Genomic DNA, 56302 nt, shown 5'->3' on the forward strand with positions numbered 1-56302 from the left:
CAAATCCCACACGCGCGCGAATCTCCTAAAATCGTGACTCAGTAGAATTCAGACCCGGCTCTTGGCAGCCTCGTTTCTATGAAGAGGCGGGTCTGAAGAACCCCCGAAGCTCACCCTGCCGTGGTGTCCTGCGCGATCGGCGGCTGGAAGGCGAGGCCCATGTCCCAGGGGAAGTAGATCCAGGTGTCCTGGCTGACTTCGGTGATGAAGGTATCGACCAGCGGGCGCCCGAGCGGCTTGGCATAGACTGTGGCGAAGTGCGCCTTCGGCAGGCGCTCGCGCACCACGCGGGCGGTGGAGCCGGTGTCGACGAGATCGTCGACCACCAGGATGCCCTCGCCGCCGTTCTCGGCGAGCTTGTCGTCGATATCCTTGAGCACCATCAGGCCGCTCTGGGTCTTGTAGTCGTGATAGGAGGCGATGCAAACCGTCTCGATCATGCGGATGCCGAGCTCGCGCGAGATGATCGCCGCCGGGACCAGGCCGCCGCGGGTGATGCAGACGATGGCATTGAACGGGCCGCTGCCGGAGAGGCGCCAGGCGAGCGCGCGCGCGTCGCGGTGGAACTGATCCCAGGATACGGGAAATGCCTTGTCTGGCTTGGGCGAGCTCATGGTCCGGTCCTTATTCGCAGGTCGCTCTTCATAGCGGCGAAATCGGAGGGATCAAGCCCGGTTTTCGAGCATGCCACAAAGGAGGGGTTCGACCGCGTGGCCGAGCTCAGCGCTTGATGCCGGCCACCATTGCTTCGACCTCAGCCTTCGCGGCGGCGACCTTGGCGGCGTCCTTGCCGCGGATCACCAGCTGTGTCTGGAAGCCGGCCGGGCCGAAGGAGGGATAGGAGCCGATCGAGACCTCGGGATGGGCCTCCGCGATGGCGGCGAGCGGAGCGGCGATGATGCCCTCGCCGATACCAGGTCCCGGCGAGACGCTGTCCGAAAGGGTCACCGCCCCGACCCGCATCTTCTTGATCGCATTGTCGAGCATGCGCTGCATGATGTTGGGCACGCCGGCCATGACGATGACGTTGCCGATCATGAAGCCAGGCGCCGCCGAAACCGGATTGAGCACAAGCTCGGCGCCATCGGGAATGCGGGCCATGCGCAGGCGCGCCGGCGTCAGGTGCTCGGCGCCGCCATAATGCCTGGTCATGATCTCGACAGCCTGCGGGCTCACATCGATGCTGACACCGAAGGCCTTGGCGATGGAATCGGCAGTGATGTCGTCATGCGTCGGCCCGATGCCGCCGGTCGACAGCACATAGTCATAGTGGGAGCGCAGGGCGTTGACGGCCTCGACGATGCGCTCCTCCACATCGGGCACCACCCGCACTTCCTTGACGTCGATACCGGCACCCGTGAGGAATTCGGCGATGTAGCCGATGTTCTTGTCCTTGGTGCGCCCCGACAGGATCTCGTCGCCGACGACAAGGATGGAGGCCGTTACCGCAGCGGAGGAAGCAGGCTCACGATTTTCCATTGGGCATTCCTGAAGACTTTAGGCATTCCTGAAGACTTGGGGTTGCCCCCTCATTCGATGACAATACGCGGCGGCTGGCGCCGATCAACTCCCTCGCCCGATAAACGCGCCCAGACCTGCGCCGCCATCTGCCGATAGATGCCCGCCTCCTGGCTATCAGGCAGCGTGGCCACTATTGGCTTGCCGGCGTCCGAACGCTCGCGCACCTCCAGCGACAGCGGCAATTCGCCCAGGAACGGCACGCCGAGCTTCTCAGCCTCGCGCCTCGCGCCGCCATGGCCGAAGAGATGGCTGACATGGCCGCAATTGGGGCAGGAGAAGGTCGACATGTTCTCGACGATGCCAAGCAGAGGTACATTCACCTTCTGGAACATGCCGACGCCGCGGCGGGCATCGATGAGGGCGAGATCCTGCGGCGTCGAGACGATCACCGCCCCGGCCAGCGGCGTGTGCTGGGCCATGGTCAGCTGCGCATCGCCGGTACCGGGCGGCATGTCGACGACCATGACGTCGAGCTCGCCCCACACCACCTCGCGCAGGAGCTGGGTTAGCGCGGACATCACCATCGGCCCGCGCCAGATCATCGGAGTCTCCTCGTCGACAAGGAAGCCGATCGACATCACCTTCACGCCATAGGCTTCGAGCGGAACGATTTTCTTGTCCGGCGTCTGCTCCGGTTTGGCCGACAGGCCGAAGAGTTTTGGAATGGACGGTCCGAAAATATCGGCGTCGAGCAGACCGATCCTAAGCCCCTGCGCGGCCAGCGCAATGGCGAGGTTGCAGGCAGTCGTAGACTTGCCGACGCCGCCCTTGCCGGATGCCACCGCGATCACACGATGGATGCCGGGCAAGCCCACGGGACGCCCCTGCGGCGCATTATGCGCCGCCGTCTGCGCCCTAGGTCCCGGTGCTCCTTGCCGCGCTTCTCCTACCGGCCGCTCGGCGGTGAGGCCGACGAGCACACTGGTCACCCCCGGCAGCCCGCGCACGGCATTCTCCGCCGCCGCCCGCACCGGCTCCATGGCGCGCGCCTCGGTGGGATCGATAGCGATGGCGAACATCACCTTGGAGCCGTCGATGCGGATCTCGGTCAGGCGACCCGACGCCGTCAGGGATTGGCCGCTTGCCGGCAGTTTGACGAGTTCGAGGGCGCGTTGGACATCGGCGGGCGTCAGGGGCACGAGGGAATCCTCACCAGGAAGGGAAGCTACAGCTGCGGAATCAGCGCGCAGCCGTCTGTCAGAATTGGTAAGCGCCTTAGCACCAATCAACCGCGGCGGGCAGCTGATCTGCAATAATTATGCCTCATAGCGATGTTAGCGGCGCTCGCTTCGCAAGGGCTCGATACGAGTTCTCATCGTCAAATTCGCCCTCCCGGCCCGGCAATGTCCGCGTTTTAAGGGTGCGACCCCGATCTTCCTTGACGCTATGTCCATTCGGCAGGACATTCCGCCACAAAATGGGGTATCGGCTGGGCGATCGAATCATGCGGGAGGCGCCTTACGGCCTGCCGCGTCCGTGACCACAGGAGTAAGAGATGACCAGCGTCATCAATCTGGACGTCGTCAAGAATGCTGAAATCCACCAGCAGCCCTATCGTTATATCGTGGGCGATGCCTTCCTCAAGGAGGACAAGATCCCGAAGCTGCGCGAGGAATTCCCGCCCATCGACAAGCCGGGCTACCTCACGGTCGACGAGGTGATGATCAAGGGCACCTTCAAGCAGCTGATCGAGGACCTCGAAAGCGACGAGATGGCCGACGCCCTCTCCGCCAAGCTCGACCTCAACCTGACGCCGCTGCCGCGCCTGACCACGATCCGCCGCCTGTCGCAGTTGAAGGATGGCCGCATCCATACCGACAGCGAAAGCAAGCTCGCCACCTTCCTCGTCTATATGAACGACAGCTGGAATGCGAGCGCCGACGGCCGCCTGCGCGTGCTCAACGGCCCGGAGGACTTCGACGACATGACGGCCGAGATCTCCCCCGTGATGGGCTCATGCTTCGGCTTCCGCCGCGCCGACAATTCCTGGCACGGCCACAAGCCCTTCGCCGGCGAACGCCGCGTGGTGCAGATCACCTGGCTGAAGGACGCCTCCGAACTCGAGCGCAAGAAGAAGCGCAACGGCATGGCCCAGTTCTTCAAGGGTATCTTCGGGCGCTGAGAGTGGTGTGCCGACGAAAAAGATCGGCACCCCTTCCCGAGATGCTACCGCCTTCGTGCCGATCGGGAGATCGGCACCCCTACACCGCTGCACGCCGGATCAGCGCCAGCACGAACAGCGCCAGGGAAAGGGCCGGCGCCACCGTCCTTACATGGTTCCAGGCCGTCCACTCCGTCAGGTAGCGCGACCAAAAGCTGGCGGCCTCGGCCGTGTCGGCTTGCATGGTCGCGAGCGTATCATTGAGCGGCACGTTGAAGACCATGGTGACGCCGATGCAGGCCACCAGATAGATCAGGCACCCGGCCAGCAGGAGCTTGCCGCTGAGATCGCCCCACCACATCCAGGCGCCGGCGAGCAGGACTAGGCAAAGCGCGCCTGTGCCCATGAAGGCGGTCATGAAGCTGGGATTGATCACCACCACACTGATCGACTGCATGGCGCTGATGCCGCTCGGCGCCGGGATACGCCCCAGGGCCGGCATCACGAAGGACGAGAAGGCGAAGAACACGCCGGCCACCAGGCCGCAGCCCACCGCCGCGATGAAGATCAGGACTTCCAGGCTGCGCTCAAGCATGGTTGCCTCCCCAGATGCCCGTGGCTGCGACATCGGCGACATAGGCTGCGAAGTCGCGCGGAGGTCGGCCGAGAGCCCTCCGCACGCCATCGGCCAGCGGTGTGTTGCGTCCATCCAGCACAGTGGTGAAGAGATAGAGGACGAGATCGACGTAAGGGGCCGGCATCTGCATACGCTGGAGTTCGGCCCTGTAGGCCTCCACCGGCACGCTTGCATAGGCGATGGGCCGGCCGGTTGCGGCGGCAATCGCCGCAATGGCCTCAGCGAAGGTCAGCGCCCGCGGGCCGGTGATCTCGTAGCGCTGGCGGGCATGGCGCGGATCGTTGAAGGCGGCGACGGCGATCTGCGCGATGTCCCTGGTGTCGACGAACGGCTCCGGCGCAAGGCCGGCTGGGAGTGCGACCTCCCCTGCCCTGATATCGTCAAGCAGGAAGGCCTCGCTGAAATTCTGGAAGAACCAGCTGCAGCGCAGGATCGTCCAGTCGATCGCCAGATCCTGCAGCACGGCCTCGGCCTCCTCCGCCTCCGCTTCACCCCGCCCCGAGAGCAGCACGATCTTGGCGATGCCGGCGGCGATCGCCTGGCGGAAGAAGGCGCGTATGGTCTCGACGGCGCCGGGCACGGCAATGTCGGGCTGATAGGCGACGTATACGGCCGACATATCCGCCAGCGCGGCGCCCCAGCTCTCCGGCCGCTCCCAGTCGAAATGCGGCTCGGCATGACGCGAACCGATGCGGACGTCGCGCCCAGCCTTGACCAGCCCTTCCGCAACCAGCCGGCCCGTCTTGCCCGTGCCGCCCAGCACGAGAATCGAACCGTTGCCATAAGGATTGTTTGCCATTTCCAGCTCCCTTGGTTAAATATGAATAACCCTCACATTTATACAATGTGATAAACACTCACATTTACGATGTCAAGCATGGCCATCGCTCGCACGCCTCCTTCCCGCAAGCCCTCGATTTCCCGCGATGCTCCGGCGGAGGCCTCCCTGCCCCGCCGCGCGCCGGTGCAGCAGCGCAGTCGCGAGCGCATGGACAAGATCCTCGCCGTTGCCTCGGCACTGATCGGCAGCAAGGGCAGCGATCAGTTGAAGATGGGGGAAGTCGCCGAGCAGGCCGGCATTTCGATCGGCTCGCTCTATCAATATTTTCCCGACAAGAGCGCGATCATCCGCAGCCTCGCCGAGCGTTACAGCCTGGAAAGCCGGCGCTGCATCGAGGAAGCCCTGCTCCCGGTGACCTCGCTCGCCGGGCTAGAGGCGGCCTACGGCTCCCTGATCGACGTCTACTACGCCCTGTTCAAGGCCGAACCGGTGATGCGGGATATCTGGTCGGGCATGCAGGCCGACAAGCAGCTTATGGCACTGGAACTCGCCGAGAGCCGCCTCTGCGGTCTGATGCTGGCACAGGCGATGGCGCGAGCGCATGACGGGAAGGATCCCGCGATCTACGCTGCCAGGGCCTTCATGATCTGGCAGCTCGGAGAGGCCGCGATGCGGCTGGCGATCTCGGTCGACGAGAAGGAAGGCGACGCCATCGTTTTGGCCTTCCGGCAGATGACGCTGCGTGAGATACTCACGCCCTGATCACGGTCGCCCACGTATGAGCCGCGTGGCAGTCATGCAAAATTCAAAATTCTCTTTCCTGCCGGCGTACCCAAATGGCATAAGTACACAAAGAGATATCCAGGACCTTTCATGAGCTTTATCGACGCAGAACTGTCCCCCCAACGCAAGAACGGCCAGATCAAGATCCACGGCCCGGAGGCGTTTGCCGGTATGCGCACCGCGGGCCAGCTCGCGGCGGAGGGGCTGGACCTGATGGTCGACGCCGTCCAGCCGGGCGTGACCACCAACAAACTCGACAGGATGCTGTTCGAGTTCGCCATGGACAACAATGCCTATCCGGCCACGCTCTATTACCGCGGCTATCCGAAATCGAGCTGCATCTCGCTCAACCACGTCGTCTGCCACGGCATACCGGACGACAAGCCGCTGCAGGAAGGCGCCATCCTCAATATCGACTACACGGTGGTCTTGAATGGCTGGCATGGCGATTCCAGCCGCATGTATGCGTCCGGCGAAATTCCGCGCCGGGCCGAGCGCCTGATGGAGGTGACCTATGAGGCGATGATGCGCGGCATCAACGCCATCAAGCCCGGCGCCACCACTGGCGATATCGGCTATGCCATCCAGAGCTTCGCCGAGGCCGAGCGCTGCTCGGTGGTGCGCGATTTCTGCGGCCATGGCCTCGGCCGCCTGTTCCACGACGAGCCAAACATCCTGCATTACGGCCGCCGCGGCGAGGGTGTGGTGCTGAAGCCCGGCATGTTCTTCACGGTGGAGCCGATGATCAATCTCGGCAGGCCCGATGTGAAGGTGCTCAATGATGGCTGGACGGCCGTGACGCGCGACCGCTCGCTCTCGGCCCAGTTCGAGCACAGCGTCGGCGTCACCGAGACGGGCGTGGAGATCTTCACGCTCTCGCCGGCCAAATATGACCAGCCGCCCTATGCCAAAGTGGCCTGATTCCGAGTGGTTTGAATGAAGAAGGGGCGCTCGACGTCTCCAGCCCTCCTTCTGGAATTGGGCGAGGCTTCCGTTGCACGGGCCATCGAGGGGCCCGAGTCCGAGCCGCATTATCACGGCCATCGCGAGAGACTTCGTGAGCGCTTCGCCGAATCCGGCGGCAGGCTGCCGGATTATGAACTCCTGGAGCTGCTGCTGTTCCGCTCTATCCCCCGCCGCGATGTCAAGCCGCTGGCCAAGGCGCTGATCGCCCGCTTCGGCTCGCTGGCCGAAGTGCTCGGTGCCCCGATCGCGCGGCTGAAAGAGGTGGAAGGCGTCAGTGACGGGGTGGCGGGCGATCTCAAGATCATCGAGGCCGCCGGCCATCGCCTCGCCCGGGGCGACGTCGCCAAGCGGCCGGTGTTCTCGACTTCATCCGCATTGATCGACTATTGCCGCTCCAGCATGGCCTTCGCCGAGCGCGAGAACTTCCGCATCCTCTTCCTCGACATCAAGAACGGCCTGATCGCCGACGAGGTGCAGCAGACGGGCACGATCAATCATACGCCCGTATACCCGCGCGAGGTGATCAAGCGTGCGCTGGAACTCTCGGCCACCGCCCTCATCCTCGTCCACAACCACCCTTCCGGCGATCCCTCCCCCTCCAGCGCCGATGTGAGCATGACGCGTACCATCGCCGACATCGCCCGCCCGCTTGGCATCTTGCTGCACGACCACCTCATCATCGGTCGCGACGGCCATGTGAGTTTGAAGACGATGGGGCTAATGTGAGGGGTTCGGGGTGTTGGCAAGGCCTGCTAAGGCCAAGGGCCGAGCAACGAGATACTTTATAGGCGGAGGAGAAAGCCGAGCCTGGAGCCGCCTCCCCGCTCAGATGTCGAGGCTCTGCGGCAGGATCACCATATCGCGGATGGTGATATTGCGGGGGCGCGTCAGCATATAGAGCACGGCGTCGGCGACTTCCCTGGGTTCCATCAAGCTGCCGGCGGCCAAGGCTTCATCGAGCTTGGCCTGGGGCCAGTCCTTGAGCAGCGCGGTGACGACCGGGCCGGGCTGGACCGCGCCAACGCGGATGCCATACTTGGCGACCTGCCGCCGGACGGTGTGGACGAAGGCCTGAATCGCGTGTTTGGAGGCGGTATAGATCGGTTCCCACAGGACGGGGATCATGCCGGCGACCGAGCTGGTGATGATGATGTCGCCGCTCTTGCGGTCCGCCATATGGGGCAGCACCGCATGCACGGTGCGGAACACGGCATTGATGTTGAGATCAAGCATGCGGTCCCAGGCATCGGGATCCCCCTCCAGCACCTCGCCGCCGATATAGGCGCCGGCATTGGCGTGGAAGATGTCGAGCTGGCCGGTCTTGCCCAGGATGGACGGCATCATGGTGGCCACGCTTTTGGGATCGGTGAGATCGATCACGAGAGGAATGGCTTTCGGCCCGAGTTCCACGCAGAGGTTTTTCAGTATGTCTTCCGCCCGGTCGATCAACACCACCTGGGCGCCCGCGTTAAGGAGATATTTCGTGCATTCGAGGCCGATGCCGGACGCGGCGCCGGTGATGGCGGCGACCTTGCCGGTAAGCTCCTGATTCATTTTAAAAAATTCCTGTTTCCGAAAGGTTGGTTCACGCCCTGCCATGGGAAACGCGGGACCTGCGTGCCAGGGAGTCGACAATGACGGCTATGGCCAGCACGGCGCCGGTGATCATGTAGCGGAGCGAAGAAGACAGATCGAGCAGCGTCAGCCCGCTGGCGATCGACTGGATGACGATGATGCCGAGCAAGGCCGAAAAGGCGCTACCCCGCCCGCCGAACAGGCTGGTGCCGCCGATCACGGCGGAGGCGATGGCGTTGAGGTTGACGTCACCGGTGCCGGCCTGCTGGCTGGACGTCGCAAGGCGCGCCGCCGACAGGATGCCGCCAGCCGAGGCGAGGACCGAACAGAGCACGAAGGCTGAGGCGTAGGTGAAGCGAACATTGATGCCCGCCCGGCGCGCTGCCTCGCGGTTGCCGCCGACAGCCGTCATGGACCGGCCCCATTTGGTGCGCGTCAAGGCATAATTCATCACCACGACCAAGCCGACGAACAGGCCGAACATCCAGGGAACGCCGCGATCCTGATTGAGGTAGAAGGCGACGAATTCAAGCACGACTGTCACGACGATGGCGCGCAGCAGCAGACCGCCGAGGGAGGATGAGGACAGCCCAGCCTCCCGGCGGCGCGCGGCCGTGCGATACTCGGTTGCGAACATCGCCAGGCCGGCGAGCGCGGCCAGGACGTAAGCAACGATGTGCGGCATCACCATCGTCTGACCGAAACTCACGACGGGTGAGCCGTAGGGCAGGTTGATCGAGCCCGTGGAGCCGAGGAGATAGAGCTGCAAGCCGAGAACGGCGAGAAGGCCGGCCAGGGTGGCGACGAAGCTCGGCATGCCGAAACGGTTGAACAGAGCCGCGTAGAGCGAGCCGATCAGCGCCCCGACGACCAGTGCGGCGAGGATCGCCAGCACGGCCGGCCAGCCCATATTCACCCAGAACACGCCGAGGAGCGCCGATGCGAGGCCGCTGACGGAGCCGACGGACAAATCGATCTCGCCCACCATCAGGATGCAGACGATGCCAAGCGCGATCACGCCCACCGTCGAGCAGTCGAAGAGCAGATTGACGAGGTTGTTGGGCGACAGGAAGATCGGATTGAGGGTCTGGAACACCACGCAAATGATGATGAGGCCGACAACCACCGGCAGCGAACCGAGATCGCCGGACCGGACCCGATCAAGAAAGGCACGGATGGCGCCGCCAAGTCCGGCCTCATGCTTGAGGCGCTCATCGGCCCGGTCGAGCAAGGGCGCGCCGGGATCGATGTCCTTGCTCATGGCTGGGTCTCCTGCCTCTGCGACTGGCTTTGGCCGCTCTGACGCCGGTTGGCGCGACGGGAGACGGCATTGTTGGCCGCACCCGTGATGGCGCTTACCAGTTCCTGGTTGGAAGCGTCGGGATAGAAGATACCGTTGTTGCGCCCGAGCCGCAGCACCACGATGCGATCGGCCACTGCGCGGACGTCCTCCATATTGTGGCTGATCATCACCACGCCGAGGCCCCGGTCGCGCACGCGTTCGATCAGGTCGAGCACCTCGGCCGTCTGCGCCACGCCGAGGGCGGCGGTGGGTTCGTCGAGCAGGATGAGCTTGGGTTCAAGCAGCAGCGAGCGGGCGATCGCCACCGTCTGGCGCTGGCCGCCCGAAAGGGAGGCGACGGGCTCACGCACGCTCGGGATGCGGGCCGACAATTCGTTCAGGAGCTTCCAGGCCTTGATCTCCATGGAGACCTCGTCGAGTCGGAGCGCATTGAGTTCGCGGCCGAGGAAGATATTGGCCACCACGTCGAGATTTTCGCACAGGGCCAGGTCCTGGAACACCGTAGCGATGCCAAGGCCCAGGGCGGCACTTGGATCGGACATCGTCACCGGCTTGCCGGCGAAGGTGATCGAACCCGAGCTTGGCTGGTGCACGCCCGCCAGGATCTTCACGAGCGTCGACTTGCCGGCGCCATTGTCGCCGACCAGCGCCACCACCTCGCCCGCATGCACGTCGAGATCGATGTCGGTCAGGGCGGAAACGGCGCCGAAATGCTTGGAGATGCCGCGCAGGCTGAGCACCACGTCACGGGTGTCGGGGCTGGGCGATGGGTCAGTCATGGGCGGCATCCTTACGAATGCAGATCAAAAAGGGGTGCCCCGGCCGTGGGAGAAGGCGGCCGGGACACGGATCGGCCGATTACTGAATGCCGAGCTTCTTGCAGCCGTCGGCATAGCGATCGACACAGATATCGGAGGCTTTGGCAATGCCCTTGTCGAAGATCTCCGCCTTGATGTTCTCCGCGGTCACCACCGCCGGCACGAAGAGCTTCGAGGGCGTGTTGTAGAGCGTCACCTCGGCCTTCGGCGTCTGGCCGGAGAGCAGTTGCACGGCGACATCGGCAGCCGCGGCAGCGACGATCTCGCTGGGCTTGGAGATCGTGTTGTACTGGTCGCCCGCGATGATGAGCTGCAGCGCGGCGGTGGTCGCGTCATTGCCGGTCACCGGCGGAACGGGATCGACACCGGCTGCCTTGAAGGCCGCGATGGCGCCGCCGCCCGTGCCATCGTTCGCTGCGACCACGCCGACGATCTTCTTGCCGAAGCGCGAGATCTGGCCACTCGCCCATTGCTGGGCATTGGTGGGCAGCCAGTTCGGCGTGTCAAACTCGGACAGGGTCTTGTAGCCGCTGTTCGCCAGGCCTTCATGCACACCGTCGCGGATCAGGCCGGCTGCGGCATCGGTGGGCGAACCGTTGATCTGCAGCACGCCAACGTCAGCGGGCGAGACATTCGTCGCCTTCAAATGCTGTATCAGTGACTCCGCGATCGACTTGCCGATCGCCTTGTTGTCGAAGGAGACGTAGAAATCGGCCTGGCCATTGGGGATGGGCCGGTCATAGGCGATCACCTTGACGCCCTGGGCCTGGGCCTGCTTGACGAGCGAAGCGGCCGCCGCCGAATCCACCGGATCCAGCACGATGACCTTGGCACCCTGTGAAATCACGGAGTTGAACTGCTGCTGCTGCTTGGTGGCATCGGTATCGGCGTTCTGGTAGACCACCTTGCATCCCGCGCAGAGCTTCTTCATCTCGGCCACGAAGCCGGGATGATCATGCTCCTCATAACGTGTCGAACCCTGATCGGGCATCAGGAAGGCCACGGTGGCGTCGGTGGCGCTCTGCGCGTGGGCAGCGGCACTGCCGAGCAGAGACAGAGCGAGTATGGCGAGGCCGGACGATTTCAACGAAGAACGCGTCATTTTGTCTTCTCCCTTTGGCGATATGATTATTGGACAATCACCGTCGCACCTGCCGTGACGATCGATGGCTGCTTGGCTTGAGGGTCCGGCGCGTCCCGGCTCCCTGTCTGGTCTGGTTTCAGGCAACACATCTCCTGTCACGGAACGCCTTGGGCGTACCGCGTTGCTGGCCTGATCAGCGATTTGCCTGTCCTTATCCCTCCTCTATGCGGCCCTCGCCGCGTTGATGTTGTCGGCGAGCAGCCGCCGGAATCGCGAGGGCGACATGCCCTTCTCCGCCAGGAACTGCCGGTTGAAATTCGACAGATTGTTGAAGCCGACCTCGAAGCAGATGTCGGTCACCGAAGCCTCCTCGTCGCTCATCAGGAGCTGGCAGGCGAGGTTGATGCGCAGGCGCTTGACGTATTGCACCAGCGACATGCCGGTATGGCGGCGGAAGGCCCGGGAGAACGCGCCGGTCGACTGGCCTGCGATCGCCGCGAGGTCCGCCTCGTTGAAGGGCTGCGTCAGGTTTTCGCGGATATAGGCGAGCGCCTTGTTGATGCCGATCGACATATAGCCGGATGGATCGGGCAGATAGCTAGCGCTAGCGAGCATCTGAAAGCCCTGCGCCCGGCTGAGCACGCCGGCGATCAGCATGAAGAGCTCGATGCGGCGCAGCCCCTGCGCCTCCATCATCTCCTCCATCAAGGGCCAGACCTGCTCGCTGGTCTCGTGGCTGAACAGCACGCCCCTCCTCGAGGATTCCAGCAGGGGGCCGAGCGCGGAAAGTTCGAAAAACACTTTGGTGGCGTCGTCGACGAAGCTCTCCCCGAACTGGATGATGCGACAGCGCAAGGGAACGCTGGTGTCCCTGGGGATGTCGCTCACCCAATTATGCGGCAGGTTGGGGCCGGTGAGCACCAGATTGCCCGGCTCGAACTCGCCGATGAAGTCGCCGACGAAATAGCGGCCATTGGTGGCGACGACCTGGTGAAGCTCATATTCGGGATGGAAATGCCAGCGCACGGTGTGGAAGGGGTAGCCGTGCGAATAGGCGACGAAGGATTCGCCGCGCCGTATCTGAACCACTTCCAGGTCCGGTGCCATGGCCGCTTCCTCCGGGCCGGAGGCGGATTTTCCCTCTCAGCGGCCCTTGCTCCCGTCTGCCGAAATGCATCGGCTTCGACATGAGCAGGAACGGTACGCGCCCGAGAAAGCCGGCGCCACTACGATTCACCCGTCCGGCCGATACTATTTTGACGGCCGAAGCGAACCAAATGTTCGTGGACCGTCGACGACCGCCGCCGTCGTCAGGCCGCCAACTGCCCGATCAGCGCAAGCATGGTCCTGATGTCGGGCATCGGCAGCACGGCGTCGACGCGCGGCATGATGCGGCTCGAGACCAGCGGGTTCTGGGTCTCCCCCGACAGGCCCAGCGGGCCGCGGAAGCCGTGCTTGGTCCAGGCGATCTGCTGGACATCCGGGCTCATCAGGGCGTCCACCAGCGGGGCGGCCGCATCGCTGATCACGATCAGCGGATGGGCGGAGAAGACGGTCGGCTGCGGGTAGAGGATCACCGGCTTGGCTGGGGCGGCTGCCTCCAGGCGCTTCCAGCGCTCCTCGTCCTGAAGGACCCATTCGATCAGCTGGTTCTCATAACCGATAACGAGGGGCTGGGCGCCCGGTCCGCCGGCGAGATAGTCCTCGAACATCTTACCGGAGGAACTCGGCTTGTAGCCCATGCGGTCGAAAATGGTGCGGACCTGGCCACCGATCCGGGCGAGGCTCTGTTCGGTGGCGACCTCGCCCGCCAGGAGATTGGCGGCAAGGCCGGCGAACATGAAACCGGAATTGGAGCGGTTGGGATCGGTCGAGAGCAGCCGGGCCTGGCCGAACAGGCTGGGCACGCCGAGATCGGCCCAACTCTTGTTGGCTAGGATGGCGGTGAGGAGCTTGGCGAGGTCGAGCCTGAAGCGGGCATCGCCATCGGGCTGGGCGAAGCCGGAGGACACCAAGCCCTTGGCGATGGCGTCCCAGGAATAAACCACCATGGGCGAGTTCAGGATGACCTGATCGCGCTGGATCTTCACGCCGTTCTGGCGGGCCAGATCCACGAAGCCGTTGGAGGACGGCCAGAGGAATTGCGGGTTCTGGTCGAGAATGGCGCGCTCGCGTGACATCTCCACACTGCCGGCGCGCCGGGCATCGAGCTCCAGGCCCTGGCGGCGGAGCGCGCTGACGACGTCGGGGTCGGCAAGGAAGCCCTCCTTCTCGCCGCCAATGAAGCCGAACAGCTTGGTCGCCTCGCCGAAATAGCCACGCAGCAGCGGACTGTCGCGCCCGTAGACGATGGCTCCGGTGCCGGCAACGCTGAGACCGAGCAGGCCAAGGCCGAAAGCACGGCGGTTGATGGCCATTACGATCCCTTTCTCTCAATGCGGACAGGCTGGGGTGCTGCCCCGCCCAGATCTTCGGCAAGGGCGCGGCTCATCAGCTTGAGTTCGACGTCGAGCGTGTCGAGCTGAACCTGGGACAGGCTGTCGGCATAGAAGCTGAAGGCCTGATCGAGCTTGCCGAGGATCGTCTCTATCTCCGCCTGCCGGGCAGGATCGGCGCTGCGCTGCTTTTCGACCACGCCGAGCCCCTCGGCGATCTCGGCCGAGCGCGGCAGGTAATAGGTGAGGAAACGCCTGACGGCGGAGAGCTTGTCGGGCTCGGCGACGAGGCGATCGAGAATGCCCTGTGCGGTCTCGGCGAGATGCGCAACGGTCTTGCCGGTGGAACCCGCACGCAGTGCGCGGGCCGCTTCCTTGAGGCGCGCCACGGTCGCCTCACCTTCCTCGACCAGGCTCCCCACCAGCTCGGCCTGCGCGCGACCGACCTCACCGAGATTGACCCGTTCGGCGGTACTGCGTGGCGCCAGGACCAGCGCAAGGCCGGCATAGAGCACAGCCGCAATGGCGATGACCACGAGAAAGGGCAGGTTGAGCGCGAAGACGCCCGCTGGCAGCGCCAAGGCTGCTGCCAGACCTGCGATCAGATGATTGCCGCCGCCGCGCATCGATCAGTTATACCCTCGCGCTGCCCGGAAGGCTTCCGCCAGGCTGGAGCGGCCGTCGAAGACCCGACCGCCCGTGGCAGTGGCGAGCCTGTCGAGCTGCGCCGTGTCGGCGTCGCCGAAGGTCACCCCAAAAATCGGGATGCCCCGCCCCCGGTTCTTCCATTGCGCAATGAAACCTTCCAGATCGCCCTCGCTCCTGCCATCGGTCATGATCAGAATCGCCGGCAGATATTTGCCCGAGTCGAGGTCCGGCGTCATGGTCTGCAGGGCTTCCTGGACGCAGGAATACATATCCGTGCCGCCATCGGCCTCCAGGTCGTTGCCCCACTGCTTCAGCCGCTCCTGGTCGGCAGGCGCCCCCGTGCCGGTCTGGGGATCGCCGGCTCTGCTGGAGAAAGGAATGGCGACGATGTGATCGTCAGGCGTCCACTGCACAAGCAGATTGCGCGTCTGCGCGGGCGTGAACAGGAAGCTCATGGCGTTGTGCAGTTGGCTGATGCCCGGACCCTGCATGCTGCCGGAGATGTCGAGGCAGAGCGCCGTGAGCGAGGGCCGGCGCAGGGCTTCCTGGTAGAGATTGAGCGCGTTGAAGATCACCTTTGGATCCGGCGGGCGCAAAGCGGTGACCACGCGCGAAGGATCGAGGTTCCATTCCGGCACCGGCGTTGCGACAGCCCCGCTCCCCGGACCGACGCGGCGGCCGATGGCGGCGATGCGCTTCTGGGCATCGGCCGAGAGCAGGAACTTCTCGAGGTCGGTCACGAAGGTCTCGACATCCGACCCACGGCCGCGGTCGAGATAGCCCATCGGCCCGTCGGAGAAGGCGACGCCGTCCTTGGGATAGACCAGCCAGAGCGGATCGCTGCCGCGCTTGACCAGCGCCTCATTGGCCTCCTTCAGCGTCACCTCGTAGTTCCACATGGCGTCGGCCTGTTCGTCGCGCGCATCCATGTCGAGGAAGAGGTCGGAGAGCCAGCCGCTCGAACCGGAGGAGCGCTGGACGCCGCTGAGCAGGGTGCGGGCCTTGTCGCGCACCTTGGGATCGGCAAGATCGGCCTCGGTGAGCACCTCGCCCCGCCCCACGGCAGCGTTCAGCATGGCGAGATAGGCCCCCGCACCGGAATTCGACTGCGTGGCCGAGGACATCAGGAATTTCAGCTTGCCGTCCTTCACCGCCTGCAAGATGTCGGCGGTGGTAACCTCGCGCTTGGTCCAGCCCAGGGCTTCGGCCTTGGTCTTGCGCACGCCAAGCAACACCGGGCTTTGCGAGATCGACTGCAAGTGCTTGACCTTGCGGCCTTCGTCGAACACGTCGATCCAGATCGAGGCGGCCGGCCAGACGACATCGGCCTGCAAGGGGTCCGTCGTCGATTTCAGGCCAAAGCCGATATCGAGCGAACCTTCATACTTGAAGGTGCATTTGGCGCCCTGCGACTTGCAGAATTCCTGTACCAGCGGTTCGAGAGGCTGGTTCTCGGATCCGGCCACGATGGCGATGTCAGGCCCCGATTTGCTGCAGGCAGCAAGCGCCAGCAAGGGCAGGAAAAGCGCCAGCACAAGTGCTGCAACCGGGGGGCGGGTCTTCAGACCCGCCTGTGTGCTCAGCCATTGAAGAAGGAGCGCGGAACTGGCGGGTCTGAAGACCCGCCCACCGATGCCCATCACGCGCATACCTGCACCCATCACGCGGGCGCCCGCGTGAGGGCGGTCTTGAGCTCGCCTGTGAGCTGGTCCATGCGGGCTTCGGCCTGGGCGCGCTTGGAGCGGCCCTGGCGCTGCACGTCGATGACGCCGTTGACGGTGTCGATCAGGTCGCGATTGGTCTTTTCCAGCGTCGCCATGTCGATGATGCCGCGCTGGGCCTGCTTCTCGATTTCGATGGCCTGCTTCTTCATCATGTCGGAGGCCTGGCGCATCATCTCGTTGGTGGCGTCGGTCACCGTTTTCTGCAGTTCCAGCGCCTTGGACTGGTTGGTGAGGCCAAGCAGCAGCACCATCTTCTGCTTCCACACGGGGATGGTGAGCTGCGTGGTCGCCTGCAAATTCTCGATCAGCGTCTCGTCGCCCGCCTGCACGATGCGAATCTGCGGCAGTTGTTGAATGCCGATCTGGCGTGCCTGCTGGAGATAGAACACACGCTTTTCCAGCCGGTCCAGCGCCTGCACGGCATCATTGTAATTCTGCGCGGCCATCAGCCCGTCGCCGCTGGCGGTAGCCTGATCGGCACTGTTCTTGAGTTCGGCGAGCCGGCCCTGGCGGAACTCATCGACGAAAGCCTTGCCCGCCTTGACATGGGCTTCGAGAAACTGGATCGAGCGCCTCGTCTCGTCATAGAGCTCGTCGAGCAGCGAGATATCGCGACGCAGGACATCCTTGTGACGGTCGAGATCGATGGTGATGCGCTCGACCTGGCCGGCGACATCGTCGAATTTGCCGATAAAGCGGCGCAGGCGGCTTTCCGCCGAGCCGACCAGACGTTCGAGGAAGCCGGTCTTTTGCAGTTCGGCCGGGTCGAGGCCGCGCGCCTTCTCGATCACGTCGAGCAGGAGCTTGCCGGTATCGCCCATGTCCTTGTTGCGCGTCTGGGCCAGCACGCGATCGGCGAAGGCGACGACGTCGCGCTGCGCCTTGTCGCCGAAGCTGGAGACCTGGGCGCGGTCGGCCAGATCGATCGTGCTCTTGATCTGCGCCACGGCATTCGGATCGATTTCGATCACGGCCTGGCTTGCTGTCTCGGCGATATCGGCCATCAGATTCCCCCCAGCTTCACCATAACCTACCTTGGGGGCATATGTGACAGGCGTATGACAATTGGCCGGCTCAGGAGCGGATGAGTGTCACGCCGGCCTTGCGATAGGGCTCGACTGTTTCGTCCGGAACATCGGCTTCGACCACCATGGCGCTGGCTTCCGAGAGCGGCGCGATCTGGAAGGGTGAGGCAGCGCCAAGCTTTTCGCGCGAAGCGAGCACAATGGTTTCCGCCGCCTGCCGGCTCAGCGCGCGCTTGATCGCGGCTTCCTCGGCGTCGCCCGTGGTGAGGCCGAGTTCGGGATGGATGCCGGTGACGCCCAGAAAAAAGAGATCGGCGCGGATGCGGGCGATGGCCTCCGCGGCAGCAGCGCCCACCGCGACCATCGAATGGCGGAACAGCCGGCCGCCGATCAGTTCCACGGCAATGCCTGGGTGGTTGGCGAGTTCCAATGCGACAGTCGGGCTGTGGGTGACGATCGTTGCTTCAAGCCCATGGGCGAGGTGCCGCGCGAGCTGAAGCGCCGTCGTGCCACCATCGAGCAGCACGACCTGGCCCGGCCGAACCAGCCTGGCGGCAGCGCGTCCGATGGCGACCTTGCCCTCTGGCGAGACCTCTCGGCGCGCCGCGAGATCCGCCATTGCCGGAGAGGCCGGCAGTGCCCCGCCATGCACGCGCTGCAGCAGCCCCTCGCCGGCGAGGTCGCGCAGATCCCGCCGGATCGTGTCCTCGGAGAGCTGGAGCTCCTGGCTGACCGCCTTGGCAATGACCCGGCCGTCCCGCCGCAGCACCTCGAGGATAAGCGCCTTCCGCTCGCTGGTGAGCATGCCAAACCGCCTTCACGAAATCTATTGACTCTGCACGAAATTACACGAAATTCGATAACGAGCAACTCAAGCAGTGGATTTCGTTACATTTCGTGCAGGAGGATAGGATGAGTGTGGCTGATCGTGTGCGCGTCGAGGCGGTGAAGGTGCTGTCGGAGGACTGGTATGTGCTGAAGAAGACGACCTTCAGCTATCAGCGGCAGGATGGCAGCTGGCAGCGCCAAAGCCGTGAGACCTATGACCGGGGCAACGGCGCCACCATCCTGCTCTACGATCCCGGCCGCCGCACCGTGATCCTCACGCGCCAGTTCCGCTATCCCGCCTTCGTCAATGGTTGCGACGATCTCCTGATCGAGACGCCGGCGGGCCTGCTCGACAATGCCAGCCCGGAGGAGCGCATCAAGGCGGAGACCGAGGAGGAGACCGGCTTTCGCATTCAGCAGGTGCGGCGGGTCTTCGAGGCCTATATGAGCCCCGGCTCGGTGACCGAAAAGCTGTTCTTCTTCGTCGCGACCTACCGGCCCGGCGACCGCATCGGCGAGGGCGGCGGCCACGAGGCGGAGGGCGAGGATATCGACATGCTGGAAGTCACCATCGACGAAGCGCTCGCGATGATCGCGCGCGGCGAGATCCGCGACGGCAAGACCATCATGCTCCTGCAATACGCCGCGCTGCATCTGTTTGGCGAGGTGCGAAACGCCCGTTCCTAAGGGCTGTCGACTTCACACATCTCGGCCTCCCGCGCCTTTGGCTCGATGCGCCGAGGTTTGTATACGCCACGCGCAAGCGCTCTCGTTCCCACGCCTTGTCAGGCTGGGTTGATGAAGAGAAACCGGGCGATGGCGGCTGCGGAGCAGCCGTGAAAGCATAGATCATGGAAGATGGCAGGCCGCATTGTCGGCCAGACGCCATCGCCCTGTTCCGGCTGCCGGGCACGCTGACAAGGCGCGCAAGGCCACCTGTTTTTCCGCCTGAGAAGGCGGAGGCGGGCCAAGGCGGATGGCACGGACCATCCGGACCCAGGCACGCCGGCTCGGCAAAGGGGCCTAGCGCTTCCATCTGGCCGGACGGAGGCATGAGCCGTCTTCACCGCATCGGCGGGAGAAGGTAGGGAGGCGTTGGCGGGCTGTTGCCCGTCCCGCTCCGTCCCGGGATCTTGATCGCGTGGTCCTGCCATCGCGAGGCACTTCCATGGTGTGCCGATCCCGTCTGTCCCGCTCGTCACCCCCCGGAAGCCGGCTTCGAGAGAAGCTGACCGCCGCGCGCCTACCGCTTGGATAGGCTGTCGGGGTGGATGGAGGGTTCGGAGCCGGGTCGTTCCTTCGCCGGCTGCTGACGCCTCATTCCAAGACGGATGAGAACACGGGAACGAGAAAAAATCAAGATTAGTTCTTTTTTTGTTCAACGAAATCCAACGCCAGTGTCATCGGCGGAGGAGGATGCCAGAGCGTGCGCTGTCGATTGGCCGGGTCGCTGGCGGGTGGTCCGACCGGACAACTGGGGATCGTTCAGGAATGAGCGGTGCCTATGGAGCTGCCGGTCGCTCCCCCGGGTGTCTCACCCGACATCGACGACAATCTTGCCGAACGCCCCGCGATCGAGGTGATCGAGCGCCGCCTGCACATCCTCGAAGGCATAGCGTCGGTCGATCACCGGCTTCAGCCCAAGATCGTCCACGGCCCGGCCGAACGCCTCCTGCGCGGTGCGATGGCCGACGCCGATGCCCTGGATGGTGAGGCCCTTGAGCATGATCGGCCCCACCGGTCCGGAGACCTCGAAGCCCTCCATCACGCCGACGACGGAGATGCGCCCGCCCATCGCCGCGGCCTGGATCGAGCGGCCGAGGCCCGCGCCGCCCGCGATCTCCACGATATGATCGGCGCCACGGTCCCCGGTCAGCCTGAGGACCGCCTCGACCCAGTCCTCCTGGCTGCGGTCAATGCCATGATCGGCACCCATCGCCTTGGCGCGCGCCAGCTTGTCGACGCTGCTGGAGGTGACGATCACTTGCGCGCCGCCCGCCTTGGCCAGTTGCAGGCCGAACAGGGAGACGCCGCCCGTGCCCTGGATCACCACCGTCTTGCCCAGCAGCGACCCGCCTCGCTCCATCAAGGCGAACCAGGCTGTCACCCCGGCCACCGGCAGGGTACTGGCCTGCGCGTCGTCAAGGCTCGCCGGCGTGGCGGTGAACCAGCCTTCCGGGAAGACGACATAATCCGACAGCACCCCCGGAAAGATGCCACCCAGCGTGCGGTAAGGCGGCGTGCGGGCGTTGCCCTTGTTCAAGCCACTGATCCATTCGGGGATGAAGGCGGAAATCACCCGGTCTCCCGGCTTGAAGCGCGCCGCACCCTCACCCGCCGCCTCGACCACGCCCGCCAGATCGGAAGCCGGCGTGAAGGGAAAGGCGAGCGGCAGGCCGAAGCCCGTCTCGATCACCAGCTTGTCGCGGTAATTCAGGGACGCTGCGGCGACGCGCACCAGCACCTCGCCCGGCCCGGGCTTCGGCTTTTCGACGGTTTCCAGCTTCAGGCGATCCCGCCCCACCGCGTCCATCGACCAGCGCCTCATGGTCTCACTCATGTTCAACTCCATCGACTGTCTGTTGGCGAAGGAGTCGAAATCTACTGTTGCTTATGCGGAACCGGTGGCGATAAGATTTCTCAATATCGCTTCCTAAAATTCTCCAATGAGGCAGATATGACTGATCGTTTGACCGGCGTCGCCGTGTTTGTCGAAGCCGTCGAGGCTGGTGGCTTCGCGGCGGCGGCGCAGCGGCTGAACCTGTCGCGCTCGGCCGTCGGCAAGACCGTCGCCAAGCTCGAGGAAAGGCTGGGCGCGCGCCTCTTCCACCGCACCACGCGCAGCCAGAGCCTGACGGAGGACGGCCAGATCTTCTACGAGCGCTGCCTGCGCGCCCTCGCCGAGATCCGCGACGGCGAGGCCATGCTCGACAGCGGCCGCCGCGAGGTTTCCGGGCGCCTGCGCGTCAGCATGCCCGCCCTCTTCGGCCGCCATTGCGTCGCGCCGCTGCTGCTCAAGCTCGCCGCGCAGCATCCGCGCCTCGAACTCAATCTCAATCTCTCCGACCGCCGCGTGGATCTCATCGAGGATGGGTTCGACCTCGCGATCCGCAATGGCGCACTGGAATCCGACGCCAGCCTCACGACCCGCCGGATCGCCCAGCAACGCATGACCCTGTGCGCTTCGCCCACTTATCTGCGCGAGCGTGGCGTACCCCAGACCATTGCCGCCCTGCATGAGCATGATGCGGTGATTTATATGCGGGCAGGCCAGCCGCGTGCCTGGCTCTTCCCGGTCCCGGAGGGCGCTCCCTTGGAAATCATGCCCAGGAGCCGCTTCCAGTTCGACGCTCTCGATGTCATCGCCGACGCGACGGCGGGCGGAATGGGTATCGCCTGGCTGCCCTGCTGGCTGATCGCCGGTCAGGTGCGCCGTGGCGAACTCGTGCGCGTGCTCACCGACATTCCCGGGCTGCTCTTCGATGTCCACGCTCTATGGCCAAGCTCGCCCCATCTGCCCCTCAGGGTGCGCGCCGCCATCGATGCCCTGGCGGCGAACCTGTCGCGCGCCATGGGCAATGAGATCGGCCTGGCGGCCTGAGCCAGGCAGCAACGGCTTCCCCTTCTGGGGCGGCAACTATATTTCGGGCGATCCCGTCAGAAACCGTCGCCCTCATAGAACATTTATTAGGCCATTATGACCTATGGGCAGAGGCAGGCTGCACTGTTGGTAGGCAAAGACGACCCCTCCTCCTATTCAGCCTGTATCACGTGTATTGACCGCTTGCCGCGCCGGTCGATCTCGCTAAAACTAGTCGCGAGCTGCACTTGTGGAGGAGTGGATGGTGGCGTTTGACGAGATGACCCTGAGCGACGGCACGATACGCCCTGCCTACGCCGATCTCGCGCACTGGCTTTCCACTGCTCCAAAGGAACTTCTGACCCACCGGCGCAATGAGGCTGAACTCCTCTTCCGCCGCATGGGCATCACCTTTGCCGTCTATGGCGACAAGGACGGCGCCGAACGCCTGATCCCCTTCGACATCATTCCACGCATCCTGGCGGCCCAGGAATGGGGCACGCTCAAGCGCGGGCTCGAACAGCGCGTGCGCGCGCTCAACATGTATATCAAGGATGTCTACGGCAAACGCGAAGTGGTGCGCGCCGGCGTGGTGCCTGAGGACCTGATCTTCAACAACCCCGCTTTCCGCCCGGAAATGTCCGGCCAGAGCGTGCCGCACGACGTCTATGTGCATATTGCCGGCATCGACATCGTGCGCGTCGACGCCGATACTTTCTACGTGCTGGAAGACAACGCCCGCACCCCCTCCGGCGTCTCCTATATGCTGGAGAACCGCGAAGTCACCATGCGCCTCTTCCCCGAGGTGGTGGCGCGCCACCGCATCGCACCGGTGGAGAATTACACGGACGAGCTTCTCGCCACCCTGCGCTCCATCGCGCCGCGCTCGGCCTCGCAGGATCCGGTGGTGGTGCTGCTGACGCCCGGCATGTACAACTCGGCCTATTACGAGCATTCCTTTCTGGCCGACCGTCTCGGCATCGAGATCGTCGAGGGGCGCGACCTCTTCGTTCGGGACGAAGTGGTCTATATGCGCACCACGGAAGGCCCGCGCCGCGTCGACGTGATCTACCGGCGCATCGACGACGAGTTCCTCGACCCCCTCGCCTTCCGCCCGGATTCGGCGCTTGGCGTGCCTGGCCTGATGACAGCTTACCGTGCCGGCAATATCACGCTGACCAATGCCGTCGGCACCGGCGTTGCCGACGACAAGGCCGTCTATTCCTACATGCCCGACATCGTGCGCTTCTTCCTGGGCGAAGATCCCATCCTGCAGAACGTACCGACTTTCCGTTGCCGGGAGCCGGAGTCGCTCGCCTATGTGCTCGACAATCTGAAGGACCTGGTGGTCAAGGAAGTCTCCGGCTCCGGCGGCTACGGCATGCTGATCGGCCCGCATGCCACCAAGGAGCAGCTTGCCGAATTCCGTGCCAAGCTCGAGGCCCATCCCTTCGGCTATATCGCCCAGCCGACCTTGGCCCTGTCGACCTGCCCCTGCTATGTGGAGGAAGGTGTCGCACCGCGCCATGTGGACCTGCGCCCCTTCGTGCTTACCGGCTCCGACAAGATCCGCATCGTGCCGGGCGGCCTGACACGCGTGGCGCTGAAAGAAGGTTCGCTCGTGGTGAATTCCAGCCAGGGCGGCGGCACCAAGGACACGTGGATTCTTGACCGATGAAGACTTGGATTCTTGACCGATGAAGATTTGGATTCTCGACCGATGATGGCTGTCCGCTTCACATCGCCCTCCTGCCTTCAACGCTCTACGGACGAATAGACATGCTGTCGCGTACCGCCGATAACCTCTTCTGGCTGGCCCGCTATGTGGAGCGGGCCGAATATCTGGCGCGCATCCTCGATGCTGCCTACCGCCTGTCCTCCCTCCCCGCCTCCTATGGCGGCGTTACCACCGAATGGGAGAGCGCGGTGGAGACCGCCGGCTGTGGCCCGGCCTTCTTCGCCAAGCACGAGGAAGCCAATGAGCGCACGGTGACGGAGTTCCTGGCCTTCTCGGCGGACAACCCCTCCTCGATCCGCAATTGCTTCGAGATGGCGCGCTCCAACGCCCGCGGCGTGCGCACCGCACTGACAGCCGAGATGTGGTCGACCATCAATGACGCCTGGCTGCAGCTCAAGAACTACAACTCCGCCCATATGAGCCGCGAGGAAGTGGCGCGCTTCCTGGAATGGGTGAAGGGCGTGTCGCTGATGTTCGACGGCTCGGCCTACCGCACCATGCTGCGCAACGATGCCTATGCCTTCGCGCGCCTCGGCCTCTTCCTCGAGCGCGCCGACAACACCGCCCGCATCCTCGACGTGAAGTATCACGTGCTGCTGCCCCCCTCGGAAAGCGTCGGCGGCAGCCTCGACTACTTCCAGTGGACGGCGATCCTGCGCGCCGTCTCAGCCCTCACGGCCTATCACTGGGTCTACAAGGAGAGCCTCAAGCCTTGGCTGGTGGCCGACCTCTTGACGCTCAACACCCAGATGCCGCGCTCGCTCGCGTCCTGCTACGAAAACCTCAGCGGCAATCTCGACCAGCTTTCCCAGGTCTATGGCCGCCAGGGCCCGGCCCAGCGCCTGGTGCGCGTGACCCAGTCGCGGCTGCAGAATCTGAGCATCGACGAGGTTTTCCAGTCCGGCCTGCATGATTTTGTCACGGACTTCATTACAGATAACAACAATCTGAGCACGGCCATCGCCGAGCAGTATCTGAACTGAACTTTTGAGACTCGCATGCGTATTCGCGTCGCCCACGAGACAGCCTATCGCTATGAACGCCCGGCAAAGTCGGTCACCCAGACGCTGCGCCTGACGCCGCGTTCCCATGATGGGCAGCATGTCGTACGCTGGCGTATCGATATCGACCAGGATGTGCGCCTCACCGTGGCAGAGGACGCCTTCGGGAACATCACCCATGCCTTCACGGCGAGCGGCAGCATCGACACCATGCATGTGCGCGTCGAGGGCGAGGTGGAGACGCATGATCATGCCGGCGTGCTGCATGGCGTGATCGAGCGCTTCCCCGTCTCGCTCTATCTGCGCGATACCGATCTCACCACGGCCAACGAGCAGATCCGCGGCTTCGCCCGGCAGGTCGTGCCCCCGGGGGAGGGAGCGCTTGCCGCCAGTCATGCGCTGATGGAGGCGATCCACGACCGTGTCGAATGGAGCCGCGACGCCAAGCAGGCGGCCACGCCGATCGCCGAGATCTTCGCAAGGCGCAAAGGTATCTGCCAGGATCTCACTCATCTGTTCATCGCCTGCGCCCGCGAGTTGAAGATCCCGGCGCGCTATGTCAGCGGCCTGCTCTACCAAACCGACGGCGACGCCGGCAGCGCCAGCCATGCCTGGGCCGAGACCTATGCCGAAGGACTGGGTTGGGTCGGCTTCGATCCCTCGCTGCAGATCTGCCCCACCGTACATCATATCCGCGTCGCCGCCGGGCTCGACTACCTCAGTGCCGCGCCGGTACGGGGCGCCCATTATGGCGGAGAAGGCGAGAGCCTCGAAGTTCATTTCGACATCGGCGAGAAGACCGCCCCGCGTCAGGAGCAGCGCCAATCCCAGAGCTGAGGGATCACGCGAGAATGCGGCCGAGCACCCTGGCCGGCTTCGGGGATCGAATTGCCTGACACGACCGGCACCATGCTACCGCCGACCTGCGGAAGTCTAGGGATGCCTGACTTTGGGGAAATCAAGTGCGTGTGGAAGACACCACACCGCCCAGCCCGGCAGATCCGGCTCGCTGGACACCTCGCTTGCCATCGGCTTCAGCCGGATGGATCTCCTCATAATCCACAGAAACAGGCCCGAAAAAATCTGGGGAAAAGCTGTGGACTATTAGGCTTTCGTTAACAAACACCCACGAGCATCACAGGCTCGTATCGTGTTTCGGCGCGTATTTGACCATGGACATCTGGGTCTTAGGCCAGAGCCGGGAGACCGCAAATGCGCCGAGTATGCCGAATACGTAACCAAACTGTATAGCCACTCCGACCGCGAGCAGACCAAGAATAGCGGTCAGCATATCATGGCCAGAAAGCCAAACTACGAGCGCGCTCCCAACGGTTTCGACGAGAGCGACTATTACGAAATGAAACAGTGGTATCCAGGATCCACAAAGAACACCTAGCGTCATCGATATAACGACAGGCCAGATCACGAACATTTTCCTCTCCAAGATTATGTTTGTTCTGTGCTCCGCACGCATTACTTTCGACGAAGCCCGCAAGTGGCAGGCCAATACTCCTTTCTCATCGTCGCAACTCAACTACAAATCCGTCGTGCAACCTCACTCCGTGGGCATTTCTGCTCGCACCTAGACTCAGGCTGCCAAGACAGACCGGCAACTCGGCGCCGAGTGAACTATCTTTCTTTGTAGGTAGCAAGCACTAATCGGAATAGGTAGCCAGATTTAATGAAGACACCGCCGAAGGATTCTTGCTCCTCGACTAACGAGACAGCACTCCCCTCCCCTTTGGAGATAATGTCTAAGCGTAAGCAGCGGACGCAACGGAAGCTGAGCCAAGCGCAAGACGCCTTGGTAATCGTTTACCAGAGTTCGTCACAAAAGGTGCGCCTGAATGACTTAGCTGGCTGCGCCTGTCGCCCACTTCTGTTCAAACCGGCTCAAATTGAACGTCAGGACAGAAAGAACACGCCCTCCTCCTGACCCGCAACACTTGTCCTGATCGAGAAGAGAGAGCCCGAAAGCCGTTCATTGGGAGCGCGGGCGGAGGTCACATAAAGTGTTTTCAGGTCCGCTCCTCCGAAAGCGCAGGTGGTAATATTGCTGACCGGCATATCGATGATGCGATCGATCTTGCCGTTGGGGGCGACACGCACCACGCAACGCCCGCCATAGCGGCAATTCCACAGATATCCCTCGCAATCCATGGCAGAACCGTCCGGATAGCCGCGATCGAAACCTTCGAAGAAGACGCTCGGCTCGCCGATATCGCCGCTAGCCAGGTCATAGCCGAATTCCCAGATGACGTTTCGCATCGTATCGCCGAAATAGAAGTGGCTGCGATCGGGGCTCCAGCACAGTGTGTTGGAGATCATCAGCTCTTCGCGGAAGATGCGTACCGCGCCATCGGGCGCGACGCGAAAGAGCTTGCCCTCGGTTCCTCCCGCCTCCAGCGCCTCGCCGTCGGGCCCGACATTGTTGCGCATGGAGCCGACCCAGAAATTGCCGGCGGGATCGCTGCGCCCGTCATTGAGGCGCACGCCCGGCGAGCCCGGCAGTTCGAAGCCGTGGTCGAGCCGCTTGTCCTGCGCCGGCCACCAGTGGATCAGGCGCGAGCCGAGCGCCACCAGGAAGCGCGCGGGATCGCTGGTGAGCGACAGCGCCACCACCGGCTCCCGGAACAGCCAGGTCTTCACGGACGCAGTGGCCGTGTCGTAACGGTGGATGAGGAAGCGGGTGATGTCGGTCCAGTAGACCGCGGCCTCGTCGGCCTTCCAGACTGCGCCTTCACCGGTACCATCGCCGATCGGCGCGGCGATGGTGATCTCACCGAGTGTGATGTCGCTCACCGAGTGTCCTCCCTTGGCGTCGCGATCCTTTCAGGCCGACATCAGGGAAGCAAGGCCCGCAGGCAAGGCTTCAACCCGGCAGTCGCGAGACATCGACGACCTTGCCGGGATTCAGGATGCCGGCAGGATCGAGCGTCTGCTTGACAGACTGCATCAGCCTGAGCTTGACCGGATCGGCCGTGGCATAGAGCGCATGGATGCGCTTTGAACCGACGCCATGCTCGGCCGAGAAGGACCCGCCGAGCGCCCTTATATTGTCGTAGAGCACGCCCTCGACAGCCGCCAGCACCGGTGCGGATGTCGCCTCGGCACTGCGGTTCAGCATGATGTGGAGATTGCCATCGGCGAGATGGCCGAAGACGAAGGGCGCCAGCCCCTCCTCGATTGCGGCAAGCCCAGCGGTGATACGATTCACATAGGCATCGAGCTCGGACAGGGGCACGGAGACATCGAAGCTCGGCGCATCCGGATGGTCGCGATAGATGACGCCGGATTCCTCGCGCAACCGCCAGATAGCCTGCTCCTGCGCGAGAGAGCCGGCGAGCACCGCCGTGATCTGCGGATGGTCGCACTGCAGATCCACGAGGATCGCGGCAAGCTCTTCCTGCAGGCTCTCCTCGTCGGCCCCACCCAAGGAGAGAATGACATAGACGGCCTGGGACATGTCGAAGCCGGGGGCGGACCAGTTGAAATGCCGGGCGACATGATGGAAATAGCTCGCCCACATCGCCTCGGCCGCGCGCAACTGCCCCACCCCGGCGGCGAGGGCCCGGCGCAGGGTGGCCAGCGCTGCCGCGACGGATGGAAAGCCGAACAGGGCGACGGCATGCGCCGCCGGCAGCGGCTCCAGCTTCAGCGCCGCCCTGGTGACGATGCCGAGCGTGCCTTCGGCGCCGATGAGCAGATGCTTGAGATCATAGCCGGCGGCGTTCTTCACCACGCGGGTGAGATCGGAATAGATGGAGCCATCCGGAAGCACCGCCTCCAGGCCGAGCACGCGGTGGCGCATCACGCCATTGCGGAAGGCCATGATGCCACCGGCATTGGTTGAGATCATGCCGCCGATGGTTGCCGTGCCTCGGGCGGCAAGATCGATGCCGGGGTCGAGGCGATGCGGCAGGGCGGCCTCCTGCAAGGCCTGCAGCCCGCAGCCGGCCTCGACTACGGCCACCCGCTCATCGGGATCGAGCCGCTCGATGCGGTTCATCCGGCGGGTCGAGAGCACGACCTCACCAGGACTGGAGGTCCCACCACCGACAAGGCCGGTACGCCCACCATGCGTCACGATCGGCACGCCATACCGGCCGCACAGCGCCACCACCGCCGCAACCTCCGCCGTGCTGGCCGGCGAGACGAGGGCGGAGGCGCCGAGATTGTTCGGATCTTCGCCGACGTCGAGTTCGCGGATCTTCTCGCCCAGGCGGAGATGGGCCTCGCCGACAATCGCGGCGAGAGCCTCGAGGACACCAGTCGGGAGGGAATGATCCTGTTCTGCCATCGGTTTCCTGCAGGGGTTGGAGCGGCTTCAGGCCGCGCGGCGCAGGGATTGCGCCATGCAGTGGATGCCGCCGCCGGTTTTCGATATCTCGTTCATGTCGACGGCGGCAACCTCGAAGCCCCGGGCACGCAGTTGACCGATCAGGCTCTTGCTTGCGGTCGGTGCGATGACGCGGTCATTGCCCACGGACATGAAGTTGCAGCCGAGCGCCATCGTGTCCTGGAAGGGCACGTCGATGATCTCGTGGCCCTTGCCCTTCAGCCAGTCGACGATGCCGGGCTCGGTGCAGGCTAGGCATACTGCGGTCAGCTTCGGCGCGATCGGCACCACCATCAGGTCGATATGCACATAATATTCGTCGATGAAGGCGATGCGGGTTTCCCAGCCCTCCTTCTCGAACCAGCCGGCGACCTGCCGTGCGCCCTCTTCCTGCGTACGGGCGCCACCACAGCCGATGAGGACGCAGCCCTCTTCGATGACGTTGAAATCGCCGCCCTCGAAGGTGCCCGCCGTCACCATGTCGTAGATCGGAATGCCCATCTTCTCATAGGCGCGGATGGCGGCGTAGTTCTCCCCGCGCCGCCACCAGTTCGCCATGGCGGTGATGACGGCGCCATAGGGCGTCATCACGCTGGAATCGCGCGAATAGACCTGCATCGGCAGCTCGACTTCGGGCTCCAGCCAATGCACCTTCACGTCGAAATGCTCATAGGCGGAGACCAGTTCCTTGTGCTGCGCCTGCGCCGCCTGGATGTTGGCGGGCGCCTCGCGCAGGTGCTTGCGCGACAGGGAGCTCGTGGAAAGGTGCCTGAGATAAGCGGGCGAGCCGAGCAGCACATCGGTCAACCTGTCGGTCTCGTTGCGAAAACCCCAGTTTTTCAGAGGCTTGGTGCCGCCGGCGAGGTTGCGCCGGCGCAGGGTGAAACCATCGTCCTGGTCAGTATAGGCCATGTCCATTCCTCTCGATCATGTGGGGATCCACCATTCGCGCCCGCGAATGGTGGTGATGTATTCGGGCCAGCGGAAACCGATGGGCGGGGGATAGTCGGCAAGCGGCGCGATCCAGTTCGAGCCGCCGATGCCGCCGCCTGTTCGCTCTTCGAACTCGCGTCGGGCAGAGCGTCGCGCCTCGCCATCCTCGACCAGGCGGAGGGCCGACAGCGCAAGCGTCTTGGCCGCGCACACGACCATCGGATCGATCGTCTCGGGGATGCCGCCGAGGGCATTCATTACCCAGCCGGGATAGGTGAAGCCCTCGGGCGCGCGCAGGGCCGGCCGCGCTACGTAGAAGCGTGCGGTCGGAGCATGCCAGCTCATGTCGGTATAGTCGTCCGAGGTGGAATTGAGCTGGGAGGGCGGCAGGTCCCGACGCAGGATGGCCTCGGCGGCCGTGGGCTCGATCAGGCGCTCGCATTCGGCCAGGAAGGGATTTTCCATCGGCTCCAGGCCAAGATTGGCCTGGATCTGCCGGGCAATCCCACGTGCCTCCTCGCCCCAGAGCGGCGGCCCCACAGTCTTGAAAGCATCCCAGACGACGCCGGCCATGGCGTGATTGGCAAGGCCGGGCCGTGACTTGCAGACCCAGTGCCGCTCCACCCGGCAGCCTGTCATCGAGGCCGCCATCTGGGCGTTGCGGTCGAGCATGCCGGTGACCTGCTCGGCCATGTCGAGGCTGGGCACGCGGATCATGTACTGGATCTCGGCAAGCCCCGCCGGCAGGTTGTCGGCCGTCGCCTGCCCCGCCGTGAGGATGGCCTCACTGATCGACCAGCCGCCCTGATGGGTCAGCATGGAATCGCGCAGTGCCTTGGAGGCCATGTACATCATCATCAGCGCATCATTGGCGCCGGGCGCGCGGATGGCCGAGTGAGACTGCGGGATCGGCGCGCCGGCGGCCCGCGTCCAGGCTTCAGGCTCGTCGCAGATGAAGCGGTAGATCATCGCATAGGCGGCACCGCAATGGGTCTCCCAGCGCACGGTGTTGCAGAGCGGCAGCATGTAGAAGGGATGGAAGGAAAGCATGCCGTCGAGGCCGTCATAATAGCCCTTGGCGGCATGGATGGGCTTGGAGCCCCTCACCTTCTCGGCGGGCTCGCCGGTAAAGCGCAGCGTTCCGGCAAGGCCGTGGCGCTCCATCGCATGCCGGGTGGCGAGCAGGCCGCCGAGGGCGGAGATGCCCAGTCCCGAATGGGGATCGGTGTGGCCGCCGGCATGTTCGCTGAGGCCCGGGCGTGGGCGCTTGACGGTGGCGGCATCCTGGCAATTGCCCGGCACCGCATCGTATTCGGCATAGAGGCCGATGGTGGGGCCACCACCGGCAGGGCTGGTCCAGTGCGCGCAGAAGGCCGTGGGCATGCCGCCCGAACCTTCCTCGACACTGAAGCCGTGCCGGCGCAGGGTATCGACATACCAGGCGGCCGACTGGTACTCACGCCAGGCCGTCTCGCCGAAATCGAAGATCGTGCGCGTCCAGGCCGAGAGATCGGCTTTGCCGGCCTCGACATGTTGCAGAGCCGTTGACTGGGCCGCGCTCGTCACGCCTTCCTCCCTTGCTTGGCAAAGGATAAGCGGTGAATGCAGCTCACAAAAAGTGATATGTATTGGCTGTTTCGGCAAATTCCATTCACGTTTGGCCCACCTCTTGCTTGACAAGGGAGCCGCCGCTTCAGGAGTTGTCTTGCGTATTCCCTCGACCCAGGCCCTGCGGGCCCTCGACAGCTTCGCCCGTCACGGCAGCGTCTGGCGCGCCGCCGAGGAGCTCTTCCTGACGCGTAGCGCCGTCAGCCACCAGTTGCGCCTGCTCGAGCGCGACCTTGGCTTCGACCTGCTGGAGCGCCACGGCAAGGGCGTCACCCTCACCGCGCGCGGCCGCCATTATGCCAATGAAGTGCGCAAGGCCCTGACGGTCATCGGGGACGCCTCGGTGCAATATGGCAACAAGGGCGTCGGCGGCTCGCTGACCGTGAGTTGCACGCCCGGCTTTGCCTCGCTGTGGCTATGCACCCACATCGCCGAATTCCAGGACCTGTATCCGGATGTCTCGCTGCGCCTGGTGACGCCGCGCAAGCTCGATGACGTCAGCAATCCCGACGTTGACATCTTCATTGCGTTCGGGGACGGCAACTGGCCCAACCGGGCGGTGGCGCTGCTCTGCGAGGTGGAGTTCACACCTTTGTGCAGCCCGGCCCTTCTCAACAAGGTCGGCGGCCTCAACGAACCGGCCGACGTGCTGCGCACTCCCCTTCTCCATCTCGATGATTTCGACGACTGGACGCGCTGGCTCGCCCTCACAAATGTCGAGCACCCCAATACGGAATGCGGTATCATATTTTCCGATATGAATCTGGTATTTGCCGCGGCGATCGCGGGCCAGGGCATTGCGATGGGGGACGAGTTGACCTGCCGCACCGCCTTGATGGTCGGGCAGTTGGTCCGCCCCTTCGATCGGGCCATCAAGTCTCCGCGGTCATATTTTCTGGTGATGGAGCATGCCAAGACCGGACACGCCGTCTCGACAGCCTTTGCGGACTGGCTGAAGGCCTGCCTTTCGCAGACGAGCCCCACCTTCAAACCCGCTTATGCCTGACGCACTCTGCGCAGTTGGGGTGAATGGAATTTTTCCTGAGAGGCAACAACATTCAATTGTCGTGAACGAAAATCACGCATAGGCTTTCGCATCGGAATGGAGGTATATGCATGGCGCAGGGCGCAGGAGCAGCGCTGGATATGGCAGCCGGACCAGTGGTCACCGAGCATGCTGCCGCTGAAATTCGCGCCGAAGGCATCGGCAAGACCTTCGGCAGCTTCCGGGCCTTGCGCGACTTGTCGCTGAACATCGGGCGCGGCGAATTCCTGACGCTGCTCGGCCCCTCCGGCTCCGGCAAGACGACCTTCCTGATGATCCTCGCCGGATTCGAGCGCCCGACGCACGGACGCCTTACCCGCGACGGCGCCGACATCACCAATCTCTCCGCCGAACAGCGTGCCTTCGGCATGGTGTTCCAGGGCTATGCCCTCTTCCCGCATATGACGGTGGAGCAGAACATCGCCTTCCCGCTGAACATCCGCAAAGTGCCCGCCGAGGAGACCCGCAAGCGCGTCGCCGATATGGTAGCGCGGGTCGGCCTCGCCGGACATGAGCGCAAGCTTCCCACCAAACTGTCAGGCGGCCAGCAGCAGCGCGTGGCGCTCGCCCGCGCCCTGGTGTTCGAGCCGCCTGTCCTGCTGCTCGACGAGCCTTTCTCGGCCCTGGACAAGCACTTGCGCGGGTTGATGCAGGAAGAAGTGAAGCGCCTGCACCAGGAATTCGGCACGACCTTCGTGTTCGTCACGCATGACCAGAGCGAGGCGCTGTCGCTTTCGTCCCGCGTGGCAATTTTCAACCATGGCCAGTTGCTTCAGGTCGGCACGCCCCAGGACGTCTATGAGCGGCCGGCCAGCCGTTTCGTGTCCGAGTTCCTCGGCGAGATCAACCTGTTGCCGCTGCAGGACGTCCAGCGCGAGAACGACAGCGCCCGGGGATCCTGCGACGGCAGCGTGCTCGACGTGCCTTCGCAAAGCCATGCGGGCAGGACCGGCATCCTTGCCATCCGCCCCGAGCACATGGACGTCGCCGCCGCGCCGAAGGAGGACAGCCTGAACTGCCTCGCCGGCACCGTCACCTCCTCCACCTATCTCGGCCCGGCGACCAAGATCTCGCTGACGACGAGCAGCGGCACGCCGCTCAGTCTCACTTTGCCCACCGACCGGGCCGCCGAGGCGCTGCGCAAGGGGCCGCAGCTCTGGGTCACCTGGCCCAAGGACAAGGGCTTCCTGCTGCCCGAGGAGGCCTGAGTCTCCCGAAAGTCGGAACCAAGCGAACGATAACAAAGAGATAGAACAGCAATCTAAACATCTACATCCAGACCATCGAACAGGGGATCCAGGCCATGAACGAAGCGTTCCAGAAAGATTGTCTCGAAATTCTCGCCTCCAAGGTCGAGCGCGGCGAAATCAGCCGCCGTCGCTTCACCCAGCTCGCCGCCATGGTCCTGGCCGGCGCCCCCTTCGCCCTGCGCGCCGGCCAGGCCCGCGCCGACAGCGGCCAGCTCGTCTTCGTCAACTGGGGCGGCGATGCCGTGAAGGCTTATGACCAGGCCTATGGGGTGCCGTTCCAGAAGGAAACCGGCGTTGTCGTCAAGCAGGACGGCACCGGGCCGACGGAGGGCGGCATCACTGCCCAGTTCAAGAGCGGCAAGCCGACCTGGGATATCGTCGACGCCGATCCTTTTTCCGCCATCTCGCTCGGCAAGCAGGGCATGATCGAACAGATCGACTACAAGGTCGTCGACAAGTCGAAATTCCGCCCGGGCTTCGGCTGGGACTACGCCGCCTCGACCTATTTCTTCTCCTACGTCATCGCCTATGACTCCTCGAAATTCGGAGACAAGGTGCCCACCGGCATGGCCGATTTCTTCGATGTGCAGAAATTCCCGGGCAAGCGCTCGCTCTACAAATGGGGCGCCGGCATGTGGGAAGCTGCCCTTCTCGCCGATGGCGTCGCTCCCGAGAAGCTCTACCCGCTCGACCTCAAGCGCGCCCACGACAAGATCGCCGCCTTCAAGGACAATATCGTCTCCTACTGGGGCGGCGGCGCGGAGAGCCAGCAGGTGCTGATGAACGGCGACGCCTCGATGGCGCTCGTGTGGTCGACCCGCGCCTCGGTCATGGAGCAGGATTCCAACGGCCAGATCAAGTTCATCTGGGACCAGGGCCTGATCTCTCCCGGCGCCATGGCGGTGATCAAGAACAATCCCGGCGGCAAGGACACGGCGATGAAGTTCATCGCCAGCTCCCAGGATCCGCAGAAGCAGCTGGTGATGTTCAACATGCTCGGCCAGGGCCCCGCCAACCCGGCGACCGACGCCCTCATCCCGAACGACAAGAAGCGCATCAACCCGGTCGATCCCGCCAATATCAGCAAGCAGGTGGCGCTCGACATGAACTGGTATGCCGACAATTACGGCGCCGCGCTGGATGCCTATACGAAGATCATCTCGGCGTGATCATTCCGGGTGCACGGGCATCTTGCCCGTTTTTGGACCGCCGCGCTGGCGGCAACGGAAGAACGGGCAGGATGCCCGTGCACCCGGACTTTCCCGATTGAGGCAACGTGTGCCAAAGCCCACCACCGTCTTCTCCTTCCTCGCTCTCACCGGCCCTTTGCTGGCCTTCCTGACGCTTGTCTATGTCGTGCCCTTCCTCGGTGTGGCGGAATGGAGCGTCACCCTGCCCTCACCGGGCCTGGACCAGTATGGCCGTCTGGCGGCTGATCCGCTCGTCCTCTCGGTGTTCGTGCGCACCTTCCGCATCTGCGCCACCGTCACGGTGCTCACCGTCATCACCGCCTATATGATCGCCTATGTCTGGGTGCGCGGTACGCCGCTGCAGCAGCGCATCGCGGAACTGTGCATCCTCATCCCCTTCTGGATCTCGGTGCTGACGCGTGCCTTCGGCTGGTTGGCATTGCTCTCCAGTCGCGGCCTGATCAACAGCTGGCTGCAGAGCCTCGGCTTCATCAGCGAACCGCTGACGCTGGTGCGCAACGAGTTCGGCGTCATCGTCGGCATGACACATTTCCTCATTCCTTTCGCGGTCTTCCCACTGGCCTCCGCCATGCGCAGCCTCGATGAACGCGTCTTCCTGGCCGCCCGCGGCATGGGCGCCGGCGCCATCCGCATCTTCTGGTCGGTGTTCGTGCCGATGACCTTTTCCGGCATCATCGGCGCCACGCTGATCGTCTTCGTCTTCGCCCTCGGCTTCTTCGTGACGCCGGCGATCCTTGGCGGCGGGCGCTCGATCATGGCGGCCGAGATCATTTACCTGCGCATGTTCCAGAGCCCCGACTGGGGCCTCGGCGCCGCCATCAGCGTCACATTGGTGGTGATCGTCGCCGTGCTGATGGGTCTGCTCTTCCGCTATGCCCGCCTCGGCGACACGGGGATCTCGCGATGACGGCGCACCGGCCCGGCCTGATCGCCCTCACCGCCGCCGTTCTGGTGGCCGTGTTCCTGCTGATGCCCCTGCTCGCTGTCGTGCCGGTGTCGTTCACGCCGGCACGCTACCTCTCCATGCCCAACGGCCATTACTCGCTGGTGCACTACCAGCAACTCTTCACCAATCCCGACTGGGGCAATTCCATCCTGCTCAGCATTCGCATCGGCGTGGTCTCGAGCGCCATCGCCACCACGCTGGCGACTTTGTTCGCCCTGGGCATCTGGATGTTTCGTCCGCGTTTCACGGCCGCGATCGTCGGCTTCGTGCTGCTGCCGATGATCGTGCCGCCGGTAGTTTCGGCGATGACGCTTTATTTCCTGCTGACGGCCCTATCGCAGGTGAGCAACCTCGTCGGCTACGACACCTGGCTCGGAGTGGCGCTCGCCCATGTGGTGATGATCGTGCCCTTCTGCGTGGTGCTGATCCTGGTCGCGCTCAGCCAGGTCGACCGGCGCATCGATCTCGCCGCCCGCGGCATGGGCGCCACGGTCTGGCAACGCGCGACGAAAATCATCCTGCCCAACATCAAGTTCGGCCTGCTGACGGCAGCCATGCTCTCTTTCGTGCTGTCCTGGGAGGAGATCGGCGTCACGCTGTTCATCACCAGCGTCAACGCCATCACCCTGCCGCGCCTGATGTGGAGCGGCGTGCGCGACAATATCGATCCGGCAATCGCCTCGATCTCGGTGGTGCTCATCGCGCTGACCACGCTTATCCTGGTCATCCGCATGATCTATTCGAGTATGCGGACCCGCGAGGGACACTGAGCGGTCTGCGGCTCGAATGAACAACGCATTTTGAGTATTCGGCCGCCCCAACGTCATTTGCCGGTTTGCGCCCTTCGAATCTTGCTCTATGGGATGGCCGCCGCGCATGAGGGTTCTATCCCGGCTCGGTTTCACGCCGTGTCGCCCGGCGGCGGACCTGTAGTGGCGGACCTGGAGTTAAGTCGATGACCTATTGCGTGGGAATTTCGGTTCGCGAGGGCCTGGTGATGATCGCCGACACACGCACCAATGCCGGCATCGACAATATCGCTACCTTCCGCAAGCTGCATGTCATCGAGGAACCGGGCGAGCGCATCATGGTCGTGTGCACCTCGGGCAACCTCTCCGTCAGTCAGGCGGTGCTCAACTATCTGCAGGAGGGCATCGAGAACCCCGACACCGGCGCGCTTGACACGCTGCTGACCATGCCGAGCATGTTCAAGGCCGCGCAGCTGATCGGCCGTGCCATCCGCACCGTCTACGCCACCGACGGCAGGAGCCTTGAGGAGCATAACGGCCGCTTCGACGTTGCCCTCCTATTCGGCGGCCAGATCAAGGGCGGCAAGATGCGGCTCTTCATGATCTATTCCGCCGGCAACTTCATCGAGGTGACCGTCGACACGCCCTATCTGCAGATCGGCGAGCACAAATACGGCAAGCCCATCCTCGACCGCGCCGTCAATTACAACACCGATATCGGCGATGCCCTGAAGGTGGGCCTGATCTCGATGGATTCGACCATGCGCTCCAATCTCGGCGTCGGCATGCCGATCGACATCCTCGTGGCGCGGCGCGATGCGTTCAAGGCCGAGATCAATCACCGCATCGAGCCGGGCGAACCCTATTACCACGACCTGCGCGAGCGCTGGTCCGCGGCTCTACGCGCCGCCCATATCGCCATCCCGCGCCCGCCCTACGCCACTGGCAAGAGCGGCGTGCTGGACGTGGAGTGAGAGATCCTGGGAGCGCAGGCAAGTCACACCTCTTCGTGATCGGATGTGATCCTCAATCCGCCTGACCTGTCTGGCGCAAGGCGGCTTGTCCCACTATTCCGACATGCAACCGTACTATCACAGGTCCTTCATGTCGCAATCGTCTTCAGAAACCGGGCTGCACCTGCATGCTCCCGCCATCCTCTCCCTGCTGCGCATCGTCGTCGGCTTGGCCTTCATGGAGCATGGCACGCAGAAACTCTTCGGCTTTCCTGCCGGCGACCATGCGATCGCGGCCTTCAGCCTGTTGTGGTTTGCGGGCGTGCTGGAAGCGCTTGGCGGGCTGCTCATTGCGCTTGGCCTGTTCACCCGCCCCGTGGCTTTCATCCTGTCGGGCGAAATGGCCTTCGCCTATTTCATGGCCCACTTTCCCAGGTCGTTCTTTCCGGCGCTGAACGGGGGCGATGCCGCGATCCTGTACTGCTTCTTCTTCCTTTATCTGGTCTTCGCCGGCCCTGGCCCCTACAGCGTCGACGCGGCACGCGAGGGTTGAACACGCACAAAGAAGTAGGCTTCCGCATGCCTTTCCCAAGGGCAGGCCTCTCCCTAATATCAGATCGACAATATCAAAGCCTGACATTAGGTTGCGCTGCGGAATCGGTCCTGGGGACCGGCTCCGCCCTGATCTTGCCGGAGAGCGCAAAAGCCTCCATCGAGATTAGGGCGCAATTCGAGGCTAGATCGAGGCTGTCGGGGTTATCGGCCGCTTGGGCTTTCATGGCGCCAAGGGCGTTGGTGTTGTTTGCCGGACTGGAAGAATGAAAAGAATACTGGTTTCGATCGCCCTGTTGGCTATTGCCGTCTCCCCTGTCCTCGCCCGCCAGACAAATCGGCAAAGCAAGACCGAAGCCGGCCTTGCCAAGCTCGCTCCATCGGACCGCTTCCAGCAGGTCTGTGACATCGAGCTGATGGAGCGCCTGCGCCGGGCCGGGCAGCCGTACAACAAGCCGGACAGCGTCATCGCCTATGCCCTGGGCGATCCCGCCATTTCAGGCGACGTGCTGAAAGGCGATGGCGGCGCCTTTCGCAGCGGCGGCATGTGGTATCAGTATTCCTTCACCTGCTCGGCCACGCCCGACCGCATGAAGGTAATCACGTTGGACTACAAGGTGGGCCAGGCCGTGCCGCGCGGCGAGTGGGACGCGCACGGGCTGTCGATCCATTGAAAAGAACCCCCGACGCGCAACGGACAAGACCGGGCCAAATGGTGAAGCCGCCGGCATTGTGACACGCAATCAGCGTTTCCCCGTCAAGTCGATGGCCCGCGATCCGCTGCAGGCGGTGGAACGGGGCTGGAACACTTGCCGCGGACAGGCGATACGCCTTCGTACGGAGCAACAATCGCGGCCGTTTCCCTGTTTGGCCAGCCGCGACATGCCTGACATGCTGCTCAGAAGATTGCCAGCGCGCCCTGGAAAATCAGGTAGCCGAGGCCGGCGGTGATCAGCAGGCCGAGGCTGGTGGCAATATAGCCGGCCAGGATCACCGCGCCGTCCCGCTCCACCAAGCCGAGGCCGAGGATGCAGATCGGAATGCCCAGTGGGATATTGCCGATGATCGGGATCGGCAGGAGCAGCGCCAGGCCGAGGATCAGCCCGACGATGCCGACGATGCGCCGCGAGCGGGCATCGGCGAAGACGGACAAACGGGGCTTGGCGAAGCGCTCCACCCATTGGATCCAGGGTTCAGCCTTGGTGACGATGCGCTGCAGGTCCTTGCGGGCAAAGCTGCGCTTGGCGAGGAACTGCGGCAGCCAGAGATTGTCGCGCCCCATCACCATCTGCGCCGCGATGAGGGCCACGATGATACCGCAGATGACGGGAATGCCGGGCGGCATGGGCAGGCAGTTGGGAATGCCGAACAGCAGGAAGAGGATGCCGAAGGCACGGTTCCGCATGGCGACAGTCAGGTCACCGAAATAGATGCGCTCATCCCCTTCCGCCGACGCGATCGCTGCGAGAAGTTCGGAGGTTCGGGGGGTACGTGGTTCCAAAATGGGCAGACTCGAGGGTTCGTTGGCGCGCTTATAGTCAGACTCTACGACAATTTCGAGATGATTATGGGAATGGCTACCATTCCCGCGTGTCGGGGCCGTGATTTCAGGCGAGTGTTGTGCTTTTGCCGCACCGGCTTTCGGTCGCCGCCAAACTTCGCCAAAATGACTGAAAACGTCGCGAAATCGCACCCCATCTTTTCAAGCTTGTCACTTGACCGCCCAAAAACCGGGGTCCAGACTGGAATCATTCCGATCTGCTTTATGAGAGTCTCTCGTTCCGCAGGCCCAATGACGGGTACGGGGCACCAGAAGGGACAACAGGTCGCGAACCGGTTGGAGGACCCTATGGCTTCCGTGTCGCTTCTCGTCAACGGACGAGAGATTACGGCTGATGTCGATCCACGTACTTTATTGGTTGAATTCCTGCGTGAGCATCTCAGGCTCACCGGCACGCATGTCGGCTGCGATACCAGCCAGTGCGGCGCCTGCGTGGTGCATATGGACGGCAAGGCTGTCAAATCCTGCACCACCCTCGCCGTCCAGGCCTCGGGCAGCGCGGTGACCACCATCGAAGGCCTGGCCAACAACGGCCAGCTTCATCCCATGCAGGAAGCTTTCCGCGACAATCACGGCCTGCAATGCGGCTTCTGCACCCCCGGCATGATCATGACCGCCGTGGACATGGTGCATCGTCTTGGCGGGGAGCTCGAGGAGGCGACCATCCGCCATGAGCTGGAAGGCAATATCTGCCGCTGCACCGGCTACCACAACATCGTCAAATCCGTCGCGGCCGGCGCCAGGGCCATGACAGGAAGCGGGATGCAACAGGCGGCCGAGTAAGCCGTCCTTTTCTGTTGGATTCCCGCTCGTTTCTTCGGCGAAGCGCGCTTTGCCGGGGACATTAAGGCCGCCGACGAAGCGGCTTCGTCCTGTCATCAACGACGATGTGGAGAGAACGCTATGACCGCCACGGGCGTGGGCGCACCGGTGCGCCGCAAGGAAGATTTCCGTTTCATCACCGGCAAGGGCAATTACACCGCCGACATTAACCGCGCAGGCCAGGCCTATGCCTATTTCCTGCGCTCGCCGCATGCACATGCCGCCATCAAGTCCATCGACATCGCAGCGGCTCGCAAGATGCCCGGGGTCATCGAGGTCCTCACGGGTGAGGACCTCGCCGAGGACAAGATCGGCGGCCTGATCTGCGGCTGGATGATCCATTCCAAGGACGGTTCGCCGATGAAGGCCGGCGGCCATCCCGCGCTTGCCCAGGGCAAGGTGCGCTATGTCGGCGACCATGTCGCAGTGGTGCTGGCCGAGACCCTGGCGCAGGCCAAGGACGGCGCCGAGGCGATCAACGTCACCTATGAGGTGCTGCCTGCCAGCGCCGACACCGCCAAGACGCAGGTCAAGGGCGCTCCGCAAGTCCATGCGGAAGCCGAAGACAACACCGTCTTCCGCTGGCATCTCGGCGTGAAAGACGCGACGGACGCCGCCTTCAAGGCGGCCAAGCACATCACCAGGCTGGAAATCGTCAACAACCGCCTGGTGCCCAACGCCATCGAGCCGCGCGCCGCCATCGGCGACTACGACTCGGGAACCGAGACCTATACGCTCCACACCACCTCGCAAAATCCTCATGTGGCGAGGCTGGTGCTCTCCGCCTTCGTCGGCATCGCGCCCGAAAACAAATTGCGCGTGATCGCACCGGATGTCGGCGGCGGCTTCGGCTCCAAGATCTTCATCTATGCCGAGGAGACGATCTGCGTCTGGGCCGCCAAGCGTATCAACCGGCCGGTGAAGTGGACGGGCGACCGCTCAGAGGCCTTCCTGGCCGATGCGCATGGGCGCGACCATGTCACCCAGGCCGAACTTGCGGTGGACACCAACAACAGGATCACCGGGCTTCGCGTTCACACCATCGCCAATCTCGGAGCGTATCTGTCCACCTTCTCCTCGTCGGTGCCGACCTATCTCTACGCCCCGCTGCTCTCAGGCCAATACGACATCCCGGCGATCTATGCCGAGGTGGACGGCGTCTACACCAACACGGCGCCGGTGGACGCCTATCGCGGCGCCGGGCGGCCGGAGGCGACCTATGTGGTCGAGCGCCTGATCGAGGTTGCGGCCCGCGAGCTCGGCCTGGATCCGGCCAAGTTCCGCAGGAAGAACTTCGTCAAATCCTTCCCGCACCAGACGCCGGTGATCATGATGTATGATGCCGGCGACTATAATGCCTCGCTCGACAAGGCGATGGAGATGCACGACGTCAAGGGCTTCGGTGCCCGCCGCCGGGCCTCCGAACGTGCCGGCAAACTCAGGGGCCTGGGCTATTCGGCCTATATCGAGGCCTGCGGCATCGCGCCGTCGGCGGCGGTCGGCTCGCTCGGCGCCGGCGTGGGCCTGTGGGAATCGGCCGAGGTGCGCGTCAACCCGATCGGCACGGTAGAGGTGCTGACCGGATCGCACAGCCATGGCCAGGGCCATGAGACCACCTTCGCCCAGCTCGTTTCCGACCGGCTCGGCATTCCCATCGACTCCGTCTCGGTGGTGCACGGCGACACCGACAAGGTGCAGTTCGGCATGGGTACCTATGGCTCGCGCTCCGGCGCGGTCGGCATGTCGGCCATCGTCAAGGCGGTCGACAAGGTCATCGCCAAGGGCAAGAAGGTCGCCTCCTATGTGCTCGAAGCCTCCGAAGGCGATATCGAGTTCAAGGATGGGCGCTTCTCGGTGGCGGGTACCGACAAGGGCCTCGCCTTTGGGGAAGTCGCGCTGCAGGCCTATATCGCCCATAAATTCTCCGGCCAGGACCTCGAGCCGGGGCTCAAGGAAGGCGCCTTCTACGATCCGACCAACTTCACCTTCCCGGCCGGCGTCCATATCTGCGAGGTGGAGATCGATCCGGAAACCGGCGTCACCACCATCGACCGCTGGACGGCGGTGGATGATTTCGGCGAGCTCATCAATCCGATGATCGTCGAGGGCCAGGTGCATGGCGGCATCGCCCAGGGCGTCGGCCAGGCCCTGCTCGAAGGCGCGATCTATGACAAGGACGGCCAGCTGTTGACGGCATCCTACATGGACTACTGCATGCCGCGGGCCGACGATCTACCCTCCTTCACCATCGGCGTGACCAAGACCGCCTGCCCGTCCAACCCCCTTGGCATCAAGGGTTGCGGCGAGGCCGGTGCGATCGCAGCCCCGCCGGCCGTGATGAACGCCATCACGGATGCCATCGGATTGGAGGATATCCCGATGCCGGCGTCGCCACAGGTGGTGTGGCAGGCCGTGCAGCGCGCCGCGAAGATGAAGAAGGCTGCGGAATAATGGAGTGGCGGTCTCCGGCCGCCATCGACCCTTCCGCAGACACCGCGTTTCCAAGATGGCGGTCGGAGACCGCCACTCCAAATTCATTCCACCTCCCTCAGGAGATGATCCATGTATCCCTTTACCTATCAGCGCCCCACCTCCGTACGCGGCGCCGTCGCCGCCCTCTCGAAGGCCGAAGAGGGCAAATTGCTCGCCGGCGGCCACACGCTGCTGCCGACCATGAAGCTGCGCCTTGCGAGTCCCTCCACCCTGATCGACCTCACCAGGATCGAAGCCCTGCGCGGCATCGAGGTGAAGGGCCGCAACCTCGTGATCGGCGCCACCACCACGCATGCCGAGGTGGCCAGCAGCGCCGCGGTGGGCGAGGCCCTCCCGGCGCTCGCGGCCCTCGCCCTTCTGATCGGTGATCCCGCCGTGCGCAGCCGTGGCACCATCGGCGGCTCGATCGCCAACAATGATCCGGCGGCTGATTATCCCGCGGCGGCCCTCGCCCTCGGCGCGACCATCGTCACCAACAAGCGCAAGATCCCGGCGGACGAGTTCTTCACTGGCCTGTTCGACACGGCGCTGGATGAAGGCGAGATCATCACCAAGGTCTCCTTCCCCATCCCCGCCAAGGCGGCCTATGAGAAGTTCCCCAATCCCGCCTCGCGCTATGCGCTGGTCGGCGTCTTCGTCGCCAAAAAGGGCAGCGCGGTGCGCGTGGCCGTCACGGGTGCGGGCTCGGACGGGGTGTTCCGCCACACCAAGGCCGAAGAGGCGCTGGCGACCCGCTTCCATGCCAAATCGCTCGAGGGCGTGTCGATAGAGGCCAAGGGGCTTAACGGTGATATCCATGCCAGTGCCGAATATCGCGCCCATCTGATCGGCGTGCTGACCAGGCGCGCGGTTGCGGCGGCGAAGTGAATGTCGATAATTGCGGACGGGAACCGCCCACGCGGCTTCCGTCCTCGATATGGAATGAGATGATGGCCGATCCCGCTGTCGAGTTTTCCGCGCAATTGCCTGGTGCCCGGCTCGACGTCGTTATCGCCAACATCACTACGCTCAAGCTGGACGCCATCGTCAATGCCGCCAATACCTCGCTGCTGGGCGGTGGCGGTGTCGACGGCGCCATCCATCGCGCCGCCGGGCCGGACCTCGTCGCGGAGTGCCGCATGCTGAACGGCTGCAAGGTGGGCGAGGCCAAGATCACCAAGGGATACAGGCTGCCGGCGAGGCATGTGATCCACACGGTCGGTCCCGTGTGGAATGGTGGGGCCGCGGGCGAACCCGAGAAGCTGCGATCCTGCTACCGCAACAGCCTCAAGGTCGCGGCCGCCAATGCCATCGACTCCATAGCCTTCCCGGCCATCTCGACGGGCATCTACCGCTTCCCGCCAGACCTCGCCGCCGACATCGCGCTCGCAACGGTGATCGAGACCCTGCCCACTTTGGCGCCGGCGCCTTCACAGGTCATCTTCTGCTGTTTCGACGCCGCCACGGCGGCGCTTTACCGCCAGAGTTTCGAGAAAGCGAATTTGGTGATTTAGGCACGCCTTCATCGTCTGCCGCGATGAGATCGTGTCAAAAGGTTTTGCTTCGCCCCCGCCTGACTCGTCCTATAGTGCCGGGAGCTTCAGGAGATTGAATTGCCGTCTGCCTTGCCCACTTCGATCGACGATACCGCCGCCTTGCTCTCCAGGGCCGATTACGTAGCAGGACGAGACCTTTCGACGGTGCTCTTTCTGGCCCTGCGCATGGGCCGCCCTCTCTTCCTCGAGGGTGAGGCCGGCGTCGGCAAGACCGAGATCGCAAAGGTGCTCTCCTCGACGCTGAACCGGCCCCTGATCCGCCTGCAATGCTATGAGGGCCTCGACATTTCCTCGGCCGTTTATGAGTGGAACACCATGGCCCAGATGGTGGAGATCCGCCTAGCGGAGGCCAGCGGCGGCGTCGACCGGGCGGCGCTCGGCTCGGACCTGTTCTCCGAGCGCTTCCTGATCGCTCGCCCCATCCTCGAAGCGGTGCGCCCGCAGGCTGGCGGCGCGCCCATCCTGCTGATCGACGAGCTCGACCGCACCGACGAAGCCTTCGAGGCCTATCTCCTGGAGGTGCTCTCGGATTTCCAGGTCACCATCCCCGAATTCGGCACGGTGAAGGCAGCCTCGCCGCCTATCGTCATTATCACCTCCAACCGCACGCGCGAGATCCATGACGCGCTGAAGCGGCGCTGCCTTTATCACTGGGTCGATTATCCCAGTGCCGAGAACGAACTCGAGATCCTGCGCCGCAAGGTGCCGCATGTGCCGGCCAAGCTCTCGCGCGAAGTCATCGGCTTCGTGCAGGCCTTGCGTCGGGAGGACCTGTTCAAGGCGCCCGGCGTCGCCGAGATGCTGGACTGGGCCACGGCGCTTACCGAGCTCGACGCGGTGGCCCTCGACCCGGCCCTGGTCTCCGACACGCTCGGCGTCCTGCTGAAATACCAGGACGACATCGCCCGCCTGACCGGCAGCCAGGCCAGGCGGCTGCTCGATGGCGTGAAGGCCAGCAACAATGCCGCCGCCTGAGCCGCCTGTCGTTACCCCCGGCAAGCTTGCCGACAACATCGCCTATTTCGCGAGGCTCCTGCGCGATGCCGGCCTGCCGGTCGGCCCCGCCTCCGTACTCGATGCCATCAGGGCGGTGGAGACCGTCGGCCTCGGCGGCAAGCAGGATTTCTACTGGACGCTGCACAGCGTGTTCGTCACCCGGCACGAACAGTCGATCCTGTTTCATCAGGCCTTCGAGCTGTTCTGGCGCCAGCGCGCGCTCACCGAAAAACTCATTGCCATGATGTCGCCGCAGGCCATCGCCGCCAGGGAGCCGCCCAAGCCCAAGGCGGGCTCGCAGCGTGTCAACGATGCCTTCTACAAGGAGCCGCCGCGCGAGGTCGAGGAAAGACAGCTTGTCGAGTTCGATGCCCGACTGACCATGTCGGAGCGCGAGATCCTCAAGCAGCGCGACTTCGCCCAGATGACGGCGGCCGAAATCGCGGCGGCCAAGCGCGAGATCGCGCAACTGCGCCTGCCCTATGACAATGTGCCGACGCGCCGCCTCATTGCCGGGGGCAAAGAGGTGATCGACCTGCGCCGCACCCTGCGCGCCGCCATGCGCAGCGGCGGCAATCTCGTCAACATCGCCTATCGGGAAGTCGGCGAGAAGCACCCGCCCATCGTGGCGCTGTGCGACATCTCCGGCTCGATGGCCGATTATTCGCGCCTTTTCCTGCATTTCCTGCACGCGATCTCGGAAAAGGGTCGGCGCGTGCATGGCTTCGTCTTCGCCACGCGTCTCACCAACATCACGCGTGCGCTGCGTACGCGCGACCCCGACGAGGCGCTGGAGCAGGCTTCCAAGGCCGTGAAGGATTGGGACGGCGGCACGCGCATCGCCCATTGCCTCGAGCGCTTCAACAAGGACTGGTCGCGCCGCGTGCTCGGCCAGGGCGCGCTGGTGCTGCTGATCACCGATGGGCTGGAGCGCCAGGTCGATGACGGCCTCGCCAAAGAACTCGACCGCTTGCACCGCTCCTGCCGGCGCCTGATCTGGCTCAACCCGCTGCTGCGCTTCGACGCTTTCGAGGCCCGCGCCGCCGGCATCAAGGCGATGCTGCCGCATGTTGACGAATTCAGGACCATACACAATCTCAAGAGCATGGGAGATCTGGTCAAGGCCCTGGATCGCAAGGCTGACGCCTCCGCGGATCCGCGGACGTGGCTGAAGAAGGCCGGCTAAGTCCCTTATTTGAGGAGCATTTTCATGAGTGATACTGCAGCAAACCTGGCATCCGATGCCGATATCCTCGCCTCCGCCCAGCATTGGCGCGAGCAGGGCAAAGGTGTTGCCATCGCCACCGTGGTGGAAACCTGGGGCTCGGCGCCGCGCCCCACCGGCTCCAACCTCGTGATCGACGAGGATGGCAATTTCCTCGGCTCCGTCTCGGGGGGCTGCGTCGAGGGCGCCGTGGTCACCGAGGCGCTCGACGTCATCCAGGAAGGCAAGCCGAAGATGCTCGAATTCGGCGTGGCCGACGAAACGGCCTGGCGTGTCGGCCTTTCCTGCGGCGGCACCATCCGCGTCTATGTCGAAAAGCTGGATTGACCGATGAAGCTCGCCACGCTCCAGGCGCTCAACCTGGCCCGCACCCAGCGCAAGGCGGCCGCGCTCGTCACCGATCTCGATAGCGGCGAGGAACGCCTGGTCAACGAAGCCGACATCGCCGCCGATCCGCTTGCCGCCGCCCTCGCCGAGCAGTTGCGAAAAGGCAAGTCGGCGACCGTGGAACAGGACGGCAAGCGCTATTTCATCACCATGCATGTGCCGCCGGTGCGGCTGGTGATGATCGGGGCCGTCCATATCAGCCAGGCGCTGGTACCGCTCGCCCGCCTTCTGGACCACGAACCGATCGTCGTCGATCCCCGCACCGCCTTCGCCTCGCCCGAGCGTTTTCCGGATGTAGAGCTGATTGCCGAATGGCCCGATGTCGCCCTGCCGCCGCTTGGCATCGACCGCTACACGGCCTTCGTCGCCCTTACCCACGATCCCAAGATCGACGACCCCGCCTTGATGCATGCCCTGGAGCGAGGCTGCTTCTATGTCGGCGCGCTGGGCTCTCGGAAAACCCACGCGCGCCGCCTTGAAAGGCTGCGGGCAGCCGGTGTCGGCGACAACACGCTCTCGCGTATCCGCGCCCCCATCGGGCTCGACATCGGCGCCATCAGCCCGTCCGAGATCGCTGTTTCCATCATTGCAGAGATCACGGCCGCGCTCAGGCTCGAAAGCGGCGAGAAAAAGCCGAGACAGGTCGCCTGATCTGTCAGCCTCTACTCAAAACCGATTGTAATTGAATGTTTTTTGGCGAAATCGCGATCGACGATGCCATCGGTGGCGTGGCAGTTCACTCCATCCGCAAGGGCAGTCTCGTCCTCAAGAAGGGCACCCTGATCGGGCCCGCCGAGGTGGCCGCGTTGCGCCGCGAGGGTGTCAGCACCGTTGTGATCGCCCGCCTCGACAAGGAGGACATCGGCGAGGACATGGCTGCCGCCCGTGTCGCCCAGGCGATCAAGGGGGCAGCCGTCCGGGCGGAAGATCCTTTCACCGGCCGCGCCAACCTGTTTGCCGAGCAGGCCGGCGTCCTCGTGCTCGACCGGGCGCGGATCGATGCCGTCAATGAGGTGGATGAGAGCATCACCTTCGCTACCCTGCCGGCATTCGCGGCCGTCAAGGCGGGCGAGATGATCGGCACCGTCAAGATCATTCCCTTTGCCGTTGACAAGGCGGTGCTCGACCGCGCACTCGCCACCCTCGTACAGCCGGCGATCCGCGTCGCGCCCTTCCGACCCTTGCGTGTCGCGGCGATCTCCACGCTCCTGCCTGGCCTGAAGGACAGCGTCGTCGGCAAGACCCTTCAGGTGCTCAAGGACCGCCTGGCCCCGGCCAAAGCCTCGATCGTCGCGGATGAGCGTGTGCAGCATCAGGCGGATGCCCTTGCCACGGCGCTGGACAAGGTCGCCAAAGCAGGGGCCGATCTCGCCATCATCTTCGGCGCCTCGGCGATCGCCGACCGGCGGGATGTCATCCCCATGGCGATCGAGAGTGCCGGCGGCGCCATTAGCCATTTCGGCATGCCCGTCGATCCCGGCAACCTGCTGCTCCTTGGAGAACTCGGCCCCATGTCGGTCCTCGGCGCGCCGGGCTGCGCCCGATCCCCCAAGGAGAACGGCTTCGACTGGATCCTGAATCGGCTTCTCGCCGGGGTTCCCGTCACCAGGGCCGACATTATCGGCCTGGGCGTCGGCGGCCTGCTGATGGAAATCGTCAGCCGCCCGCAGCCTCGCGCCGGCGGTAATGAGGAGAGCGATAGCCCGCCTCGCGTGGCGGCCGTCATCCTGGCGGGCGGGCGTTCCACCCGCATGGGCGGCCCCAACAAGCTGCTGCAGGATTATCGCGGCAAGCCTCTCGTCCGCCACGCGGTCGAGGCGAGTCTTGCCTCAAAGGCGCGCTCGGTCACCGTTGTCACCGGCCATCAGGCCGAGGCGGTGCGAGCCGCCCTCGCCGGGCTACCGGTCGCCTTCGCGCACAACCCTCACTTTGCCGAAGGCATCGCCACCTCCGTGCGGACGGGGATCGCGGCCCTGCCGGCCGACTGCGAGGCGGCCCTGATCGGCCTCGGCGACATGCCCCTTGTCGGCGCGCCGCTGCTCGATCGGCTGATCGAGGCCTTCGAACCGCGCAAGGGCGCCCACATCGTCCTGCCGGTCACGGGTGGCCAGCGGGGCAATCCGGTACTGTGGTCGCGACGCTTCTTCGGAGAGTTGCAGACCCTGCAGGGCGACTCGGGAGGCCGCCAGATTCTGAAGGCGAATGCCGATGCCGTGGCCGAGATTGCGGTTTCCTCGGCCGAAGCGAGCTTCGATGTCGATACGCCCGAAGCCTTGGCGGATCTGCGACAGGGATGGCGATAGCCGCTTGTTGCGTGGAAGGGACCGGGAACAACGGCCTCAACGCCTCGTGCGCAATTTTGCAGCAACTTTCTTTCCGCCAAGGAAACAAAGTAAGGTCTCTAAAAATTTTGTGTGGATTTCGCCGAAATCTAATAGCCGTTACACGTGTAACGGTTGCGGCTTTTGGGGCCTGTAGGCCCAATTTCGACCGTCCCGAGCAGCATTTTGGCGTAATTTTTGCCATTCGACGCTGAAAATTTCGCCCCGCTGCCCAAAAATTTCATAAAATCGATAAAGTTGAGCCGACAGGCCTTCCGCGCGATTGTCATGCGCCAAAGCGCTTGCTATGACAGGCAATCGTCGCATGACTGCCTGTCTCTTAGGCAAAAATCTCCGACAAGGGGATGCCAGGGAAAAAAGGGCAGCAGCGGCAGAGGGGAAAGTACTAGATGGCCTTCTTTATACAGCAGCTCATTAATGGGCTGGCGGTCGGATCACTGTATGGTCTGATCGCCGTAGGTTACACGATGGTGTTCGGCATCATCGGCATGGTGAACTTCGCTCATGGCGACTTGTTCATGCTCTCCGCGGTCATCGCGTTCGTCTGCTTCCTGTTCCTGATCACCTTGCTCGGCGTATCCTCGGTTATCGTCGCGCTGTTGATCGTGTTGGTGATCGGCATGGTGCTGACCAGCCTGTGGAACTGGGCGATCGAGCGCATCGCCTACCGGCCCTTGCGAGGCTCCTTCCGTCTCGCGCCGCTGATCTCGGCCATCGGTATCTCGATCGCCCTGTCGAACTTCGTGCAGATCTTCCAGGGCGCCGACTCCAAGGCAGTCCCGGCGGCGGTGGACCAGGCGCTCGGCGGCAAGTTCGAGATCTGGAGCGAGACAAATGCACAGGGCCAGGTCATCGACGCCACGATCTCGCTGAAGCAGATCATGGTCTTCATCATCACGGCAGCCCTGCTCGCCGTCTTCTGGTACCTGGTCACCAAGACTTCGCTCGGCCGTGCCCAGCGCGCCTGCGAGCAGGACCGCAAGATGGCCGCGTTGCTCGGCGTAAACGTCGACCGCACGATCTCGATCACCTTCATCATGGGCGCGGCGCTCGCCTCGGTGGCCGGCCTGATGTTCCTGGTCACGTACAGCTCCGTCAACTTTCACGACGGCTTCGTGCCTGGCGTGAAGGCCTTCACGGCGGCCGTGCTCGGCGGCATCGGCTCGCTGCCTGGCGCGGTGATCGGCGGTATCCTGATCGGCCTGGTGGAGAAGCTGTGGGAGGGCTCGTTCAACGGCGACGTAGCTTCCTACCGCGACGTGGCGGTGTTCTCCATCCTTGCCATTACCCTGATCTTCATGCCGCAAGGCCTGCTGGGTCGCCCGGAAGTGGAGAAGGTGTGAGATGGCTCAGAAGAACGAAAACACCTCCGGCATCGGCTTCTTCAAGGATCTCGCCTTCTGGACAGCCGCGGCGATTGCCCTCTTCGTGCCGGTTGTCGGGTTCACCACCTACTCCGACATGAACACCAACAGCCTGCAGTTCAACTTCACGAACGCGGCGTTCGCCTTCAATGACCGTTGGGGCGGCTTCGTGAAGGCCGGCGTGATGGTGGCGATCGTCGTCGCCGTGCGCGCCTTCGTCCTGCTCAGGCCGAAGCGCGAAAAGAGCGATCGGGTCTCGCCGGTCGCAGCCGCACTCTCGCGCTTCAGCGTGTCGCAGACGGCGATGTGGTTAGGTGCCGGCCTTGCCGTCGCCTTCCCGCTGGTGATGCTCGGCGCGCTGGGCGACAAGGGCTCGCTCAAGTGGATCGACACCTTCGGCATCGGCATCATGATTTACGTCATGCTGGGCTGGGGCCTGAACATCGTGGTTGGCCTCGCCGGCCTTCTCGACCTTGGTTACGTCGCCTTCTACGCGGTGGGTGCCTATTCCTACGCACTGATGTCCTATTACTGGGGCCTGTCCTTCTGGGAAGTGCTGCCCCTGGCCGGCATCCTCTCCGCCTTCTGGGGCATCATGCTGGGCTTCCCGGTGCTGCGCCTGCGCGGCGACTACCTCGCCATCGTGACGCTTGCCTTCGGTGAAATCATCCGCGTGGTGCTGATCAACTGGCGGGCCTTCACGCACGGGCCTGACGGTATCACCTCGATCAAGCCACCCTCCTTCTTCGGCATCCCGTTCACGGCGGGACCAACTGGCTTCGCCCACACTTTCGGGCTGACCTTCTCGCCGATCTACACCAAGGTCTTCCTTTTCTACGTCATCCTGGCGATGGCGCTGGCCACGGCCTATGTCACCACCCGCATGCGCAAGTTGCCGGTGGGCCGGGCTTGGGAAGCACTGCGCGAGAACGAGATCGCCTGCCGTTCACTCGGTATCAACACCACCAAGACAAAGCTGGCGGCCTTCGCCACCGGCGCCATGTTCGGCGGTTTCGCCGGCGCTTTCTTCGCCGCCAAGCAAGGCTTCATCAACCCCGAAAGCTTCACCTTCAACGAATCGGTGATGGTGCTTGCCATCGTGGTTCTCGGCGGCTCCGGCAGTCTTCTGGGCGTGGTGATCGCGGCCGTCTTCCTGGTTGGCGGCCTTGAAATCCTGCGCGAACTCGACTTCCTCAAGCAGATCTTCGGCGACAATTTCGATCCCGGCCTTTACCGCGGCCTGATCTTCGGCCTCGCCATGGTCATCATGATGCTGTGGAAACCGCGCGGCCTCATTTCCAATCGCGTGCCAACCGCATTTCTCAAGGAGCGCAAGGTTGTCTCGGGTGCCCTCGTCCAGGAGGGTCACGGATGAGCACCCCTACTTCAATGACAGATACAATCGATCCCTCCCTGGCGTCCCACGCCCATCCCGAACATCGCTGGCATAGCGATCCGCTTCTCAAGGTTGAAAAGCTCACCATGCGTTTCGGCGGCCTCACCGCCGTCAACGCGGTGACCTTCAACTGCGGGCGCGGCGACATCACCGCCCTCATCGGCCCGAACGGCGCAGGCAAGACCACGGTCTTCAACTGCATCACCGGCTTCTACAAGCCGACCGAGGGCCGTATCGGCCTGCGCCATGGCAGTCTCGCCGTCTGGGATGAGTTCGACGCCCTGACGACCTCCACCGACCAGCGGCTCATCCTCGGCCAGGACCACCTCTACCTCCTCGAGCGCATGCCGGACTTCCATGTCTCGCGCACCGCCAAGGTGGCCCGCACCTTCCAGAACATCCGCCTGTTCGCGGGCATGACGGTTCTGGAAAACCTGCTCGTAGCCCAGCACAATGCGCTGATGTCGGCCTCCGCCTTCTCCATCGCCGGCATCCTCAAGCTGCCCGGCTATGGCCGGGCCGAAGCCGCCGCTATCGACAAAGCCAAATATTGGCTCGACAAGACCAACCTCACCGCGCGCGCCGATGATCCTGCGGGCTCCCTGCCCTATGGCGACCAGCGCCGCCTCGAAATCGCCCGCGCCATGTGCACCAACCCGGTTCTGCTCTGCCTGGATGAGCCTGCCGCCGGTCTCAATCCGAAGGAAAGTCTCGACCTCAACACGCTCCTGCGCTCGATCCGGGCCGACCACGACACCTCCCTGCTCCTCATCGAGCATGACATGTCGGTGGTGATGGGGATCTCCGACCATGTCGTGGTGCTGAACTACGGCACCAAGATTTCCGACGGCACACCTGAGCAGGTGCGCAACGACCCGGCCGTGATTGCGGCCTATCTCGGTTCTGACGAAGAAGTGGAGGATTGAGCATGGCGAATCCCTTGCTCGCCGTCCGCGGCGTCCAGACCTATTACGGCCAGGTGCATGCTCTCAAAGGCGTTGATGTCGAAATCAACGGGGGCGAGATCGTGACGATCATCGGCGCCAACGGTGCCGGCAAGTCCACCCTGATGATGACGATCTTCGGCTCCCCCAAATGCCGAAGCGGCTCCATCGCATTCGACGGCCAGGACATTACCCATATGCCGATCCACGAGATTGCGCGCCTTCGTATCGCGCAGTCTCCGGAGGGGCGCCGCATCTTCCAGCGCATGACGGTGTATGAGAATCTGCAGATGGGCGCCGAAATCGACGGCAACACCCATTTCGCTGAGGATCTGGAACGCATGTATACGCTGTTCCCGCGCCTCAAGGAGCGTGCCGCCCAGCGCGGCGGTACCCTCTCGGGTGGTGAGCAGCAGATGCTCGCCATCGCCCGTGCGCTGATGAGCCGTCCTCGCCTCCTGATGCTGGACGAGCCCTCCCTCGGGCTCGCCCCGCTGATCGTCAAGCAGATCTTCGATGCGATCCGCGTCCTCAACCAGACGGAGAAGCTTTCGGTCTTCCTCGTCGAGCAGAATGCCTTCCATGCGCTCCGTCTGGCGCATCGCGGCTATGTCATGGTCAACGGCGTGATCACCATGTCGGGCACCGGCAAGGAATTGCTGGCACGCCCCGAGGTCCGCGCGGCCTATCTGGAAGGAGGGCACTGATATGGATCATTTCCTCTACGAGGACAACGCGTTCAAATTCGTCCTTGTCACCATCATCATGGGCGGCTGGGCGGCTTGGATGACGGGCAAGGCCTGCGCCTCCACCTGGAGCCGTTATCCGACCTTGTTCATCTACCTCACGATCCTGACGGCGGGCGTGCGCTTCCTGCATCAGGCGCCGTTCGGCGGCGACATGTTCTCGCCCCACTATTTCGTGGTCGACTTCATCTACATCCAGCTCGTCGGCCTTCTGTCCTATCGCCTAAAGCTGGCGAGCCAGATGGTCAGCCGCTATGGCTGGATGTTCCAGAAGTCGGGCGCCGTGGGCTGGAGCGCTCGTTCTCCGGTTGAATAAAACCTCGCTTCACCGGGCGGAAAAGTCTGCCCATACCTCGAACGTTACAAATATCCTCCGGAAGGGTAATGTCCCCTTCCGGACCCCGAAATCGGGTGACAAGCACCAAAAACTGGGCAACATAAGTCCCATTGGGGTGTCTTTATCCCGCTAAGCCAGAGTCGACAGGCTCTGTTACATCCACTGGGAGAACCACATGAAAAAACTCTTGTTGACGAGCGTCGCGCTGGCCGCTGCCCTCGCCTTCGCCGGAGCCGCTCAGGCTCAGATCAAGCTCGGCGTCGCCGGCCCGATCACCGGCCCGAACGCCCCCTTCGGCGCTCAGCTGAAGAACGGCGTCGACATGGCGGCCAAGAACATCAACGCCGCCGGCGGCATCCTCGGCCAGAAGCTCGAGGTGGAAGTCGGTGACGACCAGTCGGACCCCAAGCAGGGCGTTTCGGTCGCCAACAAATTCGTGGGTGACGGCGTGACCATGGTGGTCGGCCACTTCAACTCGGGCGTCACCATTCCGGCCTCGGAAGTCTATGCCGACAACGGCGTCATCATGATCACGCCTTCGGCGACCAACGAGAAGGTCACCGACCGCGGCCTGTGGAACGTGTTCCGCACCTGCGGCCGTGACGACCAGCAGGCCCAGGTCTGGTCCGACTACTTCGTCGCCAACTACAAGGGCAAGAATGTCGCCGTCATCGACGACAAGACCACCTACGGCGCCGGCCTCGCCAAGAACGCCGTCGCCGACCTCGAGAAGGCTGGCATCACCCCCGGCCTGATCGAGGAAGTCAACATCGGCGAGAAGGACTACTCGGCCGTCGTCACCAAGATGAAGGGCCAGGGCACCGACGTGCTGATCTGGGGCGGCCTCTACACCGAAGCCGCGCTGATCCTCAAGCAGCTGCGCGACCAGGGCATGAAGACCGTCATGCTCTCGGGCGACGGCATCACCTCGGCTGACTTTGCCACCATCGGCGGCGACGCCGTGATCGGCACCCAGATGACCTTCCCGCCCAAGGTGGAAGCCAATCCGGCCAATGCCGACCTCGTGAAGCAGTTCAAGGCCATCGGCTACACGCCGGAAGGCTACACGCTGTTCTCCTACGCCGCGGTCGAGATCTTCAAGCAGGCTGCTGAAGCTGCCAAGTCGGTCGATCCGCAGAAGATGGCCGAGCAGATGCACACCGGCATGCCCTTCCACACCGTCATGGGCGACCTTGCGTATGACAAGAAGGGCGACCTGACCAAGGTTGGTTATGTCATGTACACCTGGAAGAAGGGTGATGATGGCAAGATCGACTACTTCCAGAATCCGTCGTAAGCTTCGTCACAATCTGATGTGACAGACCCGCTCCGGCTTGCCGGGGCGGGTTTTTTGATGGCTGGAGTGTTTCCGAGCAAATTTGCCACTATTCTGAGAAGAATCCTTTGCGATTCGAGCTCCCGATGCGCTTGCACCTCCTCCTTGCCGCGACCTTGCTGCTGGTCACCAGTCCGGCCTTTTCAGGCGGGGCGGCGGAAGCGGCCGAACCCGCCGTGACCATGGCCGTTGCCGGCCCGATGTCGGGGCCGAACAGAGCGTGAGGCGGATTGTCTGCCTCATCCCAGCTTGCTCAGGATGGGAAAGGTGCTCTGCAGCCAGATCGAGAAATCGGCCATGCCACCGGTGAGGAAGGCGAGGCCTGCGACGACCAGAAGGCCGCCCATCACCTTTTCCACCGTGCCGAGATGGGCGCGGAAGGCCCGCAGGAAGCGCATGAACGGGTTCATGGCGAAGGCGGCGACGACAAAGGGCAGACCAAGGCCAAGCGTATAGATCGCCAGCAGGAGAACGCCATAGCCCACGCTCGCCTGCCTGCCGGCGACTGCCAGCACCGTCGCCAGGACCGGACCGATGCAGGGCGTCCAGCCGAATGCAAAGGCGAGCCCCATGAGATAGGCGCCGAGGGGTCCTGGCGTGGCGCGGCTCTCGAAGCGGGCCTGACGGAACAGCACGGCGATACGGAACACGCCGAGGAAATGCAGGCCCATCGTGATGATGATG

The 56302-nt window shown here is 63.8% G+C and carries 56 protein-coding genes (1 of these 56 cut by a window edge); 33 read left to right on the forward strand and 23 right to left on the reverse strand.

The annotated features are described in order from the left end of the window. Positions 1-110: 110 nt before the first annotated feature. From gpt to QQL24_RS33110, 3 genes are all read right to left on the reverse strand, one after another. Positions 111-614: a xanthine phosphoribosyltransferase gene (gpt, locus tag QQL24_RS33100; protein WP_284316585.1), complete on the reverse strand. Its 504-nt coding sequence runs from the start codon at positions 612-614 to the stop codon at positions 111-113. A gap of 106 nt (positions 615-720) precedes the next feature. Further along, complete coding sequence (locus tag QQL24_RS33105) at positions 721-1479, reverse strand: competence/damage-inducible protein A (RefSeq protein ID WP_284316586.1); 759 nt, start codon at positions 1477-1479, stop codon at positions 721-723. Positions 1480-1529: 50 nt separating this feature from the next. Beyond that, entirely contained in the window at positions 1530-2660 is a 1131-nt protein-coding gene (locus QQL24_RS33110; protein ID WP_284316587.1) for an Mrp/NBP35 family ATP-binding protein, read from the reverse strand. 356 nt (positions 2661-3016) lie between these two features. Between QQL24_RS33110 and QQL24_RS33115 the strand changes: the two genes are divergently transcribed. Further along, positions 3017-3643 (forward strand): 2OG-Fe(II) oxygenase, encoded by a 627-nt coding sequence (locus tag QQL24_RS33115; RefSeq protein WP_284316588.1) that lies wholly within the window; start codon positions 3017-3019, stop codon positions 3641-3643. Between the two features lie 79 nt (positions 3644-3722). Here QQL24_RS33115 and QQL24_RS33120 read toward each other — a convergent pair whose 3' ends face one another. Both QQL24_RS33120 and QQL24_RS33125 read right to left on the reverse strand, forming a co-directional pair. Then, positions 3723-4217: an anthrone oxygenase family protein gene (locus QQL24_RS33120; protein ID WP_284316589.1), complete on the reverse strand. Its 495-nt coding sequence runs from the start codon at positions 4215-4217 to the stop codon at positions 3723-3725. Then, on the reverse strand, positions 4210-5058 hold the full coding sequence (locus QQL24_RS33125) for an NmrA family NAD(P)-binding protein (protein WP_284316590.1): 849 nt from the start codon (positions 5056-5058) through the stop codon (positions 4210-4212). The genes QQL24_RS33120 and QQL24_RS33125 overlap by 8 nt, the downstream gene beginning before the upstream one ends. Positions 5059-5136: 78 nt before the next feature. On the opposite strand from QQL24_RS33125, the gene QQL24_RS33130 reads away from it, so the two are divergent. The 3 genes from QQL24_RS33130 to radC all read left to right on the forward strand — a co-directional run bounded on the left by QQL24_RS33130 (position 5137) and on the right by radC (position 7515). Beyond that, positions 5137-5802, forward strand: coding sequence for a TetR/AcrR family transcriptional regulator (locus QQL24_RS33130; RefSeq protein WP_284316591.1), 666 nt, complete (start codon positions 5137-5139; stop codon positions 5800-5802). A 111-nt stretch (positions 5803-5913) separates the two neighbouring features. Continuing rightward, complete coding sequence (gene map / locus QQL24_RS33135) at positions 5914-6744, forward strand: type I methionyl aminopeptidase (protein WP_284316592.1); 831 nt, start codon at positions 5914-5916, stop codon at positions 6742-6744. A 15-nt stretch (positions 6745-6759) separates the two neighbouring features. Continuing rightward, a complete protein-coding gene (gene radC, locus QQL24_RS33140; RefSeq protein ID WP_284316593.1) occupies positions 6760-7515 on the forward strand; it encodes a RadC family protein in 756 nt (251 codons plus the stop codon). A 99-nt stretch (positions 7516-7614) separates the two neighbouring features. Here radC and QQL24_RS33145 read toward each other — a convergent pair whose 3' ends face one another. The 10 genes from QQL24_RS33145 to QQL24_RS33190 form a co-directional block, all read right to left on the reverse strand. After that, the gene (locus QQL24_RS33145) at positions 7615-8343 is read right to left on the reverse strand and encodes an SDR family oxidoreductase (protein ID WP_284316594.1); all 729 of its coding nucleotides are present in this window, start codon (positions 8341-8343) and stop codon (positions 7615-7617) included. A 31-nt stretch (positions 8344-8374) separates the two neighbouring features. Then, entirely contained in the window at positions 8375-9625 is a 1251-nt protein-coding gene (locus QQL24_RS33150; RefSeq protein ID WP_284316595.1) for a sugar ABC transporter permease, read from the reverse strand. After that, positions 9622-10446: an ATP-binding cassette domain-containing protein gene (locus QQL24_RS33155; protein ID WP_284316596.1), complete on the reverse strand. Its 825-nt coding sequence runs from the start codon at positions 10444-10446 to the stop codon at positions 9622-9624. Before QQL24_RS33155 ends, QQL24_RS33150 begins: the two co-directional genes overlap by 4 nt. 79 nt (positions 10447-10525) lie before the next feature. Next, positions 10526-11587 (reverse strand): ABC transporter substrate-binding protein, encoded by a 1062-nt coding sequence (locus QQL24_RS33160; protein WP_284316597.1) that lies wholly within the window; start codon positions 11585-11587, stop codon positions 10526-10528. A 204-nt stretch (positions 11588-11791) separates the two neighbouring features. Continuing rightward, the gene (locus QQL24_RS33165) at positions 11792-12676 is read right to left on the reverse strand and encodes an AraC family transcriptional regulator (RefSeq protein ID WP_284316598.1); all 885 of its coding nucleotides are present in this window, start codon (positions 12674-12676) and stop codon (positions 11792-11794) included. 203 nt (positions 12677-12879) lie between these two features. Next, positions 12880-13986 (reverse strand): type 2 periplasmic-binding domain-containing protein, encoded by a 1107-nt coding sequence (locus QQL24_RS33170; protein WP_284316599.1) that lies wholly within the window; start codon positions 13984-13986, stop codon positions 12880-12882. Continuing rightward, a complete protein-coding gene (locus QQL24_RS33175; RefSeq protein ID WP_284316600.1) occupies positions 13986-14630 on the reverse strand; it encodes a 5-bromo-4-chloroindolyl phosphate hydrolysis family protein in 645 nt (214 codons plus the stop codon). Before QQL24_RS33175 ends, QQL24_RS33170 begins: the two co-directional genes overlap by 1 nt. 3 nt (positions 14631-14633) lie before the next feature. Beyond that, positions 14634-16313 (reverse strand): vWA domain-containing protein, encoded by a 1680-nt coding sequence (locus QQL24_RS33180; protein WP_284316601.1) that lies wholly within the window; start codon positions 16311-16313, stop codon positions 14634-14636. Then, the gene (locus tag QQL24_RS33185; protein WP_284316602.1) at positions 16313-17380 is read right to left on the reverse strand and encodes a toxic anion resistance protein; all 1068 of its coding nucleotides are present in this window, start codon (positions 17378-17380) and stop codon (positions 16313-16315) included. Before QQL24_RS33185 ends, QQL24_RS33180 begins: the two co-directional genes overlap by 1 nt. Before the next feature lie 70 nt (positions 17381-17450). Then, positions 17451-18206 (reverse strand): DeoR/GlpR family DNA-binding transcription regulator, encoded by a 756-nt coding sequence (locus tag QQL24_RS33190; protein WP_284316603.1) that lies wholly within the window; start codon positions 18204-18206, stop codon positions 17451-17453. Positions 18207-18313: 107 nt separating this feature from the next. Between QQL24_RS33190 and QQL24_RS33195 the strand changes: the two genes are divergently transcribed. After that, the gene (locus QQL24_RS33195; protein WP_284316604.1) at positions 18314-18916 is read left to right on the forward strand and encodes an NUDIX domain-containing protein; all 603 of its coding nucleotides are present in this window, start codon (positions 18314-18316) and stop codon (positions 18914-18916) included. An 847-nt stretch (positions 18917-19763) separates the two neighbouring features. Here the strand turns inward: QQL24_RS33195 and QQL24_RS33200 are convergent. Then, positions 19764-20789 carry a zinc-dependent alcohol dehydrogenase family protein gene (locus QQL24_RS33200; RefSeq protein WP_284316605.1) on the reverse strand — a complete coding sequence of 342 codons (1026 nt, stop codon included), beginning with the start codon at positions 20787-20789 and terminating at the stop codon, positions 19764-19766. A 117-nt stretch (positions 20790-20906) separates the two neighbouring features. Between QQL24_RS33200 and QQL24_RS33205 the strand changes: the two genes are divergently transcribed. From QQL24_RS33205 to QQL24_RS33220, 4 genes are all read left to right on the forward strand, one after another. Then, positions 20907-21830, forward strand: a complete 924-nt coding sequence (locus tag QQL24_RS33205) for a LysR family transcriptional regulator (RefSeq protein ID WP_284316606.1) — start codon at positions 20907-20909, stop codon at positions 21828-21830. A 241-nt stretch (positions 21831-22071) separates the two neighbouring features. Then, on the forward strand, positions 22072-23487 hold the full coding sequence (locus QQL24_RS33210) for a circularly permuted type 2 ATP-grasp protein (protein WP_284316607.1): 1416 nt from the start codon (positions 22072-22074) through the stop codon (positions 23485-23487). A 101-nt stretch (positions 23488-23588) separates the two neighbouring features. Next, entirely contained in the window at positions 23589-24530 is a 942-nt protein-coding gene (locus QQL24_RS33215; protein WP_284316608.1) for an alpha-E domain-containing protein, read from the forward strand. A 15-nt stretch (positions 24531-24545) separates the two neighbouring features. After that, complete coding sequence (locus QQL24_RS33220) at positions 24546-25385, forward strand: transglutaminase family protein (protein ID WP_284316609.1); 840 nt, start codon at positions 24546-24548, stop codon at positions 25383-25385. 298 nt (positions 25386-25683) lie between these two features. Here the strand turns inward: QQL24_RS33220 and QQL24_RS33225 are convergent, their stop codons facing one another. The 5 genes from QQL24_RS33225 to QQL24_RS33245 form a co-directional block, all read right to left on the reverse strand. Continuing rightward, positions 25684-25980 carry a hypothetical protein gene (locus QQL24_RS33225; RefSeq protein WP_284316610.1) on the reverse strand — a complete coding sequence of 99 codons (297 nt, stop codon included), beginning with the start codon at positions 25978-25980 and terminating at the stop codon, positions 25684-25686. Between the two features lie 473 nt (positions 25981-26453). Further along, positions 26454-27350 (reverse strand): SMP-30/gluconolactonase/LRE family protein, encoded by an 897-nt coding sequence (locus QQL24_RS33230; protein WP_284316611.1) that lies wholly within the window; start codon positions 27348-27350, stop codon positions 26454-26456. A 70-nt stretch (positions 27351-27420) separates the two neighbouring features. Next, complete coding sequence (locus tag QQL24_RS33235; RefSeq protein WP_284316612.1) at positions 27421-28848, reverse strand: FAD-binding oxidoreductase; 1428 nt, start codon at positions 28846-28848, stop codon at positions 27421-27423. A 27-nt stretch (positions 28849-28875) separates the two neighbouring features. Beyond that, positions 28876-29799, reverse strand: a complete 924-nt coding sequence (locus QQL24_RS33240) for a dimethylarginine dimethylaminohydrolase family protein (protein ID WP_284316613.1) — start codon at positions 29797-29799, stop codon at positions 28876-28878. A gap of 15 nt (positions 29800-29814) precedes the next feature. Next, positions 29815-31386 (reverse strand): zinc-binding metallopeptidase family protein, encoded by a 1572-nt coding sequence (locus QQL24_RS33245; protein WP_284316614.1) that lies wholly within the window; start codon positions 31384-31386, stop codon positions 29815-29817. A gap of 139 nt (positions 31387-31525) precedes the next feature. Here QQL24_RS33245 and QQL24_RS33250 point away from each other — a divergent pair, with 139 nt between their 5' ends. From QQL24_RS33250 to QQL24_RS33285, 8 genes are all read left to right on the forward strand, one after another. Continuing rightward, entirely contained in the window at positions 31526-32434 is a 909-nt protein-coding gene (locus QQL24_RS33250) for a LysR substrate-binding domain-containing protein (protein ID WP_284316615.1), read from the forward strand. Between the two features lie 140 nt (positions 32435-32574). After that, on the forward strand, positions 32575-33681 hold the full coding sequence (locus QQL24_RS33255) for an ABC transporter ATP-binding protein (protein WP_284316616.1): 1107 nt from the start codon (positions 32575-32577) through the stop codon (positions 33679-33681). A 95-nt stretch (positions 33682-33776) separates the two neighbouring features. Next, positions 33777-34892: an ABC transporter substrate-binding protein gene (locus QQL24_RS33260; RefSeq protein ID WP_284316617.1), complete on the forward strand. Its 1116-nt coding sequence runs from the start codon at positions 33777-33779 to the stop codon at positions 34890-34892. A gap of 109 nt (positions 34893-35001) precedes the next feature. Beyond that, positions 35002-35841, forward strand: coding sequence for an ABC transporter permease (locus QQL24_RS33265; RefSeq protein ID WP_284316618.1), 840 nt, complete (start codon positions 35002-35004; stop codon positions 35839-35841). After that, complete coding sequence (locus QQL24_RS33270; RefSeq protein WP_284316619.1) at positions 35838-36650, forward strand: ABC transporter permease; 813 nt, start codon at positions 35838-35840, stop codon at positions 36648-36650. The genes QQL24_RS33265 and QQL24_RS33270 overlap by 4 nt, the downstream gene beginning before the upstream one ends. A gap of 185 nt (positions 36651-36835) precedes the next feature. Continuing rightward, on the forward strand, positions 36836-37603 hold the full coding sequence (locus QQL24_RS33275; protein WP_284316620.1) for a proteasome-type protease: 768 nt from the start codon (positions 36836-36838) through the stop codon (positions 37601-37603). Between the two features lie 130 nt (positions 37604-37733). Next, the gene (locus QQL24_RS33280) at positions 37734-38135 is read left to right on the forward strand and encodes a DoxX family protein (RefSeq protein ID WP_284316621.1); all 402 of its coding nucleotides are present in this window, start codon (positions 37734-37736) and stop codon (positions 38133-38135) included. Between the two features lie 265 nt (positions 38136-38400). Next, a complete protein-coding gene (locus tag QQL24_RS33285; RefSeq protein ID WP_284316622.1) occupies positions 38401-38808 on the forward strand; it encodes a DUF930 domain-containing protein in 408 nt (135 codons plus the stop codon). A 224-nt stretch (positions 38809-39032) separates the two neighbouring features. Here the strand turns inward: QQL24_RS33285 and QQL24_RS33290 are convergent, their stop codons facing one another. Next, positions 39033-39635, reverse strand: a complete 603-nt coding sequence (locus QQL24_RS33290; RefSeq protein WP_284316623.1) for an exopolysaccharide biosynthesis protein — start codon at positions 39633-39635, stop codon at positions 39033-39035. Positions 39636-39983: 348 nt separating this feature from the next. Here QQL24_RS33290 and QQL24_RS33295 point away from each other — a divergent pair, with 348 nt between their 5' ends. From QQL24_RS33295 to QQL24_RS33370, 16 genes are all read left to right on the forward strand, one after another. After that, positions 39984-40478 carry a (2Fe-2S)-binding protein gene (locus QQL24_RS33295; RefSeq protein WP_284316624.1) on the forward strand — a complete coding sequence of 165 codons (495 nt, stop codon included), beginning with the start codon at positions 39984-39986 and terminating at the stop codon, positions 40476-40478. Positions 40479-40598: 120 nt separating this feature from the next. Further along, the gene (locus QQL24_RS33300; RefSeq protein WP_284316625.1) at positions 40599-42968 is read left to right on the forward strand and encodes a xanthine dehydrogenase family protein molybdopterin-binding subunit; all 2370 of its coding nucleotides are present in this window, start codon (positions 40599-40601) and stop codon (positions 42966-42968) included. A 111-nt stretch (positions 42969-43079) separates the two neighbouring features. Further along, positions 43080-43877, forward strand: coding sequence for an FAD binding domain-containing protein (locus QQL24_RS33305; RefSeq protein ID WP_284316626.1), 798 nt, complete (start codon positions 43080-43082; stop codon positions 43875-43877). A gap of 62 nt (positions 43878-43939) precedes the next feature. After that, positions 43940-44503 (forward strand): O-acetyl-ADP-ribose deacetylase, encoded by a 564-nt coding sequence (locus QQL24_RS33310; protein WP_284316627.1) that lies wholly within the window; start codon positions 43940-43942, stop codon positions 44501-44503. Between the two features lie 93 nt (positions 44504-44596). Further along, positions 44597-45520, forward strand: coding sequence for an AAA family ATPase (locus tag QQL24_RS33315; protein WP_431310798.1), 924 nt, complete (start codon positions 44597-44599; stop codon positions 45518-45520). Continuing rightward, positions 45507-46727 (forward strand): vWA domain-containing protein, encoded by a 1221-nt coding sequence (locus QQL24_RS33320; protein WP_284316629.1) that lies wholly within the window; start codon positions 45507-45509, stop codon positions 46725-46727. The genes QQL24_RS33315 and QQL24_RS33320 overlap by 14 nt, the downstream gene beginning before the upstream one ends. Positions 46728-46751: 24 nt before the next feature. After that, positions 46752-47093: an XdhC family protein gene (locus tag QQL24_RS33325; RefSeq protein WP_284316630.1), complete on the forward strand. Its 342-nt coding sequence runs from the start codon at positions 46752-46754 to the stop codon at positions 47091-47093. A gap of 3 nt (positions 47094-47096) precedes the next feature. Beyond that, positions 47097-47804: an XdhC family protein gene (locus tag QQL24_RS33330; protein WP_284316631.1), complete on the forward strand. Its 708-nt coding sequence runs from the start codon at positions 47097-47099 to the stop codon at positions 47802-47804. A 35-nt stretch (positions 47805-47839) separates the two neighbouring features. Continuing rightward, on the forward strand, positions 47840-49456 hold the full coding sequence (locus tag QQL24_RS33335) for an NTP transferase domain-containing protein (protein ID WP_284316632.1): 1617 nt from the start codon (positions 47840-47842) through the stop codon (positions 49454-49456). Between the two features lie 428 nt (positions 49457-49884). Continuing rightward, positions 49885-50838 carry a branched-chain amino acid ABC transporter permease gene (locus tag QQL24_RS33340; RefSeq protein ID WP_284316633.1) on the forward strand — a complete coding sequence of 318 codons (954 nt, stop codon included), beginning with the start codon at positions 49885-49887 and terminating at the stop codon, positions 50836-50838. 1 nt (position 50839) lies between these two features. Beyond that, the gene (gene livM, locus QQL24_RS33345) at positions 50840-52234 is read left to right on the forward strand and encodes a high-affinity branched-chain amino acid ABC transporter permease LivM (RefSeq protein WP_431310797.1); all 1395 of its coding nucleotides are present in this window, start codon (positions 50840-50842) and stop codon (positions 52232-52234) included. A 14-nt stretch (positions 52235-52248) separates the two neighbouring features. Further along, on the forward strand, positions 52249-53181 hold the full coding sequence (locus tag QQL24_RS33350) for an ABC transporter ATP-binding protein (RefSeq protein WP_431310799.1): 933 nt from the start codon (positions 52249-52251) through the stop codon (positions 53179-53181). Positions 53182-53183: 2 nt separating this feature from the next. Beyond that, a complete protein-coding gene (locus QQL24_RS33355; protein ID WP_284316634.1) occupies positions 53184-53906 on the forward strand; it encodes an ABC transporter ATP-binding protein in 723 nt (240 codons plus the stop codon). Between the two features lies 1 nt (position 53907). Beyond that, on the forward strand, positions 53908-54261 hold the full coding sequence (locus QQL24_RS33360; RefSeq protein ID WP_284316635.1) for a DUF6867 family protein: 354 nt from the start codon (positions 53908-53910) through the stop codon (positions 54259-54261). A 196-nt stretch (positions 54262-54457) separates the two neighbouring features. Then, positions 54458-55579 (forward strand): branched-chain amino acid ABC transporter substrate-binding protein, encoded by a 1122-nt coding sequence (locus QQL24_RS33365; protein WP_284316636.1) that lies wholly within the window; start codon positions 54458-54460, stop codon positions 55577-55579. Between the two features lie 125 nt (positions 55580-55704). After that, a complete protein-coding gene (locus QQL24_RS33370) occupies positions 55705-55842 on the forward strand; it encodes a hypothetical protein (protein ID WP_284316637.1) in 138 nt (45 codons plus the stop codon). Positions 55843-55857: 15 nt separating this feature from the next. On the opposite strand, the gene QQL24_RS33375 is transcribed toward QQL24_RS33370, so the two are convergent. Beyond that, positions 55858-56302, reverse strand: the 3' portion of a protein-coding gene (locus QQL24_RS33375) for a cytochrome c biogenesis CcdA family protein (RefSeq protein ID WP_284316638.1). 359 nt of this gene lie beyond the right edge of the window; the window shows 445 of its 804 coding nt (coding positions 360-804); the start codon falls outside the window, past its right edge — the gene reads right to left on this strand; its stop codon occupies positions 55858-55860.

Source organism: Labrys miyagiensis, from assembly GCF_030160835.1.
Taxonomy (GTDB): Bacteria; Pseudomonadota; Alphaproteobacteria; order Rhizobiales; family Labraceae; genus Labrys; species Labrys miyagiensis.

Bases quoted from the DNA above. Each gene is read 5' to 3' on its own strand.
- gpt (WP_284316585.1), bottom strand. From the start codon at position 614: ATGAGCTCGCCCAAGCCAGACAAGGCATTTCCCGTATCCTGGGATCAG.
- QQL24_RS33105 (WP_284316586.1), bottom strand. From the start codon at position 1,479: ATGGAAAATCGTGAGCCTGCTTCCTCCGCTGCGGTAACGGCCTCCATC.
- QQL24_RS33115 (WP_284316588.1), top strand. From the start codon at position 3,017: ATGACCAGCGTCATCAATCTGGACGTCGTCAAGAATGCTGAAATCCAC.
- QQL24_RS33120 (WP_284316589.1), bottom strand. From the start codon at position 4,217: ATGCTTGAGCGCAGCCTGGAAGTCCTGATCTTCATCGCGGCGGTGGGC.
- QQL24_RS33125 (WP_284316590.1), bottom strand. From the start codon at position 5,058: ATGGCAAACAATCCTTATGGCAACGGTTCGATTCTCGTGCTGGGCGGC.
- QQL24_RS33130 (WP_284316591.1), top strand. From the start codon at position 5,137: ATGGCCATCGCTCGCACGCCTCCTTCCCGCAAGCCCTCGATTTCCCGC.
- map (WP_284316592.1), top strand. From the start codon at position 5,914: ATGAGCTTTATCGACGCAGAACTGTCCCCCCAACGCAAGAACGGCCAG.
- radC (WP_284316593.1), top strand. From the start codon at position 6,760: ATGAAGAAGGGGCGCTCGACGTCTCCAGCCCTCCTTCTGGAATTGGGC.
- QQL24_RS33145 (WP_284316594.1), bottom strand. From the start codon at position 8,343: ATGAATCAGGAGCTTACCGGCAAGGTCGCCGCCATCACCGGCGCCGCG.
- QQL24_RS33150 (WP_284316595.1), bottom strand. From the start codon at position 9,625: ATGAGCAAGGACATCGATCCCGGCGCGCCCTTGCTCGACCGGGCCGAT.
- QQL24_RS33155 (WP_284316596.1), bottom strand. From the start codon at position 10,446: ATGACTGACCCATCGCCCAGCCCCGACACCCGTGACGTGGTGCTCAGC.
- QQL24_RS33160 (WP_284316597.1), bottom strand. From the start codon at position 11,587: ATGACGCGTTCTTCGTTGAAATCGTCCGGCCTCGCCATACTCGCTCTG.
- QQL24_RS33165 (WP_284316598.1), bottom strand. From the start codon at position 12,676: ATGGCACCGGACCTGGAAGTGGTTCAGATACGGCGCGGCGAATCCTTC.
- QQL24_RS33170 (WP_284316599.1), bottom strand. From the start codon at position 13,986: ATGGCCATCAACCGCCGTGCTTTCGGCCTTGGCCTGCTCGGTCTCAGC.
- QQL24_RS33175 (WP_284316600.1), bottom strand. From the start codon at position 14,630: ATGCGCGGCGGCGGCAATCATCTGATCGCAGGTCTGGCAGCAGCCTTG.
- QQL24_RS33180 (WP_284316601.1), bottom strand. From the start codon at position 16,313: ATGGGTGCAGGTATGCGCGTGATGGGCATCGGTGGGCGGGTCTTCAGA.
- QQL24_RS33185 (WP_284316602.1), bottom strand. From the start codon at position 17,380: ATGGCCGATATCGCCGAGACAGCAAGCCAGGCCGTGATCGAAATCGAT.
- QQL24_RS33190 (WP_284316603.1), bottom strand. From the start codon at position 18,206: ATGCTCACCAGCGAGCGGAAGGCGCTTATCCTCGAGGTGCTGCGGCGG.
- QQL24_RS33195 (WP_284316604.1), top strand. From the start codon at position 18,314: ATGAGTGTGGCTGATCGTGTGCGCGTCGAGGCGGTGAAGGTGCTGTCG.
- QQL24_RS33200 (WP_284316605.1), bottom strand. From the start codon at position 20,789: ATGAGTGAGACCATGAGGCGCTGGTCGATGGACGCGGTGGGGCGGGAT.
- QQL24_RS33205 (WP_284316606.1), top strand. From the start codon at position 20,907: ATGACTGATCGTTTGACCGGCGTCGCCGTGTTTGTCGAAGCCGTCGAG.
- QQL24_RS33210 (WP_284316607.1), top strand. From the start codon at position 22,072: ATGGTGGCGTTTGACGAGATGACCCTGAGCGACGGCACGATACGCCCT.
- QQL24_RS33215 (WP_284316608.1), top strand. From the start codon at position 23,589: ATGCTGTCGCGTACCGCCGATAACCTCTTCTGGCTGGCCCGCTATGTG.
- QQL24_RS33220 (WP_284316609.1), top strand. From the start codon at position 24,546: ATGCGTATTCGCGTCGCCCACGAGACAGCCTATCGCTATGAACGCCCG.
- QQL24_RS33225 (WP_284316610.1), bottom strand. From the start codon at position 25,980: ATGTTCGTGATCTGGCCTGTCGTTATATCGATGACGCTAGGTGTTCTT.
- QQL24_RS33235 (WP_284316612.1), bottom strand. From the start codon at position 28,848: ATGGCAGAACAGGATCATTCCCTCCCGACTGGTGTCCTCGAGGCTCTC.
- QQL24_RS33240 (WP_284316613.1), bottom strand. From the start codon at position 29,799: ATGGCCTATACTGACCAGGACGATGGTTTCACCCTGCGCCGGCGCAAC.
- QQL24_RS33255 (WP_284316616.1), top strand. From the start codon at position 32,575: ATGGCAGCCGGACCAGTGGTCACCGAGCATGCTGCCGCTGAAATTCGC.
- QQL24_RS33260 (WP_284316617.1), top strand. From the start codon at position 33,777: ATGAACGAAGCGTTCCAGAAAGATTGTCTCGAAATTCTCGCCTCCAAG.
- QQL24_RS33270 (WP_284316619.1), top strand. From the start codon at position 35,838: ATGACGGCGCACCGGCCCGGCCTGATCGCCCTCACCGCCGCCGTTCTG.
- QQL24_RS33275 (WP_284316620.1), top strand. From the start codon at position 36,836: ATGACCTATTGCGTGGGAATTTCGGTTCGCGAGGGCCTGGTGATGATC.
- QQL24_RS33280 (WP_284316621.1), top strand. From the start codon at position 37,734: ATGTCGCAATCGTCTTCAGAAACCGGGCTGCACCTGCATGCTCCCGCC.
- QQL24_RS33285 (WP_284316622.1), top strand. From the start codon at position 38,401: ATGAAAAGAATACTGGTTTCGATCGCCCTGTTGGCTATTGCCGTCTCC.
- QQL24_RS33295 (WP_284316624.1), top strand. From the start codon at position 39,984: ATGGCTTCCGTGTCGCTTCTCGTCAACGGACGAGAGATTACGGCTGAT.
- QQL24_RS33300 (WP_284316625.1), top strand. From the start codon at position 40,599: ATGACCGCCACGGGCGTGGGCGCACCGGTGCGCCGCAAGGAAGATTTC.
- QQL24_RS33305 (WP_284316626.1), top strand. From the start codon at position 43,080: ATGTATCCCTTTACCTATCAGCGCCCCACCTCCGTACGCGGCGCCGTC.
- QQL24_RS33310 (WP_284316627.1), top strand. From the start codon at position 43,940: ATGGCCGATCCCGCTGTCGAGTTTTCCGCGCAATTGCCTGGTGCCCGG.
- QQL24_RS33320 (WP_284316629.1), top strand. From the start codon at position 45,507: ATGCCGCCGCCTGAGCCGCCTGTCGTTACCCCCGGCAAGCTTGCCGAC.
- QQL24_RS33325 (WP_284316630.1), top strand. From the start codon at position 46,752: ATGAGTGATACTGCAGCAAACCTGGCATCCGATGCCGATATCCTCGCC.
- QQL24_RS33330 (WP_284316631.1), top strand. From the start codon at position 47,097: ATGAAGCTCGCCACGCTCCAGGCGCTCAACCTGGCCCGCACCCAGCGC.
- QQL24_RS33335 (WP_284316632.1), top strand. From the start codon at position 47,840: ATGTTTTTTGGCGAAATCGCGATCGACGATGCCATCGGTGGCGTGGCA.
- QQL24_RS33340 (WP_284316633.1), top strand. From the start codon at position 49,885: ATGGCCTTCTTTATACAGCAGCTCATTAATGGGCTGGCGGTCGGATCA.
- livM (WP_431310797.1), top strand. From the start codon at position 50,840: ATGGCTCAGAAGAACGAAAACACCTCCGGCATCGGCTTCTTCAAGGAT.
- QQL24_RS33350 (WP_431310799.1), top strand. From the start codon at position 52,249: ATGACAGATACAATCGATCCCTCCCTGGCGTCCCACGCCCATCCCGAA.
- QQL24_RS33355 (WP_284316634.1), top strand. From the start codon at position 53,184: ATGGCGAATCCCTTGCTCGCCGTCCGCGGCGTCCAGACCTATTACGGC.
- QQL24_RS33360 (WP_284316635.1), top strand. From the start codon at position 53,908: ATGGATCATTTCCTCTACGAGGACAACGCGTTCAAATTCGTCCTTGTC.
- QQL24_RS33365 (WP_284316636.1), top strand. From the start codon at position 54,458: ATGAAAAAACTCTTGTTGACGAGCGTCGCGCTGGCCGCTGCCCTCGCC.
- QQL24_RS33370 (WP_284316637.1), top strand. From the start codon at position 55,705: ATGCGCTTGCACCTCCTCCTTGCCGCGACCTTGCTGCTGGTCACCAGT.